Origin of the sequence: Halorubrum lacusprofundi ATCC 49239, from assembly GCF_000022205.1 — an archaeon.
GTDB lineage: Archaea > Halobacteriota > Halobacteria > Halobacteriales > Haloferacaceae > Halorubrum > Halorubrum lacusprofundi.
This window is the reverse complement of record NC_012028.1, coordinates 343,629-397,846: the sequence shown is the minus strand read 5'-3', so window position 1 is coordinate 397,846 and position 54,218 is coordinate 343,629. Positions and strand designations below refer to the sequence as shown.

General features: G+C 56.1%; 63 protein-coding genes and 5 pseudogenes (2 of these 68 cut by a window edge). 51 read left to right on the top strand and 17 right to left on the bottom strand.

The genetic code is table 11. From position 1 onward, the window contains the following. From HLAC_RS18130 to HLAC_RS15475, 5 genes and pseudogenes are all read left to right on the top strand, one after another. Positions 1 to 569 carry the 3' portion of a hypothetical protein gene (locus HLAC_RS18130; RefSeq protein WP_014053114.1) on the top strand. Its footprint begins 469 nt before the window's first position, so only the last 569 of its 1,038 coding nucleotides appear in the window; its start codon lies beyond the left edge, outside the window; the stop codon is at positions 567 to 569. 210 nt (positions 570 to 779) lie between these two features. Beyond that, positions 780 to 1,112: a hypothetical protein gene (locus HLAC_RS15490; protein ID WP_009488233.1), complete on the top strand. Its 333-nt coding sequence runs from the start codon at positions 780 to 782 to the stop codon at positions 1,110 to 1,112. Positions 1,113 to 1,354: 242 nt separating this feature from the next. After that, positions 1,355 to 2,134, top strand: coding sequence for an ABC transporter ATP-binding protein (locus HLAC_RS15485; RefSeq protein WP_009488232.1), 780 nt, complete (start codon positions 1,355 to 1,357; stop codon positions 2,132 to 2,134). Further along, complete coding sequence (locus tag HLAC_RS15480; protein WP_009488231.1) at positions 2,127 to 3,869, top strand: hypothetical protein; 1,743 nt, start codon at positions 2,127 to 2,129, stop codon at positions 3,867 to 3,869. Before HLAC_RS15485 ends, HLAC_RS15480 begins: the two co-directional genes overlap by 8 nt. Positions 3,870 to 3,992: 123 nt before the next feature. Then, positions 3,993 to 4,304 (top strand): annotated as a pseudogene (locus tag HLAC_RS15475) (transposase); the annotation flags it as partial. Between the two features lie 77 nt (positions 4,305 to 4,381). Here the strand turns inward: HLAC_RS15475 and HLAC_RS15470 are convergent. After that, on the bottom strand, positions 4,382 to 4,666 hold the full coding sequence (locus HLAC_RS15470) for a hypothetical protein (protein ID WP_049933852.1): 285 nt from the start codon (positions 4,664 to 4,666) through the stop codon (positions 4,382 to 4,384). Further along, positions 4,663 to 6,054, bottom strand: a complete 1,392-nt coding sequence (locus HLAC_RS18920) for a hypothetical protein (RefSeq protein ID WP_015911571.1) — start codon at positions 6,052 to 6,054, stop codon at positions 4,663 to 4,665. The genes HLAC_RS15470 and HLAC_RS18920 overlap by 4 nt, the downstream gene beginning before the upstream one ends. 99 nt (positions 6,055 to 6,153) lie before the next feature. Between HLAC_RS18920 and HLAC_RS15455 the strand changes: the two are divergent. The 6 genes and pseudogenes from HLAC_RS15455 to HLAC_RS15430 all read left to right on the top strand — a co-directional run. Next, positions 6,154 to 7,014 (top strand): annotated as a pseudogene (locus tag HLAC_RS15455) (transposase); the annotation flags it as partial. A 23-nt stretch (positions 7,015 to 7,037) separates the two neighbouring features. Next, positions 7,038 to 7,406 carry a hypothetical protein gene (locus tag HLAC_RS15450; RefSeq protein ID WP_009488225.1) on the top strand — a complete coding sequence of 123 codons (369 nt, stop codon included), beginning with the start codon at positions 7,038 to 7,040 and terminating at the stop codon, positions 7,404 to 7,406. A 160-nt stretch (positions 7,407 to 7,566) separates the two neighbouring features. Then, positions 7,567 to 7,797, top strand: coding sequence for a UPF0175 family protein (locus HLAC_RS15445; RefSeq protein WP_009488224.1), 231 nt, complete (start codon positions 7,567 to 7,569; stop codon positions 7,795 to 7,797). Continuing rightward, entirely contained in the window at positions 7,794 to 8,324 is a 531-nt protein-coding gene (locus HLAC_RS15440; RefSeq protein ID WP_009488223.1) for a PIN domain-containing protein, read from the top strand. Before HLAC_RS15445 ends, HLAC_RS15440 begins: the two co-directional genes overlap by 4 nt. A gap of 736 nt (positions 8,325 to 9,060) precedes the next feature. Further along, a complete protein-coding gene (locus HLAC_RS15435) occupies positions 9,061 to 9,960 on the top strand; it encodes an SOSS complex subunit B family protein (protein WP_009488221.1) in 900 nt (299 codons plus the stop codon). 216 nt (positions 9,961 to 10,176) lie between these two features. Further along, a complete protein-coding gene (locus HLAC_RS15430) occupies positions 10,177 to 11,139 on the top strand; it encodes a homing endonuclease associated repeat-containing protein (RefSeq protein ID WP_143420269.1) in 963 nt (320 codons plus the stop codon). Between the two features lie 480 nt (positions 11,140 to 11,619). On the opposite strand, the gene HLAC_RS18115 is transcribed toward HLAC_RS15430, so the two are convergent. Beyond that, positions 11,620 to 12,411 (bottom strand): helix-turn-helix transcriptional regulator, encoded by a 792-nt coding sequence (locus HLAC_RS18115; RefSeq protein ID WP_009488219.1) that lies wholly within the window; start codon positions 12,409 to 12,411, stop codon positions 11,620 to 11,622. Between the two features lie 211 nt (positions 12,412 to 12,622). Between HLAC_RS18115 and HLAC_RS18110 the strand changes: the two genes are divergently transcribed. Continuing rightward, positions 12,623 to 13,750: a hypothetical protein gene (locus tag HLAC_RS18110; RefSeq protein WP_009488093.1), complete on the top strand. Its 1,128-nt coding sequence runs from the start codon at positions 12,623 to 12,625 to the stop codon at positions 13,748 to 13,750. A 141-nt stretch (positions 13,751 to 13,891) separates the two neighbouring features. Here the strand turns inward: HLAC_RS18110 and HLAC_RS15420 are convergent, their stop codons facing one another. The 3 genes from HLAC_RS15420 to HLAC_RS18105 form a co-directional block, all read right to left on the bottom strand. Continuing rightward, a complete protein-coding gene (locus tag HLAC_RS15420) occupies positions 13,892 to 14,830 on the bottom strand; it encodes a transposase (protein ID WP_015911568.1) in 939 nt (312 codons plus the stop codon). Beyond that, entirely contained in the window at positions 14,830 to 15,342 is a 513-nt protein-coding gene (locus tag HLAC_RS15415) for a hypothetical protein (protein WP_241211146.1), read from the bottom strand. The genes HLAC_RS15420 and HLAC_RS15415 overlap by 1 nt, the downstream gene beginning before the upstream one ends. Before the next feature lie 250 nt (positions 15,343 to 15,592). Beyond that, on the bottom strand, positions 15,593 to 16,312 hold the full coding sequence (locus HLAC_RS18105; RefSeq protein WP_241211145.1) for an ArsR/SmtB family transcription factor: 720 nt from the start codon (positions 16,310 to 16,312) through the stop codon (positions 15,593 to 15,595). 39 nt (positions 16,313 to 16,351) lie between these two features. On the opposite strand from HLAC_RS18105, the gene HLAC_RS18100 reads away from it, so the two are divergent. After that, complete coding sequence (locus tag HLAC_RS18100; RefSeq protein WP_237583065.1) at positions 16,352 to 16,930, top strand: hypothetical protein; 579 nt, start codon at positions 16,352 to 16,354, stop codon at positions 16,928 to 16,930. 192 nt (positions 16,931 to 17,122) lie between these two features. After that, on the top strand, positions 17,123 to 18,118 hold the full coding sequence (locus tag HLAC_RS15410) for a transcription initiation factor IIB (protein ID WP_009488096.1): 996 nt from the start codon (positions 17,123 to 17,125) through the stop codon (positions 18,116 to 18,118). A 22-nt stretch (positions 18,119 to 18,140) separates the two neighbouring features. On the opposite strand, the gene HLAC_RS15405 is transcribed toward HLAC_RS15410, so the two are convergent. Beyond that, positions 18,141 to 18,374, bottom strand: coding sequence for a PadR family transcriptional regulator (locus HLAC_RS15405; RefSeq protein WP_009488097.1), 234 nt, complete (start codon positions 18,372 to 18,374; stop codon positions 18,141 to 18,143). A 189-nt stretch (positions 18,375 to 18,563) separates the two neighbouring features. Between HLAC_RS15405 and HLAC_RS15400 the strand changes: the two genes are divergently transcribed. The 11 genes and pseudogenes from HLAC_RS15400 to HLAC_RS20035 form a co-directional block, all read left to right on the top strand. Next, entirely contained in the window at positions 18,564 to 19,427 is an 864-nt protein-coding gene (locus tag HLAC_RS15400) for a DUF7504 family protein (protein ID WP_009488098.1), read from the top strand. A gap of 145 nt (positions 19,428 to 19,572) precedes the next feature. Then, positions 19,573 to 20,454, top strand: coding sequence for a biosurfactant protein 1 (locus tag HLAC_RS15395; RefSeq protein ID WP_009488099.1), 882 nt, complete (start codon positions 19,573 to 19,575; stop codon positions 20,452 to 20,454). 138 nt (positions 20,455 to 20,592) lie between these two features. After that, positions 20,593 to 20,781: a DUF8012 family protein gene (locus tag HLAC_RS15390; protein WP_015911564.1), complete on the top strand. Its 189-nt coding sequence runs from the start codon at positions 20,593 to 20,595 to the stop codon at positions 20,779 to 20,781. Between the two features lie 91 nt (positions 20,782 to 20,872). Continuing rightward, the gene (locus tag HLAC_RS15385) at positions 20,873 to 21,253 is read left to right on the top strand and encodes a hypothetical protein (RefSeq protein ID WP_009762197.1); all 381 of its coding nucleotides are present in this window, start codon (positions 20,873 to 20,875) and stop codon (positions 21,251 to 21,253) included. Positions 21,254 to 21,321: 68 nt separating this feature from the next. Then, the gene (locus HLAC_RS15380) at positions 21,322 to 21,984 is read left to right on the top strand and encodes a DUF6735 family protein (protein WP_009762198.1); all 663 of its coding nucleotides are present in this window, start codon (positions 21,322 to 21,324) and stop codon (positions 21,982 to 21,984) included. 74 nt (positions 21,985 to 22,058) lie between these two features. Next, complete coding sequence (locus HLAC_RS15375) at positions 22,059 to 22,481, top strand: DUF8025 family protein (protein WP_009762199.1); 423 nt, start codon at positions 22,059 to 22,061, stop codon at positions 22,479 to 22,481. 107 nt (positions 22,482 to 22,588) lie between these two features. Beyond that, positions 22,589 to 23,080 (top strand): DUF7995 family protein, encoded by a 492-nt coding sequence (locus HLAC_RS15370; RefSeq protein ID WP_015911563.1) that lies wholly within the window; start codon positions 22,589 to 22,591, stop codon positions 23,078 to 23,080. A gap of 3 nt (positions 23,081 to 23,083) precedes the next feature. Continuing rightward, positions 23,084 to 23,449: a DUF7568 family protein gene (locus tag HLAC_RS15365; RefSeq protein WP_009762201.1), complete on the top strand. Its 366-nt coding sequence runs from the start codon at positions 23,084 to 23,086 to the stop codon at positions 23,447 to 23,449. A 77-nt stretch (positions 23,450 to 23,526) separates the two neighbouring features. After that, positions 23,527 to 23,922, top strand: a complete 396-nt coding sequence (locus HLAC_RS15360) for a DUF7567 family protein (RefSeq protein ID WP_015911562.1) — start codon at positions 23,527 to 23,529, stop codon at positions 23,920 to 23,922. Between the two features lie 78 nt (positions 23,923 to 24,000). Beyond that, entirely contained in the window at positions 24,001 to 25,071 is a 1,071-nt protein-coding gene (locus HLAC_RS15355) for a metallophosphoesterase family protein (protein ID WP_009762203.1), read from the top strand. Between the two features lie 31 nt (positions 25,072 to 25,102). Then, positions 25,103 to 25,321 (top strand): annotated as a pseudogene (locus HLAC_RS20035) (hypothetical protein); the annotation flags it as partial. A gap of 105 nt (positions 25,322 to 25,426) precedes the next feature. On the opposite strand, the gene HLAC_RS15345 reads toward HLAC_RS20035, so the two are convergent. Further along, positions 25,427 to 26,791 carry a restriction endonuclease gene (locus HLAC_RS15345; protein WP_015911561.1) on the bottom strand — a complete coding sequence of 455 codons (1,365 nt, stop codon included), beginning with the start codon at positions 26,789 to 26,791 and terminating at the stop codon, positions 25,427 to 25,429. A gap of 122 nt (positions 26,792 to 26,913) precedes the next feature. Here HLAC_RS15345 and HLAC_RS15340 point away from each other — a divergent pair, with 122 nt between their 5' ends. From HLAC_RS15340 to HLAC_RS15290, 11 genes are all read left to right on the top strand, one after another. Then, a complete protein-coding gene (locus HLAC_RS15340; protein WP_015911560.1) occupies positions 26,914 to 27,318 on the top strand; it encodes a DUF6166 domain-containing protein in 405 nt (134 codons plus the stop codon). Between the two features lie 19 nt (positions 27,319 to 27,337). Then, positions 27,338 to 27,616, top strand: coding sequence for a DUF7389 domain-containing protein (locus tag HLAC_RS15335; RefSeq protein WP_009762206.1), 279 nt, complete (start codon positions 27,338 to 27,340; stop codon positions 27,614 to 27,616). A 40-nt stretch (positions 27,617 to 27,656) separates the two neighbouring features. After that, positions 27,657 to 28,316: a helix-turn-helix domain containing protein gene (locus HLAC_RS15330; protein ID WP_009762207.1), complete on the top strand. Its 660-nt coding sequence runs from the start codon at positions 27,657 to 27,659 to the stop codon at positions 28,314 to 28,316. A gap of 86 nt (positions 28,317 to 28,402) precedes the next feature. Further along, positions 28,403 to 28,624, top strand: coding sequence for a DUF8129 domain-containing protein (locus HLAC_RS15325; protein WP_015911559.1), 222 nt, complete (start codon positions 28,403 to 28,405; stop codon positions 28,622 to 28,624). 123 nt (positions 28,625 to 28,747) lie between these two features. Further along, the gene (locus tag HLAC_RS15320) at positions 28,748 to 29,749 is read left to right on the top strand and encodes a DUF6610 family protein (protein ID WP_009762209.1); all 1,002 of its coding nucleotides are present in this window, start codon (positions 28,748 to 28,750) and stop codon (positions 29,747 to 29,749) included. Positions 29,750 to 29,820: 71 nt separating this feature from the next. Further along, entirely contained in the window at positions 29,821 to 30,168 is a 348-nt protein-coding gene (locus tag HLAC_RS15315) for a DUF8013 domain-containing protein (RefSeq protein ID WP_009762210.1), read from the top strand. A gap of 87 nt (positions 30,169 to 30,255) precedes the next feature. Then, positions 30,256 to 31,188 (top strand): ArdC-like ssDNA-binding domain-containing protein, encoded by a 933-nt coding sequence (locus HLAC_RS15310; RefSeq protein WP_009762211.1) that lies wholly within the window; start codon positions 30,256 to 30,258, stop codon positions 31,186 to 31,188. A gap of 122 nt (positions 31,189 to 31,310) precedes the next feature. Then, positions 31,311 to 32,141 carry a type IV toxin-antitoxin system AbiEi family antitoxin domain-containing protein gene (locus HLAC_RS15305; RefSeq protein ID WP_009762212.1) on the top strand — a complete coding sequence of 277 codons (831 nt, stop codon included), beginning with the start codon at positions 31,311 to 31,313 and terminating at the stop codon, positions 32,139 to 32,141. Positions 32,142 to 32,232: 91 nt separating this feature from the next. Beyond that, the gene (locus HLAC_RS15300; protein ID WP_009762213.1) at positions 32,233 to 32,913 is read left to right on the top strand and encodes a nucleotidyltransferase domain-containing protein; all 681 of its coding nucleotides are present in this window, start codon (positions 32,233 to 32,235) and stop codon (positions 32,911 to 32,913) included. Then, positions 32,906 to 33,403, top strand: coding sequence for a DUF8154 family protein (locus HLAC_RS15295; RefSeq protein ID WP_009762214.1), 498 nt, complete (start codon positions 32,906 to 32,908; stop codon positions 33,401 to 33,403). Before HLAC_RS15300 ends, HLAC_RS15295 begins: the two co-directional genes overlap by 8 nt. Before the next feature lie 136 nt (positions 33,404 to 33,539). Next, complete coding sequence (locus HLAC_RS15290) at positions 33,540 to 34,361, top strand: hypothetical protein (RefSeq protein WP_014053341.1); 822 nt, start codon at positions 33,540 to 33,542, stop codon at positions 34,359 to 34,361. Positions 34,362 to 34,434: 73 nt separating this feature from the next. Here the strand turns inward: HLAC_RS15290 and HLAC_RS15285 are convergent, their stop codons facing one another. Beyond that, complete coding sequence (locus HLAC_RS15285; protein ID WP_009762257.1) at positions 34,435 to 34,983, bottom strand: DUF8170 family protein; 549 nt, start codon at positions 34,981 to 34,983, stop codon at positions 34,435 to 34,437. A gap of 128 nt (positions 34,984 to 35,111) precedes the next feature. Between HLAC_RS15285 and HLAC_RS15280 the strand changes: the two genes are divergently transcribed. Beyond that, positions 35,112 to 35,525, top strand: coding sequence for a helix-turn-helix domain-containing protein (locus HLAC_RS15280; protein ID WP_009762258.1), 414 nt, complete (start codon positions 35,112 to 35,114; stop codon positions 35,523 to 35,525). 33 nt (positions 35,526 to 35,558) lie between these two features. Here HLAC_RS15280 and HLAC_RS15275 read toward each other — a convergent pair whose 3' ends face one another. After that, the gene (locus HLAC_RS15275) at positions 35,559 to 36,479 is read right to left on the bottom strand and encodes a MarR family transcriptional regulator (RefSeq protein WP_015911558.1); all 921 of its coding nucleotides are present in this window, start codon (positions 36,477 to 36,479) and stop codon (positions 35,559 to 35,561) included. A 138-nt stretch (positions 36,480 to 36,617) separates the two neighbouring features. Here HLAC_RS15275 and HLAC_RS15270 point away from each other — a divergent pair, with 138 nt between their 5' ends. Next, positions 36,618 to 36,941, top strand: coding sequence for a DUF6788 family protein (locus HLAC_RS15270; protein ID WP_015911557.1), 324 nt, complete (start codon positions 36,618 to 36,620; stop codon positions 36,939 to 36,941). A 565-nt stretch (positions 36,942 to 37,506) separates the two neighbouring features. On the opposite strand, the pseudogene HLAC_RS18095 reads toward HLAC_RS15270, so the two are convergent. Next, a pseudogene (locus HLAC_RS18095) lies at positions 37,507 to 37,743 on the bottom strand (hypothetical protein); the annotation flags it as partial. A gap of 64 nt (positions 37,744 to 37,807) precedes the next feature. Between HLAC_RS18095 and HLAC_RS15265 the strand changes: the two are divergent. Beyond that, a complete protein-coding gene (locus HLAC_RS15265) occupies positions 37,808 to 38,953 on the top strand; it encodes an ISH3-like element ISHla11 family transposase (protein WP_009488264.1) in 1,146 nt (381 codons plus the stop codon). A 102-nt stretch (positions 38,954 to 39,055) separates the two neighbouring features. On the opposite strand, the gene HLAC_RS19640 is transcribed toward HLAC_RS15265, so the two are convergent. Both HLAC_RS19640 and HLAC_RS15255 read right to left on the bottom strand, forming a co-directional pair. Further along, on the bottom strand, positions 39,056 to 40,183 hold the full coding sequence (locus tag HLAC_RS19640; RefSeq protein ID WP_015911556.1) for an argonaute/piwi family protein: 1,128 nt from the start codon (positions 40,181 to 40,183) through the stop codon (positions 39,056 to 39,058). After that, a complete protein-coding gene (locus HLAC_RS15255) occupies positions 40,180 to 40,362 on the bottom strand; it encodes a hypothetical protein (RefSeq protein ID WP_015911555.1) in 183 nt (60 codons plus the stop codon). The genes HLAC_RS19640 and HLAC_RS15255 overlap by 4 nt, the downstream gene beginning before the upstream one ends. A 94-nt stretch (positions 40,363 to 40,456) precedes the next feature. Between HLAC_RS15255 and HLAC_RS15250 the strand changes: the two genes are divergently transcribed. Next, on the top strand, positions 40,457 to 41,623 hold the full coding sequence (locus tag HLAC_RS15250; RefSeq protein WP_009486633.1) for an ISH3-like element ISHla1 family transposase: 1,167 nt from the start codon (positions 40,457 to 40,459) through the stop codon (positions 41,621 to 41,623). Positions 41,624 to 41,763: 140 nt separating this feature from the next. Here HLAC_RS15250 and HLAC_RS15245 read toward each other — a convergent pair whose 3' ends face one another. Further along, positions 41,764 to 43,008: a hypothetical protein gene (locus HLAC_RS15245; protein WP_015911554.1), complete on the bottom strand. Its 1,245-nt coding sequence runs from the start codon at positions 43,006 to 43,008 to the stop codon at positions 41,764 to 41,766. Positions 43,009 to 43,120: 112 nt separating this feature from the next. Between HLAC_RS15245 and HLAC_RS18085 the strand changes: the two genes are divergently transcribed. From HLAC_RS18085 to HLAC_RS15230, 4 genes are all read left to right on the top strand, one after another. Beyond that, entirely contained in the window at positions 43,121 to 43,969 is an 849-nt protein-coding gene (locus tag HLAC_RS18085) for a hypothetical protein (RefSeq protein WP_014053519.1), read from the top strand. Next, positions 43,966 to 44,763: a PIN domain-containing protein gene (locus HLAC_RS15240; RefSeq protein ID WP_014053518.1), complete on the top strand. Its 798-nt coding sequence runs from the start codon at positions 43,966 to 43,968 to the stop codon at positions 44,761 to 44,763. Before HLAC_RS18085 ends, HLAC_RS15240 begins: the two co-directional genes overlap by 4 nt. Before the next feature lie 91 nt (positions 44,764 to 44,854). Next, a complete protein-coding gene (locus HLAC_RS15235) occupies positions 44,855 to 45,421 on the top strand; it encodes a hypothetical protein (RefSeq protein ID WP_014053517.1) in 567 nt (188 codons plus the stop codon). 57 nt (positions 45,422 to 45,478) lie between these two features. Then, entirely contained in the window at positions 45,479 to 45,913 is a 435-nt protein-coding gene (locus tag HLAC_RS15230; RefSeq protein ID WP_014053516.1) for a TRAM domain-containing protein, read from the top strand. A 513-nt stretch (positions 45,914 to 46,426) separates the two neighbouring features. Here HLAC_RS15230 and HLAC_RS15220 read toward each other — a convergent pair. Both HLAC_RS15220 and HLAC_RS15215 read right to left on the bottom strand, forming a co-directional pair. Then, positions 46,427 to 47,122, bottom strand: a complete 696-nt coding sequence (locus HLAC_RS15220) for a nucleotidyltransferase domain-containing protein (protein WP_014053514.1) — start codon at positions 47,120 to 47,122, stop codon at positions 46,427 to 46,429. Beyond that, entirely contained in the window at positions 47,119 to 47,793 is a 675-nt protein-coding gene (locus HLAC_RS15215; protein WP_049933842.1) for a helix-turn-helix domain-containing protein, read from the bottom strand. Before HLAC_RS15215 ends, HLAC_RS15220 begins: the two co-directional genes overlap by 4 nt. Before the next feature lie 494 nt (positions 47,794 to 48,287). Here HLAC_RS15215 and HLAC_RS15210 point away from each other — a divergent pair, with 494 nt between their 5' ends. From HLAC_RS15210 to HLAC_RS15180, 7 genes are all read left to right on the top strand, one after another. Then, the gene (locus tag HLAC_RS15210) at positions 48,288 to 49,160 is read left to right on the top strand and encodes a ParA family protein (protein ID WP_014053381.1); all 873 of its coding nucleotides are present in this window, start codon (positions 48,288 to 48,290) and stop codon (positions 49,158 to 49,160) included. Then, on the top strand, positions 49,153 to 49,638 hold the full coding sequence (locus HLAC_RS15205) for a DUF7970 domain-containing protein (RefSeq protein WP_009762296.1): 486 nt from the start codon (positions 49,153 to 49,155) through the stop codon (positions 49,636 to 49,638). The genes HLAC_RS15210 and HLAC_RS15205 overlap by 8 nt, the downstream gene beginning before the upstream one ends. Before the next feature lie 447 nt (positions 49,639 to 50,085). Next, positions 50,086 to 50,397, top strand: a complete 312-nt coding sequence (locus HLAC_RS15200) for a DUF8065 family protein (RefSeq protein WP_009762297.1) — start codon at positions 50,086 to 50,088, stop codon at positions 50,395 to 50,397. Continuing rightward, positions 50,398 to 51,009 carry a hypothetical protein gene (locus HLAC_RS18080; RefSeq protein WP_009762298.1) on the top strand — a complete coding sequence of 204 codons (612 nt, stop codon included), beginning with the start codon at positions 50,398 to 50,400 and terminating at the stop codon, positions 51,007 to 51,009. It abuts the gene before it with no gap. 507 nt (positions 51,010 to 51,516) lie between these two features. After that, positions 51,517 to 51,795, top strand: coding sequence for a ribbon-helix-helix domain-containing protein (locus tag HLAC_RS15190; RefSeq protein ID WP_014053380.1), 279 nt, complete (start codon positions 51,517 to 51,519; stop codon positions 51,793 to 51,795). A gap of 318 nt (positions 51,796 to 52,113) precedes the next feature. Then, positions 52,114 to 52,551, top strand: coding sequence for a DUF6176 family protein (locus HLAC_RS15185; RefSeq protein WP_014053378.1), 438 nt, complete (start codon positions 52,114 to 52,116; stop codon positions 52,549 to 52,551). A gap of 156 nt (positions 52,552 to 52,707) precedes the next feature. Next, positions 52,708 to 53,685, top strand: coding sequence for a hypothetical protein (locus HLAC_RS15180; protein WP_014053377.1), 978 nt, complete (start codon positions 52,708 to 52,710; stop codon positions 53,683 to 53,685). Between the two features lie 417 nt (positions 53,686 to 54,102). Here HLAC_RS15180 and HLAC_RS19635 read toward each other — a convergent pair. Continuing rightward, positions 54,103 to 54,218: pseudogene (locus HLAC_RS19635) on the bottom strand (IS5/IS1182 family transposase); its annotated part runs 34 nt beyond the window's last position; the annotation flags it as partial.

Here is a 54,218-nt window from a genome sequence, read left to right as displayed (position 1 = left end):
GATTCAAAGGGAAGGGAACCAGACCTGGAAAGTACAACGATCTCCCTGATAATGTATCCTCTGGTCTCATATCAGATGGTGAAGATATCACGATCGTCAGGGGCGCTACGAAACATGAAATAGATGTCATCCTCAATGCTACCCGATTCGATAATAAAGAAGATTTGAGGATTGTCAAAACCTCAGAAATGAACGGATTTCGCCTCTTCAAAGGCTTCGAAGATTCGTCAGAACAATCATCTCAACAGGATCCAGATTCGGACTTGGATCTCCAAGTGTATGAGGTGCTCTTAGAGGATCGTGAGATTCAGTACGAAGTACAAGAATTATTCGAAGACGACGAACCGAGCTCGGATGATATTGAAGTTGGAGAAGTAGCTATAGCACAACAGTCTTGTTTGAATACCTGTACTACGTGTATCGGAATCATTGGAGGAGCCTGTCCAGCATGTTTGGCTTTCTTAACTTTTGGCGTCCCGGGCGCAGTAGCGTTTATTATCTGTTTCACGAGTGTTTGTGGGATTACTCTCCCGGTCTTTTGTGGCCAGTGTCTTGATTGTGGGACCTAACCGAACAATTATATAATTTCTGGTCATCTACATCAATATGAAACAAAATCAGTATATCTGGGTATTAGCAGCCCTCCATGCGATTGTACTCATCATTTTACTATATGGTGTGTCAACAGACTCAGATCAAATCTTGAATTACGCGTTGGGACTAATCTTTTTACTTATGTTACCGGTAGCGTATCTGGTTGCGAAACGAGCTGATGTGTTATGAATGGCCGCGATTCGAATACAACCCTTGATGAGTCAACGCAAATTCAGCGACTTGGCGTCGGTGCCACGGTTGGCGGCCTCATCCTTATTGGTGTCGTGTCGGTCAGTTCATCGTTTAATGCAGCGAGCGTCCTGATTGCGCTTGGCGCAGTAGCTGTCCTCGGTGAATGGATAGTCTCCCGATCGTACACCGTCGGAGTTGGAATCGGTATCCTCGGCATATTCCCGCTTGTCGGAGAAATTCCCGTCGACCTCCGGTTTATCGGCGGTGCAGCAGTTGTGGCAGGTGTCGTCGTCTACCTGCTCGGGCCACGCCTCAACACCGTATAAAAATATCGTATGTGTTTACCCCCAGAAATCGCAAGACAGAAGAGGCTTTTGCTAGCGCCCAGCTTCACCGCTCAACGGCGTAACGTCACTAACACCAGCGCCGTCTGTCGATTTTTGAATTCACCGCCAAACAGGATCACTTATAAATGCTATTTTGCCCCTTATTTTCGGGCGTTTCAGGGGATTGAGAACCCTCTCTGTGGGGGTAAACAGATACAAAATATCGAAACGACGCCCTCACAATGGTTGCAATCGAAACTCACGACCTGACGAAACAATACGGAACTGTCCTCGCCGTCGACGACCTCTCGCTGTCCATTCCGGAAGGTGTCGTCTACGGTGTGCTTGGCCCGAACGGTGCCGGCAAAACGACCATGATGCGGATGTTGACCACGCTCACGAAACCAACCAGTGGTTCCGCGAGGGTGATGGGCGATCCCATCACGGATCGTCTCGCCCTCGTCGAACATATCGGTTACCTTCCCGAAGAACCACCCCTGTTCGATGAACTCTCCGGACACGAGCAGTTGGACTATATCCGCGGCCTGCGTGATCTCCCGCTGGAGCCAACGCAAGAGCGCATTGAGAGCCTCGTCGACGCACTTGACCTCGAGGATTACATCGACCGCCGTATTGCTACATACTCGAAGGGGACCCGTCAGAAACTCGCCTTCGTCCAGATCCTGTTACACGGCCCCGACGTGCTTTTTCTCGATGAACCGACAGAGGGCCTCGATCCACGAGCGGCCCGCACCCTCCGAACCATGATCGACGATCTCGCCGACGAGGGAACAACGATCATCCTGTCGTCACACATCCTGCCGATCGTCGAAGAACACGCTGATATCGTCGGTGTCATCTCGAATGGCCAACTCGTCGCCGAAGGAGCGCCTTCCGAGCTTCAGCGCCGCGCCGAAACCGGAAAAAAACGCTCGCTCGAGGACGTCTTCCTCGAGGTAACGCAGGAACTCCCAGACGCGACGCAGGGGCCCGAAGACGAATCGGGAAACCACGATGAGTGACCGCCGCTGGCTCAGACACGGCGTACGAATCGGGACAACTGAGTATCGGCGGACGCTCCGTGGGCTTCGTCAGGACTCCCTCCGACTGTTCCTGGTTGGTGGAGCAGTACTGGCCGTTCTGGCGGTAACGGCCTTTCTGGTACTGCTCATGCGCCTCTTTCTGGCTGATTTGGAACCAACACCGCTGCCTGCGATGCTTGCTGGACTTACTGTCCCGTTCTGGGGGACGATCGTTTATTTATATGCCGCTAGAGCGCTCTCCCGGACGGGACGGATCGACGCAGAATCACTCATGCTTACGACGACATCAACGCGGGCAGTCGTAACTGGTCTCGTTATCGCCGAACTCCTCCGTGGGGCAACCTATCTCGCCCTACCGACGATCATTCTCGCAGGGGCGTTCGCTGCGACGGTCGGGGCACCACTCTCGGTGCTCTGTATCCCACTCGCGGTCACTACACTCCTCGCGAGTGCTGGTATCGTCGGGTACACGCTTGGTCTCGCCGGCGCGACGCTCGTTTCGACCTCACCGTTCATCGCTCGATATAAAACCCCTCTTGGAATTGGTCTCGCAGTGCTTCTCATGGGTCCCATCTTCGCGCTGAGTTCTGGCCGGATCGATTTCGCCGTCCTTGCGTCGGTTCCTATCGCTTGGTATACTGACCTCCTCGTTGTCGGATCACCGATTCAGCCATCACTGCTTAGAGCACTCGGGGCGATTGGGGTGACGATCGCACTTGTTGGTCTCGCTGGGGCGGCCGTTGATCGCCTCGCAGGAATCTACTGGTACAGCGATCCGATCACAGGTACCATAACTGGGGTGGAATCGACTTCCCCGCCGGAGGCCGTTTCGCCACTTGAAGCGGCACTGCGGCCCATCCCGTTGTCGCTCGTTCTCTCGAAGACACCGAGCCGGACCGTCGCAGCCAGAGCACTCATCCAGACGCTCCGGAACCCTGGAAAACTATCGTTCGTCCTCCTACCGGCCATCGTGGCAGCACCGACAATCGTGAATGCTTTCGGTTCCGGGATCGGCTGGGAAATCCTCTTGGCGGTATGTTTTGTCGGTATTCCCTGGTTTAGTGGCGTCGCCTTCGGGTTGAATCCGCTCGGCGACGAAGGTGATGTACTACCCGTGACACTCACGACAACGGTCTCCGGTCGGACGTTTGTGCGGGGCTTGGCAATCCTCGGCTTCTCTGTCGGCAGCATGCTCCTACTTCTTACAGGACTCGTTTTTGGGCTGTTCAGTCCCTTCAACACGACTGATCTCACGGCAGCACTGCTGTTGGCAGCTGCCCTCCTGTGGTGTTCTGTATTGCTTGCACCTGCAGCCGGAGTTCGGTTTCCCCGGTTTAGTACAGTCTCCGCTGGTCGGGCTCAAAACATCCTCCCGCCGAGCTTGACGGCGAGTACACTCCACGGAATTATCGTGTTCGGTTTCGGGCTGTTCGGTGCGCTGTCGTGGTTCCTTCCCGAAGGAACACGGTCTATCATCGCTGGATTCTTTTCGACGGTTCTCTCGCTCCCCTTGGTGTGGGTAGCTGAACGTGGTGTCGGTCTCGTCGAGCCAGTGCTCACGACTGTACGCACAATTGGATCAGGAGTTGGGAACCTCGCGCCGGGGGTTATTCAGTTGGGTGGCTACGGTGGCGCGATCGGGGGACTCGTCCTTCTCGGTGTAACGTCCTATTGGTATGTCATCAGTCGGTTCGAGTCTTACCAGATCTCGTGAACGTTCGGGCTTAACCTGGATTGGATCCCTCAAATAAGTCTAAATCAAAGCGTTGGTTTCATCATTTTTCTCATCTATCGTATGACCACCTCTAACGATTCATCTCCCATTGAGAGTCTTCAAATGCGCTCCCTGTGCGAAGCGTACCAGCTCGGGATCATCATCCGAAACAAACTCAGAGAAACCAATCTCGTCACCGCATTCGAGAACCTCGATCACTCGATAGACTCGATTGAAGACGGGTATCCAGCGTGGCATCCTGCGCCACTTTCCTTTCGCGCGATGGTGTTCTCGTTCGTGTTCGTGGAGATAACGGGTGACTCATACGCCGACTTCAGTCGACGACTTACCCGACAACCGGAAGTCGCCACTATTCTCGGCTTCAGCCGGGTGCCCGACGAATCAGCCTTCTCGCGGGCGTGGCGAAATCGATTTGCCGCACGAACCGTGTCCTCGCCATAGCGGGCTACTAATGCGTCTATCTCGGGGTTGCTATCTTGCATAAAAATCAGTTATTGATCAGTGCGAATGGTTCCGAAAAACGAGTCGAACTCCCGAAACCACCAGTTGACTCGGATTTCGATTTGATCTTCGGTGAAATATTCCGGTGTAGACGGATCTTCCCACACTTCTGGATCAATCATCAAGTCGATCTTCGACTCGTTGAAATAGGCTGCCACCTCGGCTAATCCATCCTCAAGATCATCACCGAAAAGGTCGATGGTGACATCATGGCCATCGATTGTTGCACTTCCCATTTCCTCGAACTCATCGGAAAGTATGGTTAGGTGGATCACAGTTCTCCGTATCTCCGATTGAGGTCTTCGATGATGTCTTCCCAGTCCCGTTCAACCGCGACTGACAGTTCGTTTCGGATATAGGCCGGAATGACGAAGTGTTGGTTTGCTGCCCATATAAGGTCTTCGTGGTGTTCGTAGAGATTTTCGATTTCCTCTTGTGAATACAGTTGACTAAGATCACCATCGAATAGCACCGCGGCGAACTTTGCCGCAGTTTCCTGCGAGTTTGTCGCACTGTATGGGCTATATATGTAGCGGTCACTGCGGTCTGCTCCGAAGAACACCTCGGATGAGATTGCCATTCGGAAGTGGCTTCGAGAAAGAGCCTCGGCGAACACGGCTAACGAACCTTCGTCAGTTCGCTGAAAGCCGGGATCGGGGGCAATATCATCGGGGTCAACCCCGTAATCGACTTTGACATTGCTTTCAGGAGCATACTGCCGAAACTCCATCGTGTCGTCGATGATCTGGCCGGTATCTCTGTCTACCGGAATCCGTTTTGTAAGCCCGTCCCTATCAACGGCGAACACCTGTTGATTTTTGTATTCGTGTATTCCTTTGACTACCCGGAGTTCGATTTCACTACCATCGTGGTCGAGGAGTGCTACTTTGACGTAGCCGCCTTCTTCAAGATCGGGGTTGGGTCCAAAAACCAAGTCACCGCGGGAATCATACTTGCCGTCGTATTCAATCTTACCAGCGTCTTGGGCTTCGGCTACGGTGTTGTCGTAGATGTGTTGAAGCCACTCGGGACTTTCGATATTTCTGTCGTCGTAATCATCACGCTGATTTTCATTCAGCATCATGTACGCCGTTGGCTGTGCGCTGCCAGCATTTATATCGTACTTGGTTATCTCGGAGACACCGCCGCGTTCGACATAATCGAAATCAAGCTCGTCGAATTGTCGATACACCTTAACCTTACCCCAATAATCACCACGACGAGCATCTCGATGGTGGTCGTACCCATTCGTTAAGAGATACGCGTGCATCATTTCGTGGCGGATAGTTTTGATTTTACCCTCGCTACGATCACTCGGGGACCAGCTGTCAGGATTGTGGAGCTTGATTCGAACGGTCCGGTCGTCACGGCTGTGTCGTGTCATCGGGTTTTCATCCGGTGCTGTCTGTCGGAAGTTCTTGATGTTGTTTGCCAGTTCGATGGCTTCGTCAGGATTGGTTATCGCCGCGGTATATTCGCGCCACACCTGATTGATCTCGTCTTTCGCGGTTTCATCGAGATAATTGCCCTTGGGAATCAGATCGAACTGCTCATCAGCAATATCCCATTTTTCGTCGTCCGACAGGAGATCGCGGTTTTCATACGCAACAACGTGCTTTTTCGTCAGTGCGCTCGGACCTCCATCGAGCCGCGTTTCAGCCATCTTATCGCCGAAGCGAACTTGAAGGCGTTTACGCTCTCTCACGTCGGTCACAACTGCTCGCCGGTAGGATTTTTCGCCACGATCCCACACGATCAAGCCGACAACGCCGTTCACGAATACATCCACGCTGCCGCCCACTTCGTCATCAAGGAAGTCCACGATCGCGACATTTCAGCGCCCGAGGTTCGGCCAAAGTCAGAGATCCTCAACGATACTGAGGAAGCCGCAGACTCAGTAGAAGACGAATCCTTCTCACAGGAGGAGATTGTTCAGACAACGCGCCTCGCGCGTGATCACGCCTTCGGACACTTCGACTCTGGTCGGGCGTCGAACGCCTCGTACGAGGACACGCAATTTTTCGAGTTACAGACATTCATGGGAATGGTTCGGTGCGGAGCCACGCAGGGAGCTACTCGCTTTCAGTACCGGCGTGGCGAGGACTACGGCCCACATGGCGATACCCACCTTCGCACTGTCAAGCAGTTCGATCCTGACGAGCTTGTCGACGGCTTCTACGAGACAACGGATCGCTTGCTTTCCGTGATTGCTTCTGAATCCTCATTCCGCCGTCCAGTCACTGCGGCGATCGACATCACCACCATTCCCTATTATGGAGATGTCGAGGAGATGTCGATGGTCAGCGGGACGAAAGACAGGGACGGTCGAGCGTTCAAATTTGCGACGCTGTCGATCATCGGGCAGAACATCCCGCTGATTTTGGCTGTCGAGCCGGTTCGAGAGAGCTCTGAGTGGGATGAGAACCCGTCGAATCAGATCCATCGTACTGTGCGACGGCTCGTTCGACGAGCGAAAGAGCATGTTCCAATCGAGACAGTGCTGTGTGATCGAGAGTTTGACTCGATACAAGTGTTCCAGACACTCTCAAACCTCGATGTGAACTACCTCATACCTAAGCGGGTCTCCAGCTCCGAACGGGATGTACTTGAACAAATGGAGGAAATGATCCGGGCGCTGATGGACCGATGAAATTGAACCGATCTATCGCACCAGATCTCCTCGTTTCAGCCCTCCTCACTCTACTGGTGTGGTTCGAGTTCTGGGGAGGCCGTCTCCCCGCCAGTCTCGATGGAACTATATTAATAATTGGGGTCATTGGAGGCGCTATTGTAACCATTGTGGGTCTGGTGATAAAGCAGACCCGCGTAGCCCAAGAGCTGGTGGAGAACGATATGCGGTTTTTCATCATTATGGCGGGCATCATACTCATCGGGCTCGTGTTGCTTCCACGTGGGTTGCCGACGGCAGCGGAGATCGGCCTGCTCGTGGTCATCTGGTCGTGGCCAATGGGAAAGGTCGTGGTCGGACGCATCCAAGCGTCAGAACGCAAATAATCCCGTGGTAACGCGGAAAACAAGACCCGGCGTTGTACTGACCATCCCTCCTTTTTCAACCACATTAGGACGGTCCATCCAGATCTCCGCGTCGCTCGCGACCGACTCCTCCTTGGAGACACATTAATGAGTCCACCGCCCCTTTATTCAGGTAGACCCCATGGCTACTGATCGCCGCCGTAACGCTGTCGAGGACAAACAGGAGCTCGCGACCACGATCGGGCTCTACGTCCTCAGCGAGATCTCGCTCGGCAAGGCCGCCGAGCGGACCGGCGTGACTCGCTGGGAGATGGAGGAACTCCTTCAGGAGGCCGGTGTTGAGCTGCAGCTCGGCCCGCAGTCCATGGACGAACTCGAAGACGAAGTCGATGTGGCGCTCGACCTTGAATGAGCGAGCCGGTTTCGCGGCCTGTTGTCCTCGACGCAACAGTGCTCAGTAACTACGCGAGCACTGATTCCGTCACCTGGCTCACGACGACGCTTGATGACCTCTGGACAGTTCCCGCGGTCCGAACCGAACTGGAGCAGGGCCGTGAGGTCGGCTACGCGTATCTAGAGCACGCCCTCGATGGTCTTGAGTCGGGGCGGATCGGGATTGTGGAGACGGCACCGGAGCAGCTCCAGCAGGACTATCCGACGGTGCAGACCCGTCTCGATCCCGGCGAAGCCGAAGCCCTGGTGGCTGCGCACACGGCTGATGGGACGCTCGTGACGGATGACGGGCCCGCCCGAGCGCTCGCGGCCGAGTACGACATAGCGCTCACCGGGTCGATCGGCTTGCTGGTTCGCGGCGTTGTTCTCAAGGAACTGACCGTCGAGACGGCGGATGAGTGGCTTACGACGTGGATTGAGGAGCGGAATTACTACGCGCCGGTCGACAGCGTGACTGCAGCCCTGCCTGAGGACTTCGAGGAATAGCACCACCGTCGTAGTGATCGCCACAGCAGTGGAGGGCAGTACGGATACGCTGCTTAATGGTGCTGGAACCATCATACGTTTCGGGGAGTCGCAGTGACGTCCCGAAGGTCCCGTCATAGGTCCTCTAGAAGGACAACCAGCTTCTAGCGACAGGTGCGGTCACCTCGAAAGCCCCCGACCGCTCGCCGGTCGCGACTCGCTGCGCGCCTCGTCCCTGCGGTGCTTGCGTCGCCGGGGCACGACGAGCGGTCGGCCCCTTTCAGTCCCGCCCCGGTTCTGTTGCTGGGTAAGCGCTCTCCATCGGTTGGCTGGTGTGTACGTCCCGGCTCGCACCGCTCGCCGCGTTCCGCCCTCCGCGTCGCTCGCGACCGACCATTCCGGGCGTGCGGGCGCTCTCCGCACCGCCCGCGCCCGTTCCGGGCTAAAATGAATCTGGTCTCGACGCCAGCGCTTCACCCGTTCGGGTCCTCCGGACCTCGGCTGCGCCGACCGCGACGGACGTGGTTGCGTCGCGGCGAACGGGGAATGCGCTGGCCGCTCGCTCCGGGCGGGTCGGCGCGCGGTGCTGGTTGGGGCCACCTCATGCAGGCGCGCTCTCGCTCGCGCCCAAGGGGGCGCTCGCGAAGGCGCGAGCGAGAGCGCGCAGATGGTTCTGTCGGTCGGTGTCGTCGGAAAACCGCGATGTAGCAGCATCGCGGTGTCGGCGCGTACGCGCCTTCGGTCTTTGGTGAGACCAATGTCAAGTAACAGCTCTAGTAGCAAGGTCGTTACGGTGGATGAACAGGCATTCGAGAAAGCGGGCGGTCAGACGGTCGATGAAGACGGGTTCCCGGTCGTCGACGAGACGCCGGAGTTCCGGGCAACGGTCGACATGGAAGTGCAGGCGAAAGTCGATTCCAACCATCCTGACGCGCGGGTCGAGGAAGGCCCGGATCACATGTTCGGGAAGACCCTCGAACAGGAGGAACGCATCGAGGCGCGGGAGGCCGAGTTGGAGCACATCAGTGCCCAGGCTGAACTCAGTCAGCAGGAGGGACGCGCGAAGCGGACGCGAGATATCGCAGCGAAGCGGAGCGCTGAGCGGCGTGTGGAGTTCCAGAAGCGGGCGGCGAGCGTGAATCCGATGGCTGACCCGGAGCGAGGCGATCCTCGTGCAGAACTCACGCAGGAGCAGTTAGCGGCGGTGAACAAGCAGTCGATGCGGCTGGCGAAGAAACTGGATGGCTGGTCGCGAGCAGCGATTGGTCGGCGGCTGGGTGAAGCCGTCGTCGGTGGGAAAGACCTGACGAGTGCGGTCGTCGGGGTGTTCGAGGAGTTGCAGACGGCACCTGGGACGGTGATTCCCATTGGGAAGCTCGAGAACGTCAATCGCAAAGAGGTGAGCATCGAGGGCCGAGTCGAGGTGCTCTGGGATGCGGACTCGCCGGCCATCGCGCAAGTCGGGCTAATCGCGGACGACAGTGGGAAAACGAAGGTGACGTCATGGGTTGCGAGTGACCAACCCTGGATCGAAGAGGGCGAGCGCGTGCGGATTCACGGAGCGGCGAAGAACTGGTACAATGGGCGCGTCTCCGTGGCTCTAACCGGGTGGAGCACCGTTCACTTCCCCGAGCGCGGTCGGTGGTGGGAAGCGTAGCCAGCGTGCGCGGCCTTCTTTTTTGCTACGTGCCGGACCGACCCAGACCCCGCCGCCCCACCCTCCGCTCCGTGCTCGCTTCGCTGCGCGCGCAGCCACGACCTCATTCACCGGTCCAACATTCATCCGACAAAGCGGGGGAATGGGGGCGCGATCCAAGCGGGTTTATCGGGCCCCTAGAGGGGTGCGGGCGCACGAGCGCTCCGGGTAGTACAAATGACGGGTAATCGTGATCTAACCTGCGATGTCTGTGGTGAGTCCTTTGACACCAAGGACGTGCTAGGTGGCCACAGCAGTAGCCATAGTCGTCGAATCTCCGAAGCACAATTATTGGCTGAAATAGATCGTCTAGTAGACGAGTTCGGTCGTTCACCGACGACCACAGAAATGGATACAGTTGGAGCGTATTCAGCTGGGACGTACGAAAACCGGTTTGGCAGCTGGACGGAGGCGCTCCAGTCCGCGGGATATGAGCCGGTAAAGCAACACCGGATTTCCGAGGACGCAATCCTTGACGAAATCAGTCGGCTTGCAACGGAGACCGGTACCCCGCCAACGGCGTCCGAAATGCGCTCGAAGGGGAAATTCACGGTCACAATCGCGCAGGATCGCTTTGGAAGTTGGAACGAGGCGTTGGAGGCAGCTGGATACGACCCTCACAAGCGCCATCGCATTACTGATGAAGCGTTACTCGAAGAGATTCACCGGCTTGTCGACGAGTTAGGGAAGGCCCCCACAGCGCAGGAGATGAATGACCACGGTGAGTTTTCGCGTCGGCCCTATTTTAACCGCTGGGAGGGCTGGCAAGCTGCAATTCGGGCGGCTGGGTACGAGCCGGTTGGTCGCCCATCTGGCCCAGATAACTACAACTGGAAGGAACAGCCAGCCCACGAGTGGCGGGAATACGGGGACAACTGGGAGGAGCAACGACAGAAAGCACTCGAACGCGATAACTACACCTGCCAGACGCCGGATTGTGAGTGGACGCAAGAGGCGCACCGAGAGGAGTTCACGAGAGGGCTTCACGTGCACCACATTCGGCCACTAAGTGCGTTCGGCGATGTCGAGAATGAGGTCAACTTCGAGCGGGCCAACCGTCTGGACAACCTCATTACGGTGTGTGTCGAGCATCATCATCTCTGGGAGCGGGCCTCACCGCTTCGCCTTGATACACGGTGAATTTCGTATCAGACGGCCGTCGAACGTGTAGCTGACTGAATACCGATAGGGTAGGTAGCGACCAGTTGATATTCTACTGCCAGACCAGCCCAAGCCCCACCGCCCCACCCTCCGCTCCCGGCCTCCCTGCGGTCGGCCGGCAGCCACAACCGGGACCACAGCTTTGGAGGTGGTGTCCCGAGGGGCAAGCCCGCTGTCGCGAGACAGTGTGTTTGTCTGCCCCCAGAGGGGCGGAGGGCACACCAAGACGTGCCCCCGAGACCCATGTCCGGAGAACGTACCCTCACGGCCCGTGAACGGCTTCGCATTCACCTCCGCGAAGCCCGCCGCACGACCGACTCACCAATCGTCGAAGCACAGTTAACGGCTGCTCTGGATGCCTGGAACGACCTGCCGCCGACACCACTGCGGGAGTGTCCCGTCTGTGGGAAAGTCGGACTCCCAGAGCGGATTCAGCAACATGATTGTGATTGAGCAATATTATCTAGTAGATATTTTACTCGAATTGTGGCTTCCTCCGCGATAGAATATCTCCTCACTCTCTTTTCGGTGCTTGCGATAGGTGCTGATTCCCCATTCTACAGCATCCTCTGAACGGGTCGTAATTGTCCCAAGCAATCGCATAGAATCATCATATACGCCCAGACACAGGGTTTTGTCCTCGAGGATTACCATCCCAAACGGCAATTCATTATTAGTTCGTTGAAGCGTACAGGAATCACTCTTCATGCACGCTTTCATCTCATCAGGGAATGTGGTCCAAAGTTCATTTTGCACGTCCTCGGTCATAAGAATCTCTACAGTTATTCCTCCATCTTGGAGCCGTGAGACAAGTTCGGTAGTGATAGAGGGATAGACAACAGGCGCAACGATTTTGACTACCTGTGCTTCTCTAATGAGTTCAGCTACATGGTCGATAGGTCGTTGTGGAAGCGTCCCGCTTGCTTCCCGGACTTCAGCATCCTTCAGAAGAGCAAACGGAGCCTCAGGCGGGAGATACTGACCAATAGGTTCAGCATAGGCCAGGCGTTCAGCCAATTGGTATACCTGGAGGGCAAATCTACCAAACTGCGTTAGCTGATAATCACCGACATACTCTTTTACGTAACCATCATCTTTGAGAAGACGAATATCTCGATCAACCGAAGACCGAGATTTATCGGCTTTATTTGCAATTTCACGGCTGTCAGAGTGTCCTTCTTCTAGACTCTTCAGGACATCTCCTCTGTGTGCAAGGTGATTTAACAGCTCCGCTACTCGGGGACCGGACATAACCGGAAGTTTATATTGAAACTGGATAAATCTCTCCCCTCTTCGAATCGAATTTTGTATTATCCAATAGAGTGGTTGGATATAATTACCGGATGCGTATTAGCAATATTGTAGCGCTTATGAACAAATTCGCCTCCACTCATCGTTTTGGTTTGGATAAATAGTTAGCGAAATAATGTCTCCATACTTTCTATTTGGTGGGTGTTAACCCATGACAGAAGACCAATCTCGGCTCGGATCAGTCCGAGCAAACAGGGGAATAGACCGGCGAAAGTTCATGAAATCACTCGGAGCCATCGGCATCTCTGGAGCAGGGCTCAACACGGCCATCGGGAAAGCTCGAGCCACTCCTAGCAGGGATCGTGTTCGAATCGTCACTCATCGGTCGAAGGGAGAACCTGTTCGGACTAAACAGGTTCCAAAAGAATGGTTTGAACAGAAAGAGCGAGCACGTCGAGGACAGCAGTTACTCTTCAACCGCCTAGAAGAGTCATCCGGAGTCCTGGGAGTAGGTTACGGTCCGAGCAACGCAGCTGTCGACAATTATCGATTTTTCGAAGTCAGAGTTCATGTCGACCGTTCTGAGGGAACTAATGCGGACATTCCAGAGGAGGTCGATGGAGTGCCAGTTGCCATTACACGCCGGGAAGAATACCAAGACACCTACTACAACGGAAACTACGATCCGGTTCCAGGAGGCGTTGAACAGAATAGTTCGACGGGTACTGCCACCTCGACTGCGAGAGTGGACTACGGTGGCAATCTCTATCTAATGGGCGCGCGTCACCTGTGGGTCGATGATCCGAATGTACAGGATAGCTGCTCTACCCAAGATCCAACAGGTGAAAACGCCTATCAAAGTGACGACTACTACGGACACGTAAAACACCACTTCCAGGACTACGACGCCGCTCTCACAAATATTGAGGCTGATGATCAGGAAGGACAACCGCAGCGCGATGGTTTTACTGACACGATTGTCGACGAAAACGGCTATATCGAGGGATATGTGGATAGTAACGGTATTGACGATATGATGGCGAATAATCTCGAAGTCCGTAAGCGCGGCATCACTACCGGTCCAACCACGGGCGTAATCGAAGAATACTTGGACAATTACTGCAGCACGAGCGTCACGAGACGCAGTCTTCTGCATGTATCCAACGAGCAACAATCCGGAGATTCTGGTGGGCCAGTGTACGACCGTGACTACTTTGAAGGAAATTACTACCTCTTCATGGTTTCTCTCGCCACCCAAGCAACGGGAGCCTCAGAGGCTGTCGGCTCAACAGCCCATTCAATGGCAAACAACCTTGGGATTCAGTGGAGGACTCGGTAGTTAATCCGGAAGGGTGGTTAAGTACCACCCTCCAAGAGTGAGTAATATGACAAAGATCCCGCCAAGCAGGAATGCGATCTCGGGGAGTGCGAGAAACTGAACAAGATTTTTCATAACCAAGAGGGTGTCATAGAATAGTTCTCATAGCGTGATGACGGTGCTTCCTGGATTGTCTCCGCGTTCGTCGTTGGTGATCGCAATAACGAGACGAAGGCACAGCGCGAGGAACACTTGTGCTCGTGCGTGGACGCGGCCTCGGGCGCGAACGTGCCCGAGGCCGCAGTCCTTGACGGCGTCGTTGGTTCGTTCGACTCCACTCCGGCGGTTGTACGTCTCGTCTAGCGTCGATTGCTTCAGCTGAACGTCCTCGCTGTGTTCGTCGATGCGGGCTTCGACCCTGTACTCGATGTCTTTCGGATCGTCGGTGTTTCGTGCGTTGTACGGAGCGACTGGCACGACCCCTGCGGCCAGCAGGTGGTCGTGCCAGCCGAGCGTGTCGTAGGCGCTGTCTCCAAGCATCCAGATCGGTTTCTCGACGGCGAGCGCGTCACACGTGACGCGCATCGCCGTCTCCTCTGGCGCTTGCTTGCTCTCGGTGAACTCCGCGGCAATCGGGATCTTTTGCCCGGTCGAGACGATCGTACAGCCGTAGCCGTGGTAGTACTCTTCGGCGGTTGGATCGTAGCCTTTCGACGCGTCTTGGTCGGCGGGCATCGTCCTCACGTCGGTGGAATCGATGGAGTAGGTCAAGTCGAGCAGGCCGCGGCAGGCGGCCTGCTCGACGAGGCGGTCGAAGACCTCGTCGACGACGTGTTCGAGGTCGGTGAGGAAGCGATCGACCGCGTCTCTCGACGGCGGTCGATCGAAGCCACAGCTGAGCCAGACGACCGTGTTCTGGAGTTCTCGCGTGACTGGACGGATGCCGTAGACGTTCTTGTAGTAGCAGTGCAGGAACGCTCGGAAGAGTGCTGGTGGGTGATGATCTCGTGTTCGCCCCCGGCGAGCGGGGGCGAACACATCGAATTCTTCGAGAAAGTCGAACTCAAGATGCTCGAACAACGCGAGCGTCTCGGTCGCCATTACATTGAAGAACTCGTCGATAGAAGTCTCCTCTTGCAGGATGCTGGCGCTCGTAGACACAGTTCCAACATCCTGCGTCTTCGTGTGTGACGCTTTCTATGACACCCTCCCAGCACGACGGCAAACCAGTGGGTCACATTAAGTTCGGTGAACATGTGGAGTTCGACGACCACGACCAGCGCGAGTCCCGCGAGGGCGAGATAGGTCGCGAACGTCCCCACCGTACCGCCGATTACCCCTCTAACCAAAATCGGAAAGGTCGCGAGTCCAATCAGTTCCCACGGAAGCATCACTTCCCACGACCGATACGCGATGGCCGGAACGAGCACGATTACGGAAACCACACCGATGAACACCATCCACTGCAGGTCGGCGTCGAGCGCACTCTCCGCGAAGGCAACGAGGAGGACTCCGACAACAGCCCAACCCAGCAGGGCGTTCGTTCGACTGTCCCGGAACAGCCGCTCGATGTACTCATCGGCGACCGCGGGGGACGACTCTCTATCGATCATCATGGGTGAGATGTGGGAGTCTCAGATAAGGGTGCGGACTGATACCGAGAGATCCGCGACGGGTGACAGTAATCGGCAACTCTCTTTACTCGTGGAGGGTGTCATAGAACTATTCACAGGACATAATTTCAACCGGGACGCATCGAATTTACCGGTGAATAGGTCTGCACACCGACCTTTTGCTGCGGTCGGCGCCTTCGGCGCCTCCCTGGCAAAAGCTCGACCATCACCAGAAGCTGGAGGCTTCTGGTTAGCAGCCAGAAATCTCTGATTTCTGGCGACAAAAGCCGGCGTCGGCCCCTTCGGGGCCTCCTTGGCCCGCTCGCTCACTACGTTCGCTCGCGGTCAGTAGGTCACCTGTACTGACCGATTCCGAACCGCGGAGAACTACGTGTGTGAACTGTTGTATGACACCCTCAACCAAGACAGGATTTGAGGGATCCGTATCCGTATCAACGATTGTTTCTGGCCTAAGGTTACTAAGTACCCAACCAAAGAGGAAACTCGCAATACCAAGGATGCCAGTGATTCCAAGTGATTGTTTGAGAATCTTGCGCAGAGACCGCTTCTCGTTCGAATTGCCGGCAAATAATATAATCGAACTACTAGTCGGTGCGTACACATTCATTTCACGCCCTCTATCTGAATACCAGATATCAATAATTTCTATGAGTCCAGCCTCCTCAAGCTTATCAAGGTGATACTTTGCGTTTTGGACCGACATATCGAGTGATTTTGCGATATCGCTCGCGGTCTGCGGTTCCTCATAGAGCAAATCAAACATTGAACGAGCCGATTCAGAAGATAACGATTTGAATATTTTTTCGGCAGAATCGTCATTAATTTCGACTAGTTTCGGATTTTGGTCGTCTACCCGTGTCGAAGGCCGATAAGGAAATACACCTGGCATATTGTGCTCAACACTCCTTATTTGAGATCCACGATACGAACTAAAATCAGTGTTGGCCAAGCTAAAGCGGTTGTTTGAACCTGGACGAGTCATAAGTATGTGACGCTCGTATCGGTACCTATGCGCCGCAGAACAGTTCTCACTGCACTCGGAGCCACGACACTCGGTGGCTGTCTCAGCCAAGCGGAACAGTTAGCAAATCAGAAAACGAAGACCATGACCCAACAGACACCCCCAGAATGTGATAGTGACTTGGCGCTGCTTACTACCGATCTGGATCAAAAATATACAATCAAGAAAGGAACGACCGAAAAGTTCTCATTGGAAATAGAGCCTGCATCAGTCAATCTTGGTCAGGATATCTCGATCCATTTGAAAAATATATCCTCCGAGTCGCAGAGGACTGGATCTCGTGATCATTACGCAATTCAAAAGAAAGATAATGGTGAGTGGGATCACATTTTTTCGACCAAAGGTAATGTGCTTCTAGATGCCCAAGCAGTCGATCACGACCCAAGTGATGGATTCACTTGGGAGTTCACTGTGTCTCCAATCGGTTTTTCAATCGGCCCATATTATGTCTGCAAAGAATTAAAATCCGGCAAGTACCGATTTGTCTACTTCGGGCTACCCAATGATGCAGCACTTGAAAGTGCCTTTGAGATCTCGTCTGATTAGTATCACTTGTCTGAACACACTTCACGAGTCGATTATGTTGGGATTTGCTTCGGTGACTCGAATGGCTTGAAACAATAAAGTGGCATATGTCCTGAGTAGCAAATTCTTACTGTAGACAGCGATCTGATTTGAGGATCTCTCTTACTGCCGGTGTCAGCACCTCAACCCTGCGTTGAGTTTATTGTCCCCTCAATGGGTGAGGGGCTCACTGTACTGGCGAGTTCCCGAAACACGGTGAGAACGATGGCAACTAGAGACATCTACGAGACGACGTTCGACGAAGACGTCCAGACCGACACGAGGTCGAATCAGTGTCCCGAGTGCGACGGCCGAGTCACCACTAATACAGTCGAAACCGTCTGCGAGGAGTGTGGGCTCGTCGTCGACGAGCAGCGGATCGACCACGGACCAGAGTGGCGAGGGTTCGACGAAGACGAGCGTGAACGGACTGGCGCTCCGTTGACGGCAGCGCGGCACGATCGGGGGTTGTCGACGGAGATCGGGCGCGGGACCGATACGAACGGGAATGAACTCTCCGGAAAGAAGCGACGCCGGCTCGCCCGGATGCGGCGTGAACAGACGCGCGGGCGGTTTCAGTCGAAAGCTGAACGCAACCTCGCATACGGGCTGGGCGAGGTTCGCCGTCTGGCGAGTACCCTCGAGCTCTCCGATTCGATCCGCGACCAGGCGTGTCAGCTCTTCCGGAGTGCCCAGAACGAGGACCTGCTTCGGGGCAGATCCATCGAGGCCATCGCCACGGCTAGCGTGTACGGGGCCTGCCGCTGTAACGATCGACCAGTGATACTCGACGAGGTCGCTGATTCAGCACGCGTCGAACTGTCTCGAGTGAGAAACGCGTACAAAACGCTGAATACAGAATTAGGACTCCCTACCCCACCGAGAAGGCCGCAGTCGTTCATTCCGCGCTTCGCGTCAGAATTGGACGTCGCTGACACGGTCCGACAGCGGGCGTTTGAACTCGCAAAGGGCGCTGAAGCGACGATTATCTCGAACGGATGCCAACCGACAGGTGTCGCAGCGGCCTGCCTCTATAAGGCTGCTCGGGAGCAGGGACAATTTTTCACGCAAACAGATCTCGCAGAGGTGGCGGAGACAACGCCGGTAACGATACGCACACGATGGAACGAACTAGAGGAGGTCGACGATTCGAAGTCAGCCCCCGCGTAGCGCGGAGGCTCTGAAACCTTGGTTAATCGTCGAAGGCTTTCACCAAATACTGACCGTTCTGGGTAAGTCGATAGATCTTCTTCCCGTCGCGTTCCTCCGCTACTTCGATCATCCCTGCCTCCTGTAGTTCGCCGAGATGTGTGTAGATATACCCATGGCTCAGGTTCAGTTCAGCGGCAAGCCCATAGCCGTGAAGTGGTTCAGAACGTAGCTGTCGGAGGATATCCAATTTGGTATCGCTGATGAGACCGCCCATTACCACAGGGTATTCTGACCGGTCTGGGGAAACTCATAGAATAGAAATCTCTGACCGGTCAGAAAAAGCAAACAAGTCAAAAGACCTATTGAACCGGGAGAATTGGAATCTATGTACTACCCCAAATTACGTTTCCGGTCCACCGAACAGGCCCCGGCGGGAGAATCGTACTCAACGGTGTAACTATCAATGGGACCAAACAACGAGACCAACCCCCCATCCTTCAATTACGGAGATCGTCCGAGTACAGGAGTGATTCGAGCAGTGGCATGGTTCAAAGGTGTTGAACCGACCGCACTCACGCCATTACAAGGCGTAATCGATGTAGACGCATTGAACGCCCTGTTCGACAAGCCAGAGGAGACAGATCTCTCGGTGTCGTTCGAATACGATGAGTGTGTAGTGGAAGTTACTAACGATGGCACGATAACGATTCGAGGAGCATCGGACGCTGGGTCAAGAGAACTTGACCAAGAGACAAACGTGCTGTTTCTCGCGCCAAGCAGCAGTCACCCCGAAGATGAAGGATGCAACGACTTGTTGTCCGCCGTCCCGTCCAGTCGCGCAAACTTGCTCGGGGTAACGTACGAGTCTCCAGGCACGAACCGCCTCAACATATGGGAATTCGAGGAAGAGACCCCTGCACACATCTCACTCATCAATGTTGGAGACTTTGCACGATCATCTGCCTCACAGCCATCCAAGAGGGCGCTTCCACCTGAACGGCTAGAGGTTGACGCCGTTCTCGACCCCGCGGATCTGACGACACTCGGAATACGAATTAGTGAACAACTTTCGGAGTGGGGAAGTACCGATGAGCAACCCGTTGTCTGCTTCCATTCACTCACAGAACTTCTCGAAGCCACAGACCTTAATCGGGCCTTCAGATTCCTCCATCTCCTTACGAGGCGTCTCTCGTTGGCAGGAGCGATAGCGCACTTCCATCTAGATCCCGAAACGTGTGACGAGAAGACGATTGAGACCCTCCGACCGTTATTCGATGCCGTTCTCGAAGTTGACGAAGACGGAACGTGGTCGATGTGCGTGCAATAGAGGACTACCACCAATTTTCCCCAATTGCCGTGCGAGGGGCTAGTTACCTTCAGCGGAAGTGACATCCCTGAATACAACACCGGTCAAGGAGGATTGCCACCCCTCAGGTTGAAGTACCATTACGGACGAATCTATGAGCCAATCGATGAACGACTACTACACTGACTTCGAAGAACTCCGACCAATCGGCGAAGCATCGCATATTCCGGATGAGAAACTTAGCGAATGCGGTGACAGTGCAGCCCATCGGCAGCGCGTTGCCACAACCGAGAAAGGGTATCCGAACGACGCGACTGAATCAAACACGGAGTGTCGGTCCTGTGGGGCGTCAGTCCCAGACGGGCAGACGAAATGCCGGTTCTGTCTCACTAACCATCTCGAGAGTGACGCCGCTAGTACGAACGAGTCAGCGTCGACGACGTTCCTCGGCATCATCCACCTAATCGTCGAGTCGACTACGTTCTACGGCGCCGTGGCGAAGGGCGGCGCCGCGGCGAACCTCCTCTCTGCCAACCAGGCGGAGCCCGCCGTCGACGACTACACGCTCATCTACGACCTCGACGAGGCGCCGGCGCGCCAGCTGGCCGAGCAATGGCCCTCACTTCCCGACGCGGTACAGGTGTCGTCAGCGGAGGGAGAGGGGCTTCTCAGTGCCGCCCGTGACCGGACTGGGTGGCACGGGCAGGAAGCGTCGGAGCGTCAGGAGCAGGCCCCAACGCGGCTCTACGACCAACGTGGGGACGGCATCCGCGACGCGTCGCGTCTTGACGCGATCCTCGACGACGCCGACGACGCGGTGTGGCTGGTTCCAGCGATGGCGCTGACCGAATCTACTGGCGAGGCTGCGGCTGATCGACAGGATTCGTCGGTACCGACGACGCAGGAACTCGACTGTCAAAACTGTGGACGGGCGACCGACCATCGGTTCAAGACCCACGAGTCGGTCCCGGATGCGGCGTGGACGGGACAACCGATCTGGGAGTGCCGGGTGTGTGGCTCGGCTCGCTACGGCCCCAGTCTCGCGTAGGGCCAGTGCTGGCCGTCGATTAACCAACACCCTGCGAGTAGCGTCGAGATTCGTTGGTTAATACCGTGATCTCCTGCAAGCCCGACGGCAGTCCCGATGGGAAGTCGTTCCGCGCCGGCGAGCGGTGAGGCGCTTCCGATGGAGCAAGAGTTCAAACAAGGGTACCGGATGCATCGTATACTCAGCAATCTCAACCGACTCGACGTCGACCGATTGGACGCCGCGGATCGAGAGCGAGTCGAGACCGCGAGAGACCTCCTAGAGGAGGTGAGCCTTCTCACGAGGCCGGGCGACGGAGCCGGGGCGGGCGCCCAGGCAGACTCCTAACTGGAGGCGCCGGCCACGCCTCAGGAGGCACCTCTCGCGTCTGTTTTTCGCCCCCGACAGGGGTGCGGGGGCGACCCCGTGAAGTCCAGATATGGCGACACTGCAAGCTGCGACGACGTCGACCGGCGCGATCGTATCGGATCCGCAGGCAGTCCGCGAGCTCTGTGAGAGCTACTGCTTCGGGACGCTCGATTGGGAGGTTACCGAAGAGGGAGAGCTCACCATCTGGGGGTACGATGACTTCGAGGTGTACGAGGCGCGGGAGAACGGCCTCCCGGACTACGAGGGCGGTATCGTGACCCACGAGTTCTTGCGAGAACTCGCCGACCACCTCGAAGCTGACGAAGAGTTCGACATCCAAACGACCGGGTATACGAAGTGTCGATTCCCGGTCCTCGCAAAGCGGTACGTCGTTCGCGACGGCGAAGTCCTCCACGCTGACCTCAGTTCCCCCGAGCCGATCGACGAGTAGCGTTGTTCATCCCCCGGGAGGGGTGCGGGGCGATCCAGTCGTGGGTCGTCCTACGAGGTGATTGTTCAATGGGCCACCGCGCACTTGTTGCGTACGAACGTACAGACGGACAGTACACGCTCCACTACAGCCAGTGGGGCGCAGCGAACCTGAAGCTCAAGCACCGAATCTCTGCTGAGTCGCCGTTCGGTGGCGACGACACCGACTCCAAGTGGGCGAAACAGCTGCTGGCTGAACTAGCCGATGGCCTTGAGGCAGACGCCGTCGACGGCTACCTCGCCGACGAGGATCGACCGTCGACGGTCGTCGAGCCGAAGCCCCGTGCCACCGGGCTTACCCTCGACGAGATCGTCGCTGACCACCTCGACTACCTCCACCACGAGGCGTTCTTCGTGGTGTCGACGACGTTCGAGGTGACCGCCTACCGGACGCTGTGGTTCGGCCTACAGTACGAATCGGAGACAGTCAAACAGGGGGAGACGGTCGGGAATGGCGCGCTCGCGACGGTGCGCTGGTACGACGGCGAGCCGGTCGGCGACGGCCACCTGCAGGGGCAGTTCGCGGCCTTCAAAGATGTCGTCGGAGACATGCTCGACAAAGGCGTCTTCACACCGTCGACGGCGAGACAGTATCTGAAGCGGAAGCTCGCCGAGCGGGTCGGAGACCGACAGGAGCTGCGCATTCCGACCGGGGAATCACCCTTCGAGAAGGCGAGTCTGAACCGTTCATAGATCAGGACTGCGTCGACCAGTTGCTGTTTTTCAGGGGCGGAGAGAACCGAGCCCCTCTGTAGGCTCGTGATTTGATGTCCGAGAAACCAGACGACGATCCATTCGACGATTGCGAGTTAGACCCCGACGCGATCCTCGGGACACACATCTTCAAAGACGTCCTGTTTACCGACGGCACGGAAACACCGGTAAACGTGTTGACCGGCGAGACACCGGCACATTCGCAAGCGACCGTCGAGGAAGCGAAGGAGTTCGCTGCGAGTATTGACACGGACACGCCACAGATCGCACTTCCGGCGTCAGTCGAAACGCAAGTCGAGACGCAGAGCAAGCCCTACACGGCGGCTGCGTTCTTCCACTTCAAGGCGACCGGCTCGCTCAAACGTCACCGCGCCTACCACGCCGCGTACGACTCGGATGCGTTCACCATCGACTTCGAAGCTGACTACGAGTCCGGAAACCTGACCATCACAGTCGACCGAGCGAACGTGTCCTAAGAATCGACCGCTAGATTAGGGTTTTTCGAGCGCCGGCGATGGGTGCCGGCGCAGCAGGAGCGAGCGAGCAACGACTCCCGGTGCGTCGGCGCTTCGAGGTGTTCGAGATGCACATGGTCATTTACAGTCTGGTAGAAGCATCGACAGAAGACGAAGCACTATCCACCGGAAAGACGGTGTTCGACCGCCTGGTCGGCGCGGACCCACACGCTGGCGCCGTCTTCGACTACCACGTGACGTTCGACGAGGAGGATACGTCCGTTGCGGGGAAGGCGCGATGGGGTGAGTTGCCGACTGCAGCCCCCGTCAACTCCGATGACGGCCAAGACCTGCTTGAGCGTGGCTGGAAGGCGACGAAAGAGGAGTTCGAGCGAAATCTCGACCGGGTGAAGGAAGCCATCGACGAGCTCTCCGACGAGGAGATCATGCGCGACGAGGACCTCGCGCGGCACGCCTTCCACCAGGTCGGCGCGTACGACGGCCCGGCGATCTTTCTGTACACCGAACACGGAACCGGCATTCGCCACCGTGGACAGCTGGACCGACTCCTTGAAGAGAGTGAAGAGCTCTGGATCGTGCCCGCCGACGTCCACTTCTAACAGATGCCCCGGATCACCAACTGGCGACGTGAGAGCCGCACGCCCACACTCGCATACCGGAATACCGAGACCGGCGCTCGGGCGGTCTTACACCGAGCACCGGATTCGTACCGCTACAAGTGGCGTGGCGTAATCCTCGTCGACGGCTACCCAGTGTGGTCGCGGGGGTACGAGACGAAGGACGCGAAATCGTTCCGTGATGAGCTCCGGAAACGGCCAGCGCCCGAACTGAGTTGTCCCGAGTGTCCGAACAGCGACGTGGCAATCGGGGGGAAAACGGCTGACGGTGCGAAGATTCAGCGCTGGTTCGAGTGCCGGAACTGTGGGTACGAAGCATCCTCGAGAATCGTGTACGGCGCTGAGCGCTGATTGATGTGAGCGTATCTGCGGTGACGTTTATTTTGGGCCGGAATGGATGGCCCGTCTCAATCGGGCCAGATCCACAGATGAGTCTGGAAGTCATCGACCGCCACAGCGAAGCACTGTTTGAGTTCCTCTGGTGTCCGGTCTGCGGGCACGAGATATTCAGTCACATCCCCTTCGAGGGGATGTTCTGCAAGAACTGCAATACGCAGGTTAAACTGCGAGAGTCACGGGAGACACGCGGCTACGAGGAGGCCGTCCTCGCCTGCTTCGACACCGATTCGACGTGGAACCTCCACGTCGACGAGAAACTCCGTCGTGATCTTCCGGATGGGTCGGCGCGGGTGAAGGTCCTCGGTGCCCCAGGCGACTATGAAGTCGACTGGTGGAGTCCGAAGCCAGATGAGGACTGGGAGCCGGTCGAACGTGGTGAGTTCGACGACGTCGAGGAACCTTCGGAGGTCTCTCGTTTGGCTTAGCGAAGCACTGCTACAAATCTAAAATTGAGTCACAGAGAATACTCGCATCGATTAAGTACTCGGTCCTGCCATCTGTCTATGAAGTTAATGTTTACTCGAGATGATCTCCCTCGTAATGACCGTCTTTCTAATCCGATCACAGTCCTCGTTCGAGAGGTCTCGCCCTCCAGCAGTAACAAACTCGATTTTGAAGTTACAGTCGAGGATGCAGACGGACATACAATCTCTCTTAAAATCTGGTCGACGCATTCTCTCTCCCTTTCGCTTACCGAAGGTCACCGGTACGAACTGGAAGACGTCCGAGGAAGGTACTGGTCACAGGGTGGAAGTCGACACTACCAGCTCGACAGTACGAAGGATCTGACAGTAACTGAACTCGGTCCGGCCGATGACACCGCGACGCGACTCTTGATTGTCGGCGACACTCACGTCGGTTATCGGCATCGTCGCCGTGATAAGAAAGCAAAAGGTGCTAAAGATCTCGACGCTCGTGATCGCTTCCAAGCGGTAATGGATCAGGCCAACACCCTAGACGCTGATGCCATTGTCCACGCCGGGGACATTTTCGATCACGTTGCCATCGGGGCAGACCGGTCCTTTGTGATAGACGCTCTCAACTCAGAGCTCAATATTCCGTTCTACTACATCTACGGGAACCACGATGAGCCTGCTAGCCGTCGAACAGTTGATGGAGCAACTAATGATACGTCAGAGATTGAGCGTCTCTTGAAGAATGGAGAATCAGTAGGGGAAACAGACGTTACGCTATTCGGAATCGACTACAGTCACGATAGCTTCCCGGGCGAACCGCTCGAAGCCTCGGTTCAATCAGTACTTTCAAACGCGAATGTATTGGTCGTCCACGATACTCCATACCCCGTCCGGAATGAAAACGGGTACCACATACATCAAAAGAGGGGAGCAGATTTTCGGAAGGCTATTGAACAAACCTCCGTTGAAATTGATCTCATCGTCTCCGGACACATGCACGTCGGTCAACAGGGCACGCTTGATGAGTTCCAAACGCCCGTCCTTGTTACCGGAGCACCAGCACCAATCAATAGTGGGAAAGAAGACAACAACCCGTCAACGTGGCTCCTCCGTGTGACTGAGAGCGGCGTTGACGGCATCACACGACACCCTCTCTGAGGACTGGTTGTTGTTGCGCCGGCGGTATTTGATGTCGACACGAAGTCAACTCAGATTCGTCCAACGAGGCGACCAGGATGACGAACCAAACGATTCGGACCGGGTCGCACAGGTATACCGACGCTCGGACGGCTACCCGACGAGCGTCCTGCAGGATCTCATCCGGCTGAAGGAACTGCTCGATGCGACCCACGCCGAGAGAGAACCGGCCTACACGGCAGCAGCGTTCGTGTTCCTCGACAAGCTCTCGAGGCCCCACCGACGAGGCCTTCGAGCGAGCCACTTGGCAGTTCCACAGCCCTAGAGCACGCGCTCGAAGAGCTGGTCGCTAAGCCGGCGTGAGAACGCGACCGGTCTAAATGATGCCGCCGATGACGAGCAGGCCGACGACGAGCAGCAGCGTCGCGACCACGCTCCCTCCAGCGAGTAACTTGTTCTCCATCGCCTTCTCGTGGAGTGGCATTGCGGCGTATTCCTCGCGGAACGCCTCGAGGTTGTCCTCGTCGTAGAAGTACTTCATCTTCAGCGCGAACCGTTCGGTGACCGCACAACCAGTACAAACCGGCTCGCCTTCCAACCGTTCCGTTTTGGTGTGGCTGTTGCAGGCGATGGCCCCGCAGTTCGGACAGTAGGTGTACGTCTCATCGACGCCGCTCGTGTCACAGTGGACGCACCGATGGATGCCGTCCTCGTCTGTTACTCTGGACGGCCCTGCCGCGTAGTACTCGTAGGGGTAGGTGTACTCCTGGAGTTCCGTCGTCTGTCGAACCTCAGGAAGGTACACCGGTTCGATCGACTGGACCGAGATATCCGAGCGGTTCGGCTCGCAGGTCTTGTTGTAGGTGACGTTGTTGTCGCCGGTGTAGGTGACCGTCGTCGTGTGGTGCTGCTGGAGCCGCTCGACGGCCCACTCTTTGTACTCGGTCTGCGTCTGGCCGAACCGGTTCTCCTCGACGTCGTCGAACACCTCCGCGAACTGCTCGGTATCGAGTTCGACCGTCGCGTGGAGGTTCTCGGTGACCAGTGTCGTGACGTCCTCGTTGACGACCTGCGGCTGCCCGCGTTCGGCGTGGGCAACGAATCGAGTCCGGTCGTTGATCCGGTGGATGACGCCCACCGACGTCTCGAAGACAGCGTTCGTGTCGGCGGTGACCGCGACCACCGGGCGGAACGTCACCGCCGAATGTGGTTCTGGGAGTTCAGCGGCCTCGATGTTGACGATGTCGTGGAACGCCTCTTCGACGGGTGCGTCGACGTCGGCGGCCGGGTCATAGGGGCGGAGTGTCTCGTCGCAGAGAATCTCGATGCGACCGTTGTAGAGGTCGAGGCCGATCTCGTCGGCGATCTCCCGGAGGTCCTCGCCGTCGAGCAGCTCGATAGGATAGGGATCATCGTTTTGTTGGAGGCGGTCGGCGTACTCCCGAGCAGGGTTCGTAAACCGGCCGGTCGTGACGACCATTCCGCGTTTGGGGCCGTCGAAGTCGAACGTCGCGGTCGCCGAGTGGAGCTTCTGGACGACTGGGCGCCCGACCGTCCCCGTGTGCTTGCACTCGACGATGATCGCACGCCGCGTGCCGTCGACGACCTCCTCCATGATGACGTCGCGACCCTCGTCAGCCGTGCGGTCGGCCTGGCGGACGTTCTCGTAGCCGAGATTGCGGAAGACGTCCTCTATCACGTCCTCGAACTCGAACCCTGAGAGATCGTCCAGTACAGCCATCCCGAATTATGTGGACAGTACGTTGCAACTGCCAAATACGTTGCCGAACGCAGCCCCGTGTTGTTTTTGAACCCCCGAGAGGGGTGCGGGGGTGATCGAACGAGCCTCCCGCGAACCAACCTATGAGTGGAATCAGCGACCCACGCTCGCACGTACAGGCACGGACCTCGGCTGATCCCGACGTCATCTACGTCGGTTACCGTCGTCGAGGCCGCGCCATCGTCGAGAAGCAATCGGACCAAGAACAGCTCACGCCAGAGCGGAGTCTCGAGCTGGCGAATCACAGTCCTTCGGGCTTCGAATGGGGATATGGTGGCAGCGGGCCGGCCCAACTTGCACTCGCCCTCCTGCTCGATTACACTGACGATGAGGAGGTGGCGCTTGCGGAGTACAAGGCGTTCAAGACCGAAGTGGTGAGCCAGCTAGAGAGTTTAGGACCCGACGACTGCTGGCGACTCACCGGCCGCGAGATAGATGCAGTCCTTCGTGAGATAGTCGACGATCCAGTCGCACCGTCCGTCAACTAACGATCACAGAGAGCAATCAATGTCAGAACACACCCAGCAGCCTCGTACGAGCGCAGAATCGCCGCAGAACCGTGAGCGTCAGGCACCAACCGAGTACGTCGAGCGAAGCGATGTCGGCGTCTCACTCACCGTCAAACTCACTCGTGGTACCGGCACCCGCGATCAAGACAAGATCACGGCCAAAGTGAAGGGCAAGACGCTCGAAGATGCCCGCGAGGATATGGAAACCCTCCGCGAGTATATCCACGACCTCGCTGAGGACACTCGCCAGATCCAGCCAGCTAACCCACACGAATAGTACTTCTTTTGACTATTGCACAGAATTGTGTAACCAAAGGATGTACGAAGTGTGCGGTGAGAAGGAACTCAAGGTCGTCCTCGCGCTTGACCCGGAGGATTCCATCTCAGGCGTCGCGCGGAAGATTGACGAGAACCGGGAGACGATCCGTCGCGTCGTGCATCGCCTCGAGGAGGCGGGATACGTCGCGTACGACGATGGGCTCCATCTCGTCGATCAGGCAATCCAAGACGTCGGTCTCGAGTTCCTGACGGCGTCAGCAAACATCTCGCCGCCATCCATAGCGGAGGCGTATGTCCTCCCGCAGTTCGCCAGTATGGACTACGCCTTCACTTCCATTGATGCGGTCTACGTCTGGACCCGCGGTGGCTACCAGGTCGCTCGCGACCCAGAGGACTATCCGCTGTTCATCGCCGTCCACGAATCCGACCTCGACGCTTGGACGGCGTTCTTCGATCGATTTGGAATCCCGACTTCAGAAGAGCGCCAGCCCGCTACCGACTTCGATGGTGCGATACAGGTTGTTCTGGAGCTACGGCCACAGATCGAAGCCGAGATGGTCGATGGACGGCCCGTCATCCCACTCCAAGAAACGGCGGCGTTCGCAAACGAGCACTACGCGCACTTCCAGTCGGCGCTCGACATGCTCGGCCGCATGTACGACAGCGTCGACACTGACGCGAATTACCGTCCAAACTGACTTGGGATTCTGACAAGGAATGTCTTCGACCGGGAGTGGCCTGGCCGCTGTTTATTGTCGCCTTGAGAGAGCGGAGGCGAACAAAAGTGAGCAACTCGTCAAACCTATCCGTCGAATCAGACGGTCTCACACCGGAACAGCGTCTTGAACCGCTAAACACTCGACTCATCAACGCTGGTATCGCGACGATTCACGACATGGAGACGCTCCGAGCCTGCGTCGCCTACGAGAATGCTAACCAGAACCGGACGCATATTCTGCGACGCCTCGAGTGGAAGGCTAGGGAGCTCCGTGAGGACAAGGAGTAGATTCCGGTCTTAACCAACAATCCCGAGTTGTATCACTAATTGTTGGTTAATAGAATGTAGTCCCGGTTTTTCGAGCCCCTGAATGGATGCGGGGCGGCCAGCAGCGGCCTCGCAAGCCCAGTCATGTCCCTCGATCTGAGTGCAAATTCCAACACGGCTAGTGAAATCGCTGCCGCCAGACAAGCCGACGTCGTGGCCTTCCTCCATCGAGCGCCGTTCACCCTGGATGCCTATAAGGTCGGATTCCTACCCGGGTTCCGAGAGGACTGTGGATACCAGCAGAGCCAGTATCAGGACCTGAATATCCCCGTCGGAATGCTCGACAACGACTTCCGGAACCCCAATCTGGATCGATTCGTCGATCGGTTCTTCGAGCACGAACCATGGGTCGGTGTCATAGGCGATGTCTACGAACGCGACGACGTCGATGACCATGTCGCCGCTGCTCGCGAGATTCAGGCCAGCTACCCCGAGGCCGAGCTCATTATCGTCCCGAAGTCACGATCGGTGATCGACGCGGTTCCCGATGACATCGTCCTCGGATATTCGCGTGGCTACGCCGACCGGTTGGCCCACGAGTTCTCCGAGCCGACCGATTGGCGCGGTCGTCACGTCCACATCCTCGGCGGGAGCCCACCCAAGCAACTCGAGGCCATCCAGCAGCTGACCCGACCGACGCTCTCTGCCGATCCACCAGCCGACATCGTGGGCGTCGACTGGAACGGACTCCATCGCGGCGCACAGTTCGGCGAGTTCTGGACGGCCGACGGCTGGGACGACAGCGGTCGCGACGCCGATCACGTCACCGTTCGGAAGACGGTGCGCCATAGTCTCGCTCGAATACGTGAGTTCTGGAAGTCCCACGGGATCTGGCCCGAGACGACACCACAGGACGCGGGGTTACACATCGAGTACGGGGGGCCGAGCCCAGCCGATCTCGAGGAAGCCGCCTGCACCGAATGCGAGGCAAACGTCTGGCGAACACGTCGCGGCCCTTTCGTCGCTGAATACGACACTGGCGCAGTCTGTGGATACTGCAGCTACGAGTGCTACTTCAGCCACCGTCACCGGAACAACCTGGAGGAGATCGCCGGCGAGCAGAGCGTCTACCTCCCCCCGGCGTGACTTCGCGACCTGTTTTTCGTGCCCCCAGAGAGGGCGAGGGCTCCTTCGAAAGCTCTCAGAGGTGACTTCCAGTGAGTCAACAACAGAGTCCCGACACCGTCTCGATCGACGAGATCCCGGTCGATATCGACAACACGCAATCAGCGGAGGTCGATCCCGCCGACGTCCCCGACGAAATCGAATCCATCACCCGTGGACTCGCCGGTGAGCAGCCGCCGACGAATCCGCTGGTCGTGCTGAAAGCGGCCCGATGGTGGTACATTCACGGCAAGGGCGGCACGGACCCCGCCTTCCAATGGGCTATCGAGTGGGCACGTCACCTTGCGACCGATACGCCTAGCGACGTCGAGCGGTTCGACGAGTTCCTCGAGTACCTCGTCACAGTCGGCTTCGCGGACGAACGCCACGAGCTCCGCTGACCGACAGAGCGGTTTTTTGAACGCCCCTGAGGGGTGCGGCGCGGTCTGAACAGACGCAGTCGCCGTGAACTTGATTCGGTGAATACAATGGCTACGACCAGTGACTCGTCGGTCTCCTTTGACCAGACCGACACGCGATCAGACGAGATGAACAGCACTATCGAACAGTGGATCGACGACCTCGTCGCCGGCGTCGACGACGCGCAGGCCAGCGCGGAGTTCCAGGAGTGGCTTGACGTCCAGAGTCGCTTCCACGACTACTCCTACCGGAACACGCTCCTCATCAAGCGGCAGTGTCCCGAGGCAACGCGGGTGGCGGGCTACCGGACGTGGCAGGAGGAGTTCGACCGCCACGTCACGGAGGGCGAATCGGCTATCTGGATCTGGGCACCAATCATCACGAACCAGTGTCCGGAGTGCGAGAACTCGCCGAGCTACCACAAGAGCAGCGACTGTGAGTACGACGAGACGCCACCCGAGGAGTGGTCCGAGGGCCTGGTCGGGTTCAAGCCCGCACCGGTGTTTGACATCTCCCAGACCGAGGGCGAACCGCTCCCCGACCTCGACACTGAGGCGACTGGGGACGCTGGCGACCTCGTTGGTCAACTGACCGACGCCTCGGATGAACTCGGCGTGACGGTGCAGATCATTCCAGCAGACGAGTGGACCCACGGTGAGGCAAAGGGCATTTGCGAGCAACTGAGTCTCGTCGATATGCAGCCGCGTGTCGAGGTACGGGGTCGGAAGAACGACGCTGATCTCGCCCGGACACTGATTCACGAGTACGCGCACGCCCTGCTCCACTTTGACGTCGACGACGACACCGAGCGGTCGAAACGCGAAGTCGAGGCCGAAGCCGTCGCGTACGTCGTCGGGCGGTACTGCGGACTCGATACCAGCGGCTCGGCGTTCTACCTCGCAGCCTGGGAGTCGGACGATCCCGAGGTTGTTCGCGAGCGGCTTGGACGGATCAGTACGTCGGCGCAGGAAGTCATCGACACACTCGAAGCGAGAGAGTAACTCTTAACCAACGTTCTTCCCCGTGATCTCCTTCCGTTAGTTAACCGGGTTGGGCCCGTCAGCGAGCGGTGGTACAACACTCAAGTCGGTACGGTTGTATATTCTATGTACGAAACGCAGGTGTGGGAACCATAGAACAAACGCAAAGTAATCGGCAGGGGCTCTCAACTCGGGAAAGTCGGCTCCTCTCGCGGCTTGCCGCTGAGGGCCACCAGATCATCTCGGTCGACGACATCGAGACGACCCTGGAGGTCGCTCCGAACGCCGCCCGGGAGATCGCGTCCCGACTCACGGAGAAGGGATGGCTCGACCGACTCTTCCCGGGAACATACCTCATCGTCCCGCTCGCGGCCGGCGAGAAGTCCATGTACACGACCCATGAGTACCTCATCGCCGCCCACGTCGCCGAGCCAATGTACATCGGCTACTACAGCGCGCTCAGCCACCACGGGCTGACCGAACAGGTTCCCCGGACAGTCTACGTCGTGACACCAACCCGGGCCCAGAGCCGGGAGATTCACGGCGTGCCCTACCGCGTCACGACGGTCACCGGCCGGAAGTTCTTCGGCACGACGCCGACCTCCATCGAGGGGACCACCATCCAGGTCAGCGACTTGGAGAAGACCCTCGTCGATTGTGCTGACCATCCCGGGTTCTGTGGCGGCATCCGCGAGCTCGCGTGCGCAATGCGCGCCGCCGACGAACAAGGCTGTTCCTGGGAAACCGTCGGCGAGTATCTCGAGCGCCTCGACAACGGCGCCGCGACCAAGCGGATCGTCTACCTCGCCGACCAGCTTGGCATCGGCCTTCCCACCCGAGAGGGGCTCGTCGCGTCGTTCACGAGTGGCTATTCCCTGCTGGACCCCACGCGTCCCGAGACCGGGTCGACAGCCAGCACGTACCGGGTCCGCATCAATATCGAGCTGGACACGCTGGCGCCGACGGAGTCCTAGCTGAATCGGCTAACTCGCAGCGCAAAGCAGCCTGCTGCGTGACGCCGCCATCTATTTATAGGTCGTTGCACAAAATCAGATAGTGTCTGAAATGGCGAAACAGGATATAACGGTCTGTATCGATGCGTATCCCGACCCGGACACCGATGTCTTTCGCATCGGCGCCGCGGACGACATCCTCCGCCTGCTCGTCGACGCCCACGACACGGAGTTCTCGATCCCTGAACTCGTCGACGCCACGGGTGTTACTCGGTCGACGGTCTGGCGGGCCGTCGATCTCCTCGACAGTATCGACGCCATCCAGATTCGAGAAACGCCTCAACGCAACTACATCGCGATCAACCCAGACCGTCTCCAGAAGGACGACCCGATCCTTGGCATCTCTCAATCAGAATTCCACGCGCCGATCCGAGCATTCGTCGACCGCGTCCAAGCCACGACCGCCGACGCCGACGACATCAACGACCTCCTTGGGATCGTCATCTTTGGAAGCGTCGCTCGGGGGGAGGCAGACCGACAGAGCGATATCGATTGCTTCGTGGTCGTCGATGGCAACCGGACGACAGCCCGCCGGCAGATAACCGACGTCGTCGCCGATCTCCAGTCCGAGCGGTTCGACGGTGACCGATTCGTGTTCGAACCGTACGTCGAATCTGCAGAGAGCGCTGGGAGAGCCGGATCGAAGCTCCACGAGATCTTCACCGAGGGGATTACAGTATACGGGAGCGACCGCCTCGACGAGATCCGCAAGGAGGTCGTCGCCGATGAGTAGTACGCGCATCGAAGCCCTCATCGACGAGGTGCAAGCAGCATTCGACCGCCGTCCGACGGACATCGAAGCCGGGCTCGATGTCGAGGACGCCGCCCTGCTCCAGCTACGGAAGGCCTGTCGCTTGCTCGCCGGCGCCGAGGCCCTCCGGGATGCCAGCTACTATACGCTCGTCATTGAGGCGTCGTTTGTCGCAATTGAACGCACCGTCGAATTTCGGCTCCTCGAGCGCGGCACGATGCAGCCGGATGATCTCCCCGGTACCCACCCTGGTGTCTATCGGGAGGCTGCAGCAGCCGGTGTCTTCGGGGAGTCGATGGCCGCGGACCTCGCGGATCTCTGGCGCGACCACCGCGCAAAGACCTACTATCAGGACGGCCTTGCCTCCGCAGGGCGTGCCGACGCGATGTACGAACTCGCCACTGAACTTCACGCATACGTAACTGGCCGGTCTCGACAGGGCCACGAGTGTATCTGCGGAGAGACAACGTAGCGAATTCGTCACTGCCAGAAGACCGCAGTAGGGCGAGTCTAGTTAACCAACGCAGAGAGGTGATACGATGAATCTGTTGGTTAAGTTTTTCTGCGCCCGCCGAGGGGCGGAGGCGCATTCTGACCTCCGTCGAATCATGACTGACCGCTATCTCACGACGGTTCTCAAGGAAGCCGAGCGCGTCGCCGAGCAGCACGACCAGGTCGCTCGAACGGCGGACAACCAAGCCCACGAATACCTTCGATACGCCGTCCTCCGGGTGCTCGAAAGAGAGGCGGACCACCTCCCGTCGGACTGGACGCCGATCGACGGCGTAACCGTTGGGTATGGGGAGGATGAGGCGATGTTCGACAGTTGGGGCTCCAGCGAAGACTGGTGGGAAACAGTCCCGCCCCAGGAAGCGTGTACCCGCTTCCGCGTGTTCTTCCCGGACGACCACCAGACGGTTCCCCGTGACATCGTCGACGTGATGGCCGCGCTCGGGACCTGGCGAGTGTGGACCGGGAGCGCAACCGCGTGCGGCTCCTACGACCATCGCGAGCGCCGTGAGGTCCACTACCTGTGGTCGGAAGGCCATCCGGTGGAGGAAGTGCTCCACGAGCGGCTCAGTAGCCCTGCGGAAGCCGTCGCTCCAGACGGTGGTCGGACTGGCGACGTCCGCGACCGGCTGGTCGTCGACGATGATCCACAGCCTCAGGATGACCTCGAACCACGCACGAAGCGTGCCATCGACGAAGCGATGGACGTCTCGCTCCTCTCGAAAGGTGGTCGCTACGAGGTCCAGTCCGCGTCCGGTAATTGGTACGAAGTCGACGTCGTCGACGAGTCGTGTACCTGTCCCGACTGGCAGCAGCGCTCACCAGAGGGTGGCTGCAAGCATCTACGTCGCGTCGACCACGAGATCAAACGACGCCGTGTGCCCCGCCCAGATGGCCGACTCCCGGCTGACGTGAACTGATTTCGGTTGACCAACAGACCATCCGTTTCATCGCTGGCGTTGGTTAACGCAGATAGCCACAATCCCACCGCTGTCACGGGAGTTCTTCCGTCACGTCGGCGAGCTCCTCCTCGTTCTGCCAGCGATACAGCCGCCCCTCCCGCTCGAATAGCTCGAAGACGCCGTCCTGCATCCAGCCGAAGGGGTGCTCCTCGTCCTCGTACTCCCGTTTGAGGACGTGGCTCTTCGCGAAGAACTCGGTCGTGCCGACGAGCAGCCCTTGTTCGACGAGGAAGTCGCTCGGTTCCTTCTCGGCGACACCGACGAGGTAGGTCACGATATCACCGATCAGGCAGAACTTCTGAATGCTATTGTCCCACTCGCCGCGGATGTCGACCATCCGGAAGGCGTAGGCGTCCTGCCGGCGGTTGAGTCGGTCGATCACGAGGTTCAACCGGCGGATCGGCTCCCGGTCGTAGTTCCCCAGCACGAAGTACGAGCGGTCGTTCTCGTAGACGGGAGTCAGTTCGCTCAGGGCGTGGAGGATCTCCTCGTTGTCCGCCAGCGAGATCTCTTCCTCGTTGAGTTGGTCCTTCGCACTAGTAAGGACCTCCTCGGGGACGGGCGGCTCTTCGTCGGACATATACAGGCTCTCTCGGCGCCGTGCGATATGATTTATGGAGTAAATCACCGGGTTAATTCGGTGTGAATTACTATAGAGTGATTTACTCAAGGGTAAACTACTTGCCGCCAGGGTGTGTACTGTGTCGTATGAGCACCGACCTGGGGACTGCTGGGGAGATGGAATCCCGCGAACTTGTCCACTTCGTGACTCAGCAGACGCGGTTCGCGCTGATCAACAACATCCTCCAGCACCCCGAACAGCTCCCCTCGATGTACGAGCTCGAGGAGCTCAACCCCAGCGTGAGCGAGGCCACCGTCTACAAGCACATTCAGAAGCTCATCGACGCCGGTATCGTCAAGGAGGTCGCTCTAGACGATGACCAGCGCCGGCAGGGGTATCCCTGGAAGTTCTACGGCCTCACAGAGGAGGGCCGGACCTTCCTCGACGAACACAATCTCCTCGCCGCGGAGGAAACCCTCCAACAGATCTACGAGACCATCTCTGACAAGCCCGAGAAGATGGTCAAGTACGAGAATTCCCCTCGCCCGGACGACGCGTAACCCTTACAGAACTAGCTTCGTCTCAGTACTCGATCACCGTTCGATTTCGTACTCACCCGCCAGCTTCTGGAACTCCGACCACGCGAGAAGCCGGTCGTCCTCGACCTCGCCCTGCGTCTCGAGGTACTGGAGCAGCGCGTCGATCACGTCTTCGAGTCCATACTTCACCGCCTGCTCTCGGAGATCCTCTTCGTCGATGTCGACGTGGCTGAGCAGGAGGAGACAGTACGAGCGGTGACGGCTGCCGTCGTCGATCAACAGCGTGTGACAGCAGAGCTCCGCCGGCGAGACTGCGTCGGGTTCCTCGGAGTAGACGTAGTAGCGATGATCGGTGAGCAGGAACTGGAGGTCGAAGGCCGCGAATCGAGCGAGGCCGGTTTCGTGGAACGCCTCCGCATCGATCTCCGTTTCGGCCTGGGCGAGGAATTCGTCGTAGTCCTCCCAGAGAATCGTGCCCTTCGGGGCAACGGCTTCGAGGCGGTGACGGTGCAGATGGTGTGCGATTTCACGGGCAAACTCGTGGAGGCGGTCGAAGTCGGCGTTGAACTCGTAGTGGCCGTCGGCCGTCCCGACGAGACCACGGTCACGAAACCGCTTGAGGACACGGTTGACCGTGTTGCGGTAGTTGTCGCTCCGGTCAGCGATCTCGGAGACAGTTCGCGGCTGGTCGAGGTAGTACAGCACCTCGAGCGCCTTCCCGGTCAGCAGTTCGGGGAAGTCGATGTGGGAGTGCTGGCGGACGAGGTCCTGGTAGCGTTCGACGGCGCGAGCATCCGACGGAACGACTCGTTTTCGCCGGCCGTCGCGTTCCGTGTAGACGACCCCCTTTTCGACGAGGTCGGCGACGGCACGAGAGAGGTAGCTCTCGCTGTGGTCGAGCTTCATCGCGAGCTCGGAGATCGTGTCGCCACGGTCGACTGTGGAGAGGACCTCAAGTTCAATACGTCGGAGCACGGTGTAACATATTACGAAACCGGTTTATAAATTAGTTGCTCATGATGTTACAGAGGACGAGGTCAGCGAGTCCACGAACCTGCTTAACCAACAGAACTATGGATCGGCGAGTTTTGTTGGTTAACACGAAGAGAGTCGATGTCCTACGAACAACCCTCCCCACCAGCAAACCTCCCGACGGAGATCGTCGACGCCCTCAACGAAGCCACACCGGAGCATCTTCGGGACGCTGCCAGCTACGCCGAGGCGTTGGCCGAACACAAGGAGCGTGAAGCTCGTCTCGAGGAGGAAGCGGACGACACTGACGTCAAGGAGCGCCCTGATGACCTCCCGGACGACGTCCCAGCCAAAGCAACGATCACGATCAAGGAGATCAACGACAATCGGTACTACTACTGGCAGTGGCGGGAAGGAGATTCGGTGACGTCGAAGTACAAAGGGCCGGTGAATCCCGACGAGTAGACGAGATGGAACTGTAGCCAGATGTTCGTTTCAACGTGATTCGTGGCATAGCAGATGACACCCCCCAGAGTGTGAATGGGATCGGTTTACCCCACACCCCTCGGTGTGAATGGGCTACCAACCGCCACTCTCTAACGAAAGTTCACGCCGAGAGAAGACAGAGCAACACGGGGATAGATTACGCCTCGTTTACCCCCACACCCCTCAGTGTGAATGGTCCACCACCCAGGGTACCGCGATTAAGAAGTCCTTAACAGCAGAAGTCCTCACGCCGTAGGGAGGGTTCTCGCCTCATTGGCGGACCTTTGGCTTCGGCACAAGGCCTCGCCTTTCAGAATACATCCACTCGGAGGACTGTTTAGACTGTACCATAATAAAGATAACTACAGCTACGGTGCGGTGCAGTAGCGGGTCGGGTCAGCTGCCGAGGAAGAACGTGTAAGCCGCTCTCCGTGCCGGTAATGGGACCTCAAACGGACGACACAGCTTCTACGGGTCAAGTCCCGCTCCGTCTTTACTACTGCCGTGACCTATGGGGGACCATTCACACCGAGGGGTGGGAGGGTCACCATCCCATCAACGTCTGGAGTTCCGGCGTTGAGTTGATTAGTCCAGTTCGTGTACTCTCCACGTCTCCTTGGAGCGAATACGACCTGAACTTCCCCTGATCTCCGCCTTCCTTCTTTTTCGATTCGAGAACTCCTGTCGTCACGTGCTTGTTCAGAAGCTCAAGCGCACGATTGTACCCCTTGGGCTCTACTTCGACGTCCCGTGCTACTGTTTGGTAAACCTCGTGAATCTCTGACGTCCGGAACCATTCTCAGTCGATCACATCGGGTTAGAGTAAGTGTCTGCTTGGGTGCGGTGTGAAGCCTACCCAGGCAGACAGCGAGATAGAGGAAGAGCACCTGCTTAATTGTGTCGTCAACAGCCTCGACGAGGAACTTGCGATAGACCTCGGCGAGAATGTCGAGGTCACGACAGAGACGTTGTACGAGGTCCTCGCCGGCGCCAGCGCCGGCGGGACCTCAATCAACCACGTCTGCGAAACAACTGACGACTCGCCCCACGCCAATACCGTCCGTGGACATCTCACCGACCAGTTTGAGCTGGACTCCGTTGAGGCGGTTGGGGACACACTCCTGCAACGAGATACTCTTGAGACACTGCCGGATCGGCCGGTGGAGGTCGTCGCCGACCTCCACCTGGATCCTTACTACGGTGACGAGGACGAGACAGAGGCGCTGTACTCCTCGCAGGCTAAACGCGGAACCACGGCGTTTCACGCGTATGCGACGCTCTATGCGCGGGTACGAAACAAGCGGTACACGCTGGCGGTTCGCCAGTTAGTCGCTGGCGAGACCACCAGCGATGTCCTCGCTGAGTTTCTTGAACTGCTTGACGGCCTTGACCTCGGCGTCAAGGCCGTCTACCTCGATCGCGGATTCTACAACAGCACCGGTCTCAAACTGCTGTACGCGCACAACTACGCCTACGTGATGCCGATTGTCAAGTGGGGCGAAACGATTCAGGACGAACTCAACAGCGGCTGGAGCCGCGAGATTGAACACGATCTCGCCGGCGAGGTGACGTTTCCTGTGTTCATCGACTGTGTTTACCAGCAAGGACGGTGCGACGAACACGGGGTGGCGCGTCACGGCTACGCCGCTGACGCGCCGTTCATCGACACGCCACGAGATGCCCGAAACCACTACAGCAAACGCTTCGGCATCGAGTCGAGCTACCGATTAGCCAAGCAGAGCCTCGCGTTCACCAGTTCTCAGGATGCTGGACTGCGGCTGGTGATGTTTGTAGTGAGCCTATTGCTTCAGAACAGCTGGCGGTATCTTCACTGGAGGTACGTGGCGGCGCCCCGCCGCGGGGGGCGCCGCCTCTGGAGATGGTCGTTCACGGAGTTCTGTGAGATGGTGCTGCGGGCAGCCTGGACAGCGCTTGGTGTGCGCAGGTCTGTTCCAGCGAACCAACCACTCGACGACCGGTTCTTCCGGTAGCTGTCCACCGCTCGGGACAGCAATCGTGAGTGGCGACACTGTCGCGTCGGCGGCAGTCCGCCGCCGACAGCGACCCCTCACCGCCGAAACTCACCGTCCGTGTCATTTCGAGAATTGACCACGCATCGAAGACGCAAATTCAACCTCTACTGGAGGGGGTAGAGAATTCTCGATGTGATCGACTGATACTAGATCTAAATCGCGAACACCGTCTGTGGCATCAAGTAGCCCTTCACGTTCTTCTTCCCAGAAGACAGATGGCTTATGAAGGACGAACCGGCTGGGACGTGTCCCTTTCTGAGCTTCGTAGTATTCCAGAATCTGCTCACCTACCTGTCTAGCCGCCTCATATGAGAGGTGGGGAGATCCATTTTCGTCCTCGGTGATATCCGGGAGTGGATCGCTCTGAAGGATAATATGGTCCCGTCCGTGAAAGACGTGAGCAAGAGCAGCTCGGATTACATCATCTCCTTCGTCTCGCTCCCTGTAGAACGAGAGCCCTGCGTAGCAGTGCCCATCTTCGATCTGCCGAGTTTTCCAGGGATGGCCTCGTTGAGACTTGTATAGAAGTCCGACTGTGAGATTCCAGGCCCGAGATGCTCGCTGTCGGTCAGTACGGATCGCAAGTGTGGACGGCTTAATCAGCTGTGTGGGGATTCGAGCCTCCATCCCGATCAGTTTGATTCGATTTCGTAGGTCAGAACCTTCCGACTGGATTCGCGCATGGTCCTGGTTCTCTGGAGTACACGCGTCCATTACTTCTTGCGGAATACAGACGATGATTGCATTCGGCTGAACGGAATCCCGTTCGATTATCTCGATGTCTTTCCGCACTAGCTTCAGGAATCGCTCCATCCGGTCTCTTGGGGTTGATTTACTCGTAACAGATTGGATGTCCCGTCGACGAATCTGGCGTCTCCAGCCCTTTTTTGCATTAATAGAAAGATTGAGCGGGGAACTCTTACCTAGGCCGGGATACGGAACTTGCCACGGATTATCACTTGTTCCTGGATGGATCCCGACCTCCATATCGTGAAGTAGTTCGGTCAACCGGCGGATCGAATCTCGATCGCCGATAATCCCGAGTTTGATTGTGTGGTGTCCTTCCTCATAGAGCCGTGGACCATATCTGATGAGGCCTCGTTTGGGAGAGGTTTCAGTACCCCCTTCAAACTGAATCTCTGGCTCCTCGATGTGACGAAGCGTGAACGGAGTATCTTCAGGCGTCATTGTTCAATTCCACCTGTGTTTTCGAGATCAGAAGCTGACTCGATGAGCTCGTCACGTTCCTCTCCGTCTTTGGGTGGGCGGACATTGAGGGAAAGGGAGTCAACCCTGGTTACTTCGAGTTCCTTTATCACGGGTATCTTTTCGCCAATAAATCGGTCAAGCTGGGTCTGATCGGACATCAGCAGCTCTTCCCAGACACGCAGCTGGCGGTCGTATTTACTATTCTCAGTACTTCACAAAGCCGCTTAGTTAGAACGTCTGCTTGCTGAAGGTGTGTCTAAAACCAAACAAGCAGACGGTGAGATCCACGAGGACCAGCTTCTTAACTTTCTCGTCAACCGCCTTGACGAGGAAGTTTCGCTCTCGTTAGCCAATAACGCTGAAATCACTGCTGAAGACATCTATGAGGTCCTCGTCGGCGCTTGCGCCGACGGGACCTCTGTCTCTACGCTCTGTGCGTCGAGCCAGAACTCACCCGCTGGGAACACGGTCCTCTACCATCTTCGGACGAAGTTCGAGCCGGAACGGCTCGAACGAGTCGCTAACACGCTCCTGCGAAAGGATCTCGATGAATTGCTCCCCGAACAGGTGGAGGTCTGCGCAGACCTCCACCTGCGGCCCTACTACGGTGACGAAGACGACACAGACGGCCTCTATCACTCGGTAGCGAAGCGTGGAACCACTGCGTTCCACGCCTATGCCACACTCTACGCGCGTGTGAAGAACAAACGCTACACGCTGGCGGTACGCCGTCTCAAAGACGGCGATACCGCAAGTAGTGTCCTCGCTGAGTTCTTCGGTGTCCTCGACGGCCTTGACGCCGGGGTCAAGGCCGTCTACCTTGATCGCGGATTCTACGACAGTAAGTGTCTCACGCTGCTTCAGGCGCACAATTACGCGTACGTGATCCCGATCATCCGGTGGGGTGAGGCGATTCAGCAAGAGCTCTCGGAAGGATGGAGTCGCGTCATTCAGCATGATCTGACGGGGAAACTCGACGGTCACAGCTGGACCGTCGATTTTCCCGTCTACATCGACTGTACGTACCTAAATGGGAAGTATGACGAGAACGGTGTGGCGCGTCACGGCTACGCCGCTGACGCGCCGTTCATCGACTCACCACGGGACGCTCGATACCACTACTCGAAACGCTTCGGTATCGAGTCAAGCTATCGCTTGTTTGAGCAAGCGATAGCGACAACGACAACACGAGATCCAACGGTACGGCTGCTGTACGTGGTGGTGAGTCTCCTCTTACAGAACGTCTGGCGGTACCTTCACTACGAGTATGTGGCGACGCCCCGCCGAGGCGGGCGTCGCCTCTGGTGGTGGCCGTACAAGGAGTTCGTCAATATGATTCGACGAGCTGCGTGGACGGCCCTCGCGGTGCGTCGGGCCGTCCCCGCGAATCGGCCACCTGACGACCGATTCCACCGCTAACCACCGACCGAGCAAGCCAGCGGAGTGAGTGGCGACGCTGTCGCGTCGGCGGCTGACCGCCGCCGACAGCGACAGCTCTCCGTCGATCCGTCCGTAATTCTCTCGTCGAGACCGTCAGTACAACCGCTTCGACACAGAACTCAGGCCGCAGAAACAGCTAGCCGAGGATGCTTTGTGAGGTACTGATTCTGGGCGTGGAAGCGATTTGGTGAGAAGTCGTTTTGGAGCCGCGATTTACGCTCGCCTTTTACAGGCCGACGACCGTCAGAAGTAAAGACCTGTGTGGGTAGCAGAACGTAGTAGTACTCTCCTGCATAGCGCCGCACTCGTACTTTGACACCACGATGGATGACATCGGGGTAGGAGTCTAACTCCTTTGCAACCCAAGATCGACCTAGTTTTCGCTCGGTACCGTGCTGTTTGCGGTCGAGTTCTGGGTATACCGTTGTTCCTTTCTCACGGTCGATGAGACAATCGTTATCTCTAGCAACGAGGGTGAATATTCCTCTGAGAAGCGATCTTACGATGTTTTCGCGCTCTTCCTCTTGAGCACCCGTTCGAAGGAACTCCTCGAAATCTCGGGTTTCGAAACGGTCCTCGTGGAGGTAATGACGAGTAGACCCCGGAAGATGGTCCGGATGAACCAGAGAATATAACTTCCGCTCGTGAAGCTTGATGGGAAACGCCTCGTTGTTGTAATTATAGACGCGAGCCGACTCGGCTTCCTCCGTCGTCTCTATGATGTACAGTGTCTCAGGGTAGTGGGTTACCTGAAACAGATTTGTCGCATATTCTGTTTCCTCCGTAACTGGTTCGTACGAGTGAAGATATGGTTCGTACTGGAACCGTTCTGTTTTCTCGAGTTGATGAGCTTGTTGACGGAGATCATCATATGTACCTACGAAAACATGGGTATCGATAGCAAAATCTCGGAACTCATCTACCTCAGTATCCTCTAGCCGATCTACGACCTCATCGTTGACGCTGTCTTTGAGTTTTTCGTAGAAGTCGACCAGTTTCTGATTATCGGTGACATCTCGATCGAATAGGGCTTTCCAGAGCTGGTCATTAGAGAGTGTCTCCGTAAAAATATAGAAATCAAAACGGTGGGGTTGGGGCTGTTTGATGTATTCGAGGAAATACCGGGCGAGTTCGTCTCTAAAATCGTTCGGGCTGAGGCCTGTGGAATACGCTTTCGCTTCGGCTACCACTTTATCGCCCGTAGCTTTGTTCACAAACTGAATATCGTCAAGCGTGGAGTGGAAGGCTGAATCCAGCTCAACCATGTAATTTAGCCCTTCCATGTACTCGATGACGACTTCCTTATAGTCCTCCCCGCGTCGCGCCGTCCCTTCCCGCTCTTTATATAGATTGTAGATGGGCACGTTGTATCTCGTTACAAGGAAGTCTCGTGTGAATTACTTTTCCCTCAGTCGTTGGATAGTCTACTGGGATCCGACGGTACTTCTATAAAACGAGCGGTAGATATTGGATATAATGAACCGCGAGGCCCTGGGAACGACTCTGCGTCTCCTCAATCGCGAGCGTGGGGCCGCAGATACGTTACCGAAAAAGTCGCTTCACAAGCTCCTCTATCGTATTGACGTCAAATCTGCCGAACAAGATTTGGACATCGAGATTCCGTATTACTGGTATCTCTTTGGTACTGTCTCTCCAGCTACGCCCTCGACTGTCCCCTCAGCCAGTATTAATGAGCCCGGAGTTGAAGATTGCCTGCGTACTGTTGTCTCAGAGGCTCTCTCTGAATATTACGAACATGGGTTAGAATGGCTCACAGACAGAATGTATGATGATGCGCCGTATCAGGTTCAGCGGGATTTTCGGGAGTTAGATAAGAAAATACGAACGTTACATACGGAGTATCACGATTTCTTTGAGGTTGACCCAAGCAGAGAATCGGTACTCAGCTCGGTTCACGAAACTTTTGAATCATTTCCAAACGACCGATTTCCGGAGTACGATCGACCAATAATCAAGTGGTATAATGCGGTCGCTCGAGAACTCCATTCGCATTCTCCTGATCCCTCCAGATTGATGACTGTGAATGTAACGTTCTGGCGTATATTTGCTCTCGAACTTGCTCAACGGCATGCCCAGGGAATGACTCAGGAAGAGGTCTGTGGGAACCTCGGTATAACTTCATTTGAGCAGGCTCGTAGTTCTGCGATCCAGAAACTTGACGAATTTGAAGAGGAAGACCTTGATGCGAAATTTTCTGGATTAGCGACCGAACTCGAATCTGAGCGGAGCGCAGCTGACGAACTTGTTGCTCCGATTCTTGAACGCCGGGGGATTCCGCACGAAGATTTTCATCCGGGCCAATGACTAGATACTTCGTAGACACTAACGTCCTCATTGGACTCACGTTTTCTCACGACCGGTGGGCCGTAGAAGCAGAGCGTATCCTAGACGGTCATAACACGCTCTTCACGAGTGATTTTGTAATCTATGAGTATTGTAGCCGTCCGCAAGGAGCGCCTCGAGTTGTTTCCGACCCCGATCAGCTACAGGTTGATCCTGACGGTACAGGTGGCGTGTTCGGAACCGTTCTTGAAGACTTTCAAGAGAATGTCGAGGATAATATCCCAATGTACAATCGGGAAATCGATTTACAGCGCTACGATGGGCTTTCGTTTGAGAGGATCTTAGAGATTTTCTTCGATAATATTGAGGTTCGAAGTCAGGCCAAGCCACACTTTGTTCGGCACTTCCAGAACTACTTCTCCTCGCGGGAAATCACCCCGCGAAATGCGAAACGGTGTGTCGAAGATCTTCGAGATCGCGTTCTCCACGACGCAAAGGAGCGGAAAGACGCTCTAATGGATGCTGTCCACATCATGTCTTCAACTTATGACGATCAGGAGCGCGCTCGCGGTCTAGTCCAGGAGCACATCGGAATTCGAGAGTCCCGAATTCCTCCAGTAGACTCGCAGTGGCTTCTTGACGCAATAGGGCTTGCAGAACGCGATATGCTTCAGCGTGTTGTGACCGGAGATAAGAAAGACATCGTCCGATATCAGCAACAACTGGCGTCATTATTTGATGTTTCAATCCTGTATATTTTAGATGAGTTTCATAGTCACTCCCAAGCCGGTCAGGGTTCACGTGAGGTCTTCTGATTACGCAACGACTGTATAGAAGGTACACTGTCGCCAGAGCTGAGGTCCACTATGACAGGAAGTACTTATGGGTGCCCTCCGGACGACGTGTATGGGACTCTTTGAGACCTTATTTAGCTCATCCACCGGGGATACTGTCCCTCAGGCACAGCAACCGAGTCAGCACGAAATCTTCCCCGAGGACAAGTACAATGTCGCATACGCTGTAGCCGCTCGGCATGAAGAAATTAGGGCGTTAGAACACCTTCTAGAAGCGGATCAGACCTCACCTACTGCCTTGGAGGCTGAGCCCTTCTTTCAGGATATAATCGAAGATATGGAGCGGGATCGGGAATACTCCCTCCGCCTTCGCACCTCCGGGGAGGAGCTCGTCGACGATATCCGCGAACTCATAGAGCATTGGGACAATCAGGTAGATGAGCAGATAGGGACGATTTGGTGGCCTATCGGAGCAGATACGACGTTCAGGCTGTACCTCCATTATCTGGAACTCCGTGCTGACGCGGGGGATGACCAATTTTCGTTCCCGGAGTCCGCTGGACAGGTTCACACTCTCGTCCAGCGGGGTCTTAGTGCAATGGAAGATGATGACGACTCGAAGCTCGCTGTAGTCCACAAGCGAGACATTCCTTGGGAAGAACCAGATGAGGACAGCTGATCCAGTTCGCTCCTTCTCAAAGAGACCGATTAATTGTATCCAGTATCAAACCCAGTTATGGTAGAAATCTCAGACTCCCTGTGTTCGCTGTTCACTGCGAAAATTAAGGAGGAGGATGGCACATTCGTCATCGAGATTCCTTCGAGTGAGATCAAGCACGGGGCGCTGACTGGTGATGAGATGTACCGCATCGCTCTTCTTGATTCATCCTCCGAAGCTGAATCAACATCTCCACAGGCCCCACGGCATCCCGCCTCTCAGGGGAGCACGAGCCACGATTCATCTGGTCCTCCTGTTGATGAGGGAGAAGTGCGCGACGTGACAATCGAAACCGTCGGTGATCAGGGCGACGGTATTGCGAAAGTCGAACGTGGGTACGTCGTGATCGTTCCTGGCGCTCACCCCGGCGACGAACCAACAGTCGAAATCGAACAAGTTCAGGAGAACGTCGCGTTTGCGAGCATCGCCGATAGCGATCCGCGAGCACTCTAACCCATTGTCCCTTCTGTGGATAGGTCTTCTTCTCGGTAAACCATCGGTGTGAGAAGGCTCCGTTCGCGTTTGTCTGATGGAGGTGATTCTGAAAGCCACGTCACGTTTTCTTCACGCGTTCGCGATGGCACAACCTTCCAAGGCCGAAATTCAATCTATGACAAAGGAACCGATTGAGGTACTCGACGACCTGGCCGACCAGGTCGCCGATGAGTTCGGGCGTATAGACAGCCAAACGAATTCAAGGATGTCTCGCTCGTGATTGAGAACAGCGACAAGGAGCGTCCGACGCTGATCGTCCACGTTGATAGGGAGGATGCGGAGTCCCTTGCCGACCGTATTGATGAATTCCTCCGCGAGCACGGTGCTTGTACTGAACGGGAACGACACTCCGCTACGGATGTCCGTGTGTTAGCGACGGTCGACTGATATCGACCCTCCAATTTTTTGACTGACTGCAAGCACCGCTGAAGGCCCCTATCTTGACTTCCAATTAAGGTGGTCCCGACCGCTTCAGCTCAGGTGGTCAATCTGAGCAGACAGATACTCTTGGAGAGCGGTGACCGTTTCTTCTGAGACAGCTGAGGCCCCGAAGTCACTCCGATATCCGTGCTTGAGTTCGTCGCTCTCCAAGATTTCCAGTCCACGCTTAAGCTGCTCCCGCAGCGCATCGTCGTCCCCTCGTCGCAGGTGTGGCGTGACAGCGTCGAGATCGATTTCTTCTGCCACTGCCAGGACATCCCGAAGGTCTGTTTCACGGCCGCTATGGAGCTTTGCCGCGACGAGGACTGCCCCATCGATGACTCTGGCCGTCGTCGTCACTGTGCCTCCGCTCACCTCCTGTTGGTGGCTGTGGTCGTACAGGTAGTCGAACGACCACTGTGCCTCCGTCTGGCGACACCCGAGTCCGTTTACCAGGAGATCGAAGCCGATCGGCTGCTGCGGCGTGAGCCGCTTCTCGTACTCGATTACCTCGGTATCGTAGAACCACTCCTTGGCGTGGCTGTCCGTTTCTTCGAAGCCCCGCTGTTCGAGGAACTCGACGAAGTCAGCCTTGGAGTCTGGCGCGACGACGATATCGAGATCCGTGGAGAAGCGAGCATTGAACGCTGAGACAGCGTAGCCGCCAACAAGAACGTACTCGTGACCCTGTTGGGTGAGCTCTTCGAGCAGTTCGATGAGCGCGTCACTTCGATTGTTGAAGCTCATGGCTGTGCCCGTTCGGTCTCTCGATACGTGACGCCGAGGTCGAGGTCCTCGTACATCCGGTCGAGCATCGCCAGCCCCGACTGGAATTGGGCGTAGTTCTCGCGCATATACTCGATTGTCTCTGCTCTCGGGATCACCGGGTACCCTTCGACGTGCTCGATGTCGAGTGACGCGCGTGGCTCGAGGACGATCTGCAGCGGTCCGTCCAACTCGTCTTGGGGCTGTCGTTCGAATGCGGTGGGGAGGTCGAACGACTCGAAAAATGTCTCCCAGGCGTCGACGTCCTGCTCACGAACAGCGAGGAACAATGGATAGTCGTCGGGCTCGCGACCGACCTGGTAGCCGCCCTGAGTCCACACGTAGACGGCGTCGATCCGCGTGAACGCGAACGGCCAGTCACTGAACTGTGGGATGGCGTACGTTTCCTCGATGGAGGGTGGACTGACGCCGGCGCTGGCAGCGACGAGCTCGCGGGCTGCGTCGCGTACGCGCTCGTCGACGACAGTGAGGCCGTCGTCATAGGTGACGTAGCCTGCGTCTTCCAGCCGATTGACGGCCTGTCTCACTGTCTCGTAGGGCGTGTGGAGGTGTTGGGCGACCCGGCGGATGGAGTCACCACTCTCGATGGCGAGGATAGTCTGTGCCGCCGTGTCGTCGAGAACCTCGTACATCTGGTAGTTACCAATAACCCGGTAACAGTTAAAAGTCTTACTAGAGGACAGGGTAGAACGGCTCTGGCTGAGTTCTATCACTCAGGACTATTCAATTGAATGACTGGAAAATGCAGATCTCATAGACAATTTGCATAATGTGGATAATGTTGATAATGCAAATTGGGTATCTTCAATTGGTTCGTGTGGGTGGCAAAGATTGTGACGAATATGTATGTAATGCTGATAATCTAAATTATGTAGATTGCGTAAAGTCGACGGTGATTAGGACAATCTCAATTGCGCCAACAATCCACGGAATGTACAAAATGTAAGTTGTGTAGATAGCGTACGCAATCTGTCTGACACAGAATTAAGGTGGACGAGCTTCATTAACCGCGTATGACCAGAGCGAAACTTACATTATCGACAAAACTCGCGCAACCTTCAACATCTATCCAATGTACATTATCTACAAAATGTTCAAAATCCGCTTCTTACGGGGGTGCTGAGCTATGAGTGCTGACGAGTTTGAAGGACTCCCCGGAGCAGCTGTCTCGTTGCTCAAGGGAGGGGTAGGGAAATCCACGATCGCGCTCAACATCGCTGATCGACTCGCTGCTCGTGGCCATGAGACGGTACTATTGGATCTGGATAAGGATGGGCACATGACGACCCAGTTGGGATACGACGATGCGTACGACCGAGATGCGAACCTCGGTGACGCCCTTATCGATGGTGAGGACCCCGAAGACCTGCTTATCGAGACGGACTTCGGCGTTCACCTACTCCCGTCGAGTAACGAGCTCGAGAACGTCGAGACGAGGCTGAAGGACGAACGGTTCGCAGACGTGAAGCTTCGACGGAACGTCGTCGACCCGCTCATTCAAAACGGATACGACTACGTGATAATTGATGCCGCAGGCGGCCGTGGGAAACTCTCTGATAATGCCCTTATCGCCGTCCAGCGCGTCATTATCCCGCTGATTCCGCGTGCTGGCTCGATCAACGGTCTCAACAAAATGATTGAACGCCAGATCTCCCCAATCCGACAGAATATCGGGTTAGATATCCTCGCAGTTACCCCGAATATGATTCGTGAAACAATGGGTCAACACAACGAGCACCGAACTCTCGTTGAAAATCTCAACCGAGAGTTCGGTTCGTTCGTCCCTGAGTACGCTCGTGTGGACCCGGAGATCTTTGATGCCCTCGATGATTTGGGACGCACCATCGATAATATCCCGAAGCCGGGGATTCGCGAACGGACCGCAATTTCCCGCGCCTTCAAGCAAGGGATGCCCGTCTCGGAGTTCGACGAAGATTGCGACCAGATCCCGAATTTCGACCACTTAGCGGACCTCGTGGAGGAACACAGCCATGCCTAATGAGGACGACCGTTTCGGGGACGTCGCTGAACAACTCAAACAAACGGAGGAAGGTGCCGAATCGGATGACGACGAACGTACTGACACCCATGATGAACCGCAACCGGATGAAGAGATAACTACTGAGGACACAGAGTCGGAGACTGAGTCCATTCCTGAGCAGGATGAGGAGGATGTGGACGAATCCACCGGTGGACCGGCGTTCTCCTTTGATGAGACCGATATGCACGGCTTCTATGTCCGGGAGGACACGTGGGATGGCGTCACCCGGATGCGATCATCAGTGGCTGCCGCTTGCTCAATGTTTGATGTTCCCGAGTACGAGGGAAGAGAGTTCCAAGATGCGTGTCTCCGGGTAATTGCGGACCACGGTGACGAGGTTGCCCTACAGATACTCCGAGAGCGTGGCATCGAAGCTGATGAGGAACGTGTCCAGGAAGTTGTGGAGATGCTTAGCGAGCAGGTCTCGAACGACTAACCCTGCATTTGCCCGATTTTCTCTACTATTTAGGTTTTGCACATATTGCACATTATGTAGATTATGTGAATGCGATTGGGTTGCAGTCTTGCGATTACTCACGAAGCTGAGTCAACCGTCGGTTGCCGTTAAGTTACGAACGACACGAAACGTTCACGACTTCTTTTTCTCACAACGGATATCTAACAAAACAAGAGGAGATATGACAAATTCCAGCCAGTTACAGAGAAACCCGCTCTTGTATCCGATTCGATATCGGTTCCATTACGAGAAATAAGCCGTAGCCTATCCAATACCGGATCGGCTACAAATAATTATTTTTGTTCAGAATATAAGTTATCTAACAACCAAGGCGGCCAGAAACATCCTCTCGCAAGCAAATCGTTTGTACCCACGTGTTCCCGACTGGGGGAACATTTATACTGGCAGCAGCCCGTACATAGAGATATGAGTCAGGGCTCGTACGACGATACCATCAAATTCCGCGCGGGCGCGCTGAAAGAGGCGGCTGGCGAGCTCGATGCGATCCATCTCGGCGGGATCAATATCAGCGAACTCGCCCGAGCGGGGCTTGCAGATATGCTCCGTCGGAGCATGACTGACGAGGACAAAATCACCCTCTATGAACGCTACAAGGCAGGTGAGATCTCCGAGGAGGCTACTCGCCTGCTGCTTGGCGAGGAGTTCGACCTCCTCCAGGAAGATATCGAAGAGTTTGCCGCGGCAGCCGAGGACGATACCAGCCAATATCTTGTTTGAATGGCGACTGAGGAATCGCAATATCCGATTCTCGTCGATACTGACGCCCTGATCGCTGTCGGGAACAGCTCACTATGGGATTGTATTACTGAGAACATCGGACTCACGACCACGAACGTCTGCCAGCAGGAGCTAAAGCGCCATTACGAGCAGAACCGCTCTCACGCTCCAGAAGGAAGTCGCTCGTATCGCCTTCACCACGGTAGTACGCGTGTTCTTGATGCGCTTGAGGATACAGAGACACCGTTGACACGTGTCGTGAGTGTCCCTCGACCGCATGGGGCTGATGCCGGTGAACAATCGCTGGAACAGCATCTCGTGCAGCATCCAAAGGCGGTCGATTACGTGGTGTTGATGGACGCTCACGGCCGCCGTTCGATCCGTCGAGAGATTCAGAACCGCGACCTCGAGGCGCGTGTAGTGCCACCGACTTTTCTCTTCTACATTCTCTACGATAACGATCTCATCTCGCGAACAGCGTTTTGTGAAACGTGTGTTGAACTTCTCAAAAGCGAAGGGTGGACAGGCTATCACGCCGTCGATGCTGCGTGGGAGGGGATTCCAGTCGACTGCTCAGACGTCATTGACTCGGATCTCCTTCCACCTTCATGATTATAAGGCTCTGTTGAAATCCCATTCTTCAGATAGATTCTCACCTGAAACAGCCGGTCGCTGAAGACTGCGAGTTGACTGATTCAAAATCGCGGTGGTACTGTTGGTTCCGTTGTTCTCGGTGAGCCTGTGGCTTGACATCAGGGCAGTTTGACGGAGAGACTGTAACTGGTCTCCTAATCGGATTGTTTACGGTGGCGTTGCGCTCTTACATCTGGTTTCGATGGGCGTCCCAACGGCCCAGTTGCTGACGGTACCCGCAAGTATTTGGTACATATACACACGTTACAGGCGCATCGGCCTTCGTTGAAATAAATACAAACGCTCGGCTCTGTTGAAATACTTTTTCTCAGACATATACTTGCCTGAAACGGCTGGTCGATGAGACCTGCTTGACGAACACTACGACCGCCGCAATCAGCGTGAAAAGATGGAGCAGTAGCAAAAGTTCCTCGACACATCTGATTTGGCGTAACTGTTATTGCTACACAATTTCAACACAGTAGCATGTCCGAAGCCAGTTCGTCGCCCGAGAAAACGACAGTCAACATCCGAATAACGGAGACGTTTCTCTCCGACGTCGACGCAACATGGGAAGATTTGGGGTACAACAGCCGTAGCGAGTTCGTTCGCGACGTACTCCGTGACGCGGTGAAACATCCGGAGTTCAACCGTGCAGATCTCAAGGCGATTGCTGCGAGCGAGGTCGACATTCAGGAAGGTCGAACCCACTCCAGCGAGGAGATCAAAGCGGAGTACGGACGTGACGATGCCAGCGAGCAATGAGCGAGGACTGGGACTGGAAGCTCACTGACCGATCGAAGCGACAGTTCGAGGCACTCGACGAATACGCTCGCGATCGGATCATCTCCAAGCTTGAGGAAGTTGTCACCGATCAGTGGCGAGAGCCGACAGATTACCTCGAACCGCTCGCGGGAGCGCCACATCAGAAGCTTCGGGTTGGACAGTTCCGCCTCGGATGCCGTGCCGATCGTGAACAACGAATACTGGCTCTGTTGAAATCCTCAGAAAGTGACACATCTCATTCCGGTTCCGGTCAATATAGGCCGTACACAAATGTGAATGGCATCCAACCTATGTTACGTGACCGAAGCTGTCCTAACGAAACAAAAGATTGAGCCTGACAAGGTCGACCGGCTCAAGGAGTGGATGGACGAAGTCCGGGAACGGGAGAGCGAAGTTATCGAAACGTTCCAGTCGGAAGGAATGTTAACCGAGGCGGCATTTCTTGAACAGGGGGACGACGGCGTGTACCTCGTCTATTTCATGGAAGCTGAAGACCTACGCGAAGTTTACGAGTCGTTCAGTGAATCAACGCATGATATCGATCAGGAACAGAAAGAGGTCATGGACGATGTTCTGGAAAGTCCCAAGGATCTTGGAGTCGGAAACTACGAACTGCTCTATTATATGGTCAATCCAGACCGGGCGTTTCAGCCGATAACACGTCTGAAGAACAGGATTTCAACAGAGCCAAACACTTCAAGATGGAGCCAACCGGAGGGTGCCAGCAGCTTTTAACATGTAATAACACACTCTAATTAACATCAAATTACTCAATTTAAAACTCCACCAAGATTATTTATAGAAGATCTTTCTCTATTAAAAATAATCCTACCCTATTAGTGCTGAGTAAATTAACAAGATTTATGTTATTATTCTATACTATACTCGGTTGTGGTTAAACCAGTAACCCGTCGAAAGTTTGGTCGCGTCGTTGGAACTACCGCCGGAATCGCAGGCGTGTCCGGTATTAGTAGTGCGACTGACGGAAAAGAAGATCAGGCCGAACCACAGAGTAACGTTGAGGTGCGGTATGACCGTGTTGTTGAGGATGGCAAAGTATACACCATCGCATTAGCCCGTAACAAAGATACGGACGAGATCAATTCTGCTATCTTCGTCCGACCTACGGGATCTACCGGCTCAGAAGAACTGAATTCTGAGCAGTCTGAGATGGAACTTCTCGATGTTTCTGACGATGTGGTTGATGACGTCGAATCGACGGTCTTCGACAACCAAGACGAACAAAAAGCCAGCACGGAGGGGGGACTACAAAAATCGAGTGGGGGTGAACAGACCGATATCTGGGGGCCCATCCGTGAGAAGACGCAATCTTCGGGCATTTCTACTCAACAAAAATCCATCATACAGGACGTTCTTGAAGAGATCGCGGCTGGTACGAAGGACTCTGTCAAGAGAGTTGGGTTCTACTTCATCGATAGTCCCGATGGAACAGACTGTGACGCAGAAATAACTGATCAACACCCCCACCGTCAGCTGGGCGTCTCTGTTGACTACGACGAAGATATTGGTAAACTCTCAGTCCAGCTCATCACCCCAATTGTAGCGGGTATTATCAGCTCGGTGTTCACCGCTTCGCCCGGCGGTGGACTCGCAGGTACGCTTGCTGGAGCAGTAATTGGATTCGGGATTAACCAGCTCAAAGATACCTCCGTTATCACGGTAGCTTACCGTGATATTGACAAATCTGCGCTCGGGCAGACCGATGCGGCGATTCAACCTCTGGTAAGCGGTATCTGGATGGACGAGGACACCGACATGCTTACTTACACGACAGAGCCTCCCCTCATTCACATAGAAGATACTCCGGTTGGTGTGGATGTTGGTAACGAAACCATCTGGGACCTATAGAGGAGAAGAGCCAAAGAAATTATAAACAGCCGCTCTTTATTTTGAATTAATGATTTGGGAACTGATAGAGGATTATAAAAAGGAGTACCAACAGTCGGGCTGGAAGTTTCATACCCGGTATAAGGGGCCGCTACTGCTTAATTTCAGCCTGTTGGTTGTGCTAATCGTAGTTGTAGGTATTGCTCGAAGCGCCTTTGAACTCTCAGAAGTCGATGTTCTCTTCCTAGTTATGATTACTTGTGTTATTGGTTACATCGTACTGTGGTATCCAGTCCGAAAAGCTGGACTGTAGCACGATTCTATACATACTTACACAGGATGCTCTATTGAAAATGCGGTACGGGAGCGGGATCACAGTGTTTTGGTGAGCTTTTTGAGGGCGAATGAGAGGATGATCTCACGGAACTGTCGGCATCAGAACTGCGAACGCAGGGCGGAGTCCTGCGTTCGCTTGACCGTCGAGTAGGATGTTTCCGACATCCACCGCTGTGTATAGCCTTTTGACCGGATCAGCGCGTTGTTTGCTGCTGCTT

Bases quoted from the DNA above. Each gene is read 5' to 3' on its own strand.
- HLAC_RS15280 (WP_009762258.1), top strand. From the start codon at position 35,112: ATGAGCACCGACCTGGGGACTGCTGGGGAGATGGAATCCCGCGAACTT.
- HLAC_RS15450 (WP_009488225.1), top strand. From the start codon at position 7,038: ATGAAATTGAACCGATCTATCGCACCAGATCTCCTCGTTTCAGCCCTC.
- HLAC_RS15445 (WP_009488224.1), top strand. From the start codon at position 7,567: ATGGCTACTGATCGCCGCCGTAACGCTGTCGAGGACAAACAGGAGCTC.
- HLAC_RS15385 (WP_009762197.1), top strand. From the start codon at position 20,873: ATGGCGACACTGCAAGCTGCGACGACGTCGACCGGCGCGATCGTATCG.
- HLAC_RS18920 (WP_015911571.1), bottom strand. From the start codon at position 6,054: ATGGCTGAAACGCGGCTCGATGGAGGTCCGAGCGCACTGACGAAAAAG.
- HLAC_RS15370 (WP_015911563.1), top strand. From the start codon at position 22,589: ATGCACATGGTCATTTACAGTCTGGTAGAAGCATCGACAGAAGACGAA.
- HLAC_RS15440 (WP_009488223.1), top strand. From the start codon at position 7,794: ATGAGCGAGCCGGTTTCGCGGCCTGTTGTCCTCGACGCAACAGTGCTC.
- HLAC_RS15365 (WP_009762201.1), top strand. From the start codon at position 23,084: ATGCCCCGGATCACCAACTGGCGACGTGAGAGCCGCACGCCCACACTC.
- HLAC_RS15285 (WP_009762257.1), bottom strand. From the start codon at position 34,983: ATGTCCGACGAAGAGCCGCCCGTCCCCGAGGAGGTCCTTACTAGTGCG.
- HLAC_RS15420 (WP_015911568.1), bottom strand. From the start codon at position 14,830: ATGGCGACCGAGACGCTCGCGTTGTTCGAGCATCTTGAGTTCGACTTT.
- HLAC_RS15290 (WP_014053341.1), top strand. From the start codon at position 33,540: ATGACTGACCGCTATCTCACGACGGTTCTCAAGGAAGCCGAGCGCGTC.
- HLAC_RS15320 (WP_009762209.1), top strand. From the start codon at position 28,748: ATGTCCCTCGATCTGAGTGCAAATTCCAACACGGCTAGTGAAATCGCT.
- HLAC_RS15400 (WP_009488098.1), top strand. From the start codon at position 18,564: ATGGGACCAAACAACGAGACCAACCCCCCATCCTTCAATTACGGAGAT.
- HLAC_RS15255 (WP_015911555.1), bottom strand. From the start codon at position 40,362: ATGTCCGATCAGACCCAGCTTGACCGATTTATTGGCGAAAAGATACCC.
- HLAC_RS15410 (WP_009488096.1), top strand. From the start codon at position 17,123: ATGGGTGAGGGGCTCACTGTACTGGCGAGTTCCCGAAACACGGTGAGA.
- HLAC_RS15340 (WP_015911560.1), top strand. From the start codon at position 26,914: ATGAGTGGAATCAGCGACCCACGCTCGCACGTACAGGCACGGACCTCG.
- HLAC_RS18115 (WP_009488219.1), bottom strand. From the start codon at position 12,411: ATGTCCGGTCCCCGAGTAGCGGAGCTGTTAAATCACCTTGCACACAGA.
- HLAC_RS15380 (WP_009762198.1), top strand. From the start codon at position 21,322: ATGGGCCACCGCGCACTTGTTGCGTACGAACGTACAGACGGACAGTAC.
- HLAC_RS19640 (WP_015911556.1), bottom strand. From the start codon at position 40,183: ATGACGCCTGAAGATACTCCGTTCACGCTTCGTCACATCGAGGAGCCA.
- HLAC_RS15485 (WP_009488232.1), top strand. From the start codon at position 1,355: ATGGTTGCAATCGAAACTCACGACCTGACGAAACAATACGGAACTGTC.
- HLAC_RS15430 (WP_143420269.1), top strand. From the start codon at position 10,177: ATGACGGGTAATCGTGATCTAACCTGCGATGTCTGTGGTGAGTCCTTT.
- HLAC_RS15330 (WP_009762207.1), top strand. From the start codon at position 27,657: ATGTACGAAGTGTGCGGTGAGAAGGAACTCAAGGTCGTCCTCGCGCTT.
- HLAC_RS15205 (WP_009762296.1), top strand. From the start codon at position 49,153: ATGCCTAATGAGGACGACCGTTTCGGGGACGTCGCTGAACAACTCAAA.
- HLAC_RS15295 (WP_009762214.1), top strand. From the start codon at position 32,906: ATGAGTAGTACGCGCATCGAAGCCCTCATCGACGAGGTGCAAGCAGCA.
- HLAC_RS15240 (WP_014053518.1), top strand. From the start codon at position 43,966: ATGACTAGATACTTCGTAGACACTAACGTCCTCATTGGACTCACGTTT.
- HLAC_RS15310 (WP_009762211.1), top strand. From the start codon at position 30,256: ATGGCTACGACCAGTGACTCGTCGGTCTCCTTTGACCAGACCGACACG.
- HLAC_RS18085 (WP_014053519.1), top strand. From the start codon at position 43,121: ATGAACCGCGAGGCCCTGGGAACGACTCTGCGTCTCCTCAATCGCGAG.
- HLAC_RS15395 (WP_009488099.1), top strand. From the start codon at position 19,573: ATGAACGACTACTACACTGACTTCGAAGAACTCCGACCAATCGGCGAA.
- HLAC_RS15390 (WP_015911564.1), top strand. From the start codon at position 20,593: ATGGAGCAAGAGTTCAAACAAGGGTACCGGATGCATCGTATACTCAGC.
- HLAC_RS15190 (WP_014053380.1), top strand. From the start codon at position 51,517: ATGTCCGAAGCCAGTTCGTCGCCCGAGAAAACGACAGTCAACATCCGA.
- HLAC_RS15405 (WP_009488097.1), bottom strand. From the start codon at position 18,374: ATGGGCGGTCTCATCAGCGATACCAAATTGGATATCCTCCGACAGCTA.
- HLAC_RS15220 (WP_014053514.1), bottom strand. From the start codon at position 47,122: ATGAGCTTCAACAATCGAAGTGACGCGCTCATCGAACTGCTCGAAGAG.
- HLAC_RS15375 (WP_009762199.1), top strand. From the start codon at position 22,059: ATGTCCGAGAAACCAGACGACGATCCATTCGACGATTGCGAGTTAGAC.
- HLAC_RS15490 (WP_009488233.1), top strand. From the start codon at position 780: ATGAATGGCCGCGATTCGAATACAACCCTTGATGAGTCAACGCAAATT.
- HLAC_RS15345 (WP_015911561.1), bottom strand. From the start codon at position 26,791: ATGGCTGTACTGGACGATCTCTCAGGGTTCGAGTTCGAGGACGTGATA.
- HLAC_RS15300 (WP_009762213.1), top strand. From the start codon at position 32,233: ATGGCGAAACAGGATATAACGGTCTGTATCGATGCGTATCCCGACCCG.
- HLAC_RS15210 (WP_014053381.1), top strand. From the start codon at position 48,288: ATGAGTGCTGACGAGTTTGAAGGACTCCCCGGAGCAGCTGTCTCGTTG.
- HLAC_RS15230 (WP_014053516.1), top strand. From the start codon at position 45,479: ATGGTAGAAATCTCAGACTCCCTGTGTTCGCTGTTCACTGCGAAAATT.
- HLAC_RS15200 (WP_009762297.1), top strand. From the start codon at position 50,086: ATGAGTCAGGGCTCGTACGACGATACCATCAAATTCCGCGCGGGCGCG.
- HLAC_RS15415 (WP_241211146.1), bottom strand. From the start codon at position 15,342: ATGATCGATAGAGAGTCGTCCCCCGCGGTCGCCGATGAGTACATCGAG.
- HLAC_RS15360 (WP_015911562.1), top strand. From the start codon at position 23,527: ATGAGTCTGGAAGTCATCGACCGCCACAGCGAAGCACTGTTTGAGTTC.
- HLAC_RS18080 (WP_009762298.1), top strand. From the start codon at position 50,398: ATGGCGACTGAGGAATCGCAATATCCGATTCTCGTCGATACTGACGCC.
- HLAC_RS15215 (WP_049933842.1), bottom strand. From the start codon at position 47,793: ATGTACGAGGTTCTCGACGACACGGCGGCACAGACTATCCTCGCCATC.
- HLAC_RS15480 (WP_009488231.1), top strand. From the start codon at position 2,127: ATGAGTGACCGCCGCTGGCTCAGACACGGCGTACGAATCGGGACAACT.
- HLAC_RS15435 (WP_009488221.1), top strand. From the start codon at position 9,061: ATGTCAAGTAACAGCTCTAGTAGCAAGGTCGTTACGGTGGATGAACAG.
- HLAC_RS15235 (WP_014053517.1), top strand. From the start codon at position 44,855: ATGGGACTCTTTGAGACCTTATTTAGCTCATCCACCGGGGATACTGTC.
- HLAC_RS15335 (WP_009762206.1), top strand. From the start codon at position 27,338: ATGTCAGAACACACCCAGCAGCCTCGTACGAGCGCAGAATCGCCGCAG.
- HLAC_RS15355 (WP_009762203.1), top strand. From the start codon at position 24,001: ATGAAGTTAATGTTTACTCGAGATGATCTCCCTCGTAATGACCGTCTT.
- HLAC_RS18110 (WP_009488093.1), top strand. From the start codon at position 12,623: ATGACAGAAGACCAATCTCGGCTCGGATCAGTCCGAGCAAACAGGGGA.
- HLAC_RS15270 (WP_015911557.1), top strand. From the start codon at position 36,618: ATGTCCTACGAACAACCCTCCCCACCAGCAAACCTCCCGACGGAGATC.